General features: G+C 70.6%; 55 protein-coding genes and 2 rRNA genes (1 of these 57 running past the window's edge). 20 read left to right on the top strand and 37 right to left on the bottom strand.

The features are described 5' to 3' along the window. From mqnE to HNQ79_RS06160, 3 genes are all read right to left on the bottom strand, one after another. Nucleotides 1-860: the 5' portion of an aminofutalosine synthase MqnE gene (gene mqnE / locus HNQ79_RS06170; RefSeq protein WP_185027832.1), read on the bottom strand. The gene continues 304 nt to the left of window position 1, outside the view; the window shows 860 of its 1164 coding nt (coding positions 1-860); its start codon is at nt 858-860; its stop codon lies beyond the left edge, outside the window. A gap of 52 nt (nt 861-912) precedes the next feature. Beyond that, nucleotides 913-1368 (bottom strand): Lrp/AsnC family transcriptional regulator, encoded by a 456-nt coding sequence (locus HNQ79_RS06165; RefSeq protein ID WP_185027830.1) that lies wholly within the window; start codon nt 1366-1368, stop codon nt 913-915. A 118-nt stretch (nt 1369-1486) separates the two neighbouring features. After that, the gene (locus tag HNQ79_RS06160) at nt 1487-2182 is read right to left on the bottom strand and encodes a UbiX family flavin prenyltransferase (RefSeq protein WP_185027828.1); all 696 of its coding nucleotides are present in this window, start codon (nt 2180-2182) and stop codon (nt 1487-1489) included. A 175-nt stretch (nt 2183-2357) separates the two neighbouring features. Between HNQ79_RS06160 and HNQ79_RS06155 the strand changes: the two genes are divergently transcribed. Then, a complete protein-coding gene (locus tag HNQ79_RS06155; RefSeq protein WP_185027826.1) occupies nt 2358-2957 on the top strand; it encodes a rhomboid family intramembrane serine protease in 600 nt (199 codons plus the stop codon). A gap of 94 nt (nt 2958-3051) precedes the next feature. Here the strand turns inward: HNQ79_RS06155 and mqnP are convergent, their stop codons facing one another. Both mqnP and HNQ79_RS06145 read right to left on the bottom strand, forming a co-directional pair. Then, complete coding sequence (mqnP, locus tag HNQ79_RS06150; RefSeq protein ID WP_229923352.1) at nt 3052-3966, bottom strand: menaquinone biosynthesis prenyltransferase MqnP; 915 nt, start codon at nt 3964-3966, stop codon at nt 3052-3054. Further along, complete coding sequence (locus HNQ79_RS06145) at nt 3963-5414, bottom strand: menaquinone biosynthesis decarboxylase (RefSeq protein WP_185027824.1); 1452 nt, start codon at nt 5412-5414, stop codon at nt 3963-3965. Before HNQ79_RS06145 ends, mqnP begins: the two co-directional genes overlap by 4 nt. Before the next feature lie 88 nt (nt 5415-5502). On the opposite strand from HNQ79_RS06145, the gene HNQ79_RS06140 reads away from it, so the two are divergent. Next, nucleotides 5503-5985, top strand: a complete 483-nt coding sequence (locus HNQ79_RS06140) for a PLD nuclease N-terminal domain-containing protein (RefSeq protein ID WP_185027822.1) — start codon at nt 5503-5505, stop codon at nt 5983-5985. A 169-nt stretch (nt 5986-6154) separates the two neighbouring features. Further along, nucleotides 6155-6760 carry a DUF4291 domain-containing protein gene (locus HNQ79_RS06135; protein ID WP_185027820.1) on the top strand — a complete coding sequence of 202 codons (606 nt, stop codon included), beginning with the start codon at nt 6155-6157 and terminating at the stop codon, nt 6758-6760. Nucleotides 6761-7107: 347 nt separating this feature from the next. Here HNQ79_RS06135 and ccsB read toward each other — a convergent pair whose 3' ends face one another. From ccsB to hemL, 7 genes are all read right to left on the bottom strand, one after another. Beyond that, entirely contained in the window at nt 7108-8256 is a 1149-nt protein-coding gene (gene ccsB, locus HNQ79_RS06130; protein ID WP_185027818.1) for a c-type cytochrome biogenesis protein CcsB, read from the bottom strand. Then, nucleotides 8253-9950: a cytochrome c biogenesis protein ResB gene (gene resB / locus HNQ79_RS06125; RefSeq protein WP_185027816.1), complete on the bottom strand. Its 1698-nt coding sequence runs from the start codon at nt 9948-9950 to the stop codon at nt 8253-8255. Before resB ends, ccsB begins: the two co-directional genes overlap by 4 nt. Nucleotides 9951-9955: 5 nt before the next feature. Further along, nucleotides 9956-10720 (bottom strand): cytochrome c biogenesis CcdA family protein, encoded by a 765-nt coding sequence (locus HNQ79_RS06120; RefSeq protein WP_185027814.1) that lies wholly within the window; start codon nt 10718-10720, stop codon nt 9956-9958. Between the two features lie 4 nt (nt 10721-10724). After that, nucleotides 10725-11345 carry a TlpA family protein disulfide reductase gene (locus HNQ79_RS06115; RefSeq protein ID WP_185027812.1) on the bottom strand — a complete coding sequence of 207 codons (621 nt, stop codon included), beginning with the start codon at nt 11343-11345 and terminating at the stop codon, nt 10725-10727. Nucleotides 11346-11430: 85 nt separating this feature from the next. Next, on the bottom strand, nt 11431-12678 hold the full coding sequence (locus HNQ79_RS06110; protein ID WP_185027810.1) for a polysaccharide deacetylase family protein: 1248 nt from the start codon (nt 12676-12678) through the stop codon (nt 11431-11433). A gap of 159 nt (nt 12679-12837) precedes the next feature. Then, nucleotides 12838-13539 carry a histidine phosphatase family protein gene (locus HNQ79_RS06105; protein WP_185027808.1) on the bottom strand — a complete coding sequence of 234 codons (702 nt, stop codon included), beginning with the start codon at nt 13537-13539 and terminating at the stop codon, nt 12838-12840. Further along, complete coding sequence (gene hemL / locus HNQ79_RS06100) at nt 13536-14843, bottom strand: glutamate-1-semialdehyde 2,1-aminomutase (protein WP_185027806.1); 1308 nt, start codon at nt 14841-14843, stop codon at nt 13536-13538. The genes HNQ79_RS06105 and hemL overlap by 4 nt, the downstream gene beginning before the upstream one ends. A 124-nt stretch (nt 14844-14967) precedes the next feature. On the opposite strand from hemL, the gene HNQ79_RS06095 reads away from it, so the two are divergent. Together HNQ79_RS06095 and HNQ79_RS06090 are read left to right on the top strand one after the other, a co-directional pair. Further along, nucleotides 14968-15606: a hypothetical protein gene (locus HNQ79_RS06095; protein WP_185027804.1), complete on the top strand. Its 639-nt coding sequence runs from the start codon at nt 14968-14970 to the stop codon at nt 15604-15606. 175 nt (nt 15607-15781) lie between these two features. Continuing rightward, the gene (locus tag HNQ79_RS06090; protein ID WP_185027802.1) at nt 15782-15970 is read left to right on the top strand and encodes a hypothetical protein; all 189 of its coding nucleotides are present in this window, start codon (nt 15782-15784) and stop codon (nt 15968-15970) included. A gap of 69 nt (nt 15971-16039) precedes the next feature. On the opposite strand, the gene HNQ79_RS06085 is transcribed toward HNQ79_RS06090, so the two are convergent. Both HNQ79_RS06085 and HNQ79_RS06080 read right to left on the bottom strand, forming a co-directional pair. Beyond that, entirely contained in the window at nt 16040-16405 is a 366-nt protein-coding gene (locus tag HNQ79_RS06085; protein ID WP_185027800.1) for a VOC family protein, read from the bottom strand. Nucleotides 16406-16557: 152 nt separating this feature from the next. Further along, on the bottom strand, nt 16558-16986 hold the full coding sequence (locus tag HNQ79_RS06080; RefSeq protein WP_185027798.1) for a GNAT family N-acetyltransferase: 429 nt from the start codon (nt 16984-16986) through the stop codon (nt 16558-16560). A 69-nt stretch (nt 16987-17055) separates the two neighbouring features. Between HNQ79_RS06080 and HNQ79_RS06075 the strand changes: the two genes are divergently transcribed. Together HNQ79_RS06075 and HNQ79_RS06070 are read left to right on the top strand one after the other, a co-directional pair. Further along, the gene (locus tag HNQ79_RS06075) at nt 17056-17787 is read left to right on the top strand and encodes a Mut7-C RNAse domain-containing protein (protein WP_185027796.1); all 732 of its coding nucleotides are present in this window, start codon (nt 17056-17058) and stop codon (nt 17785-17787) included. A gap of 313 nt (nt 17788-18100) precedes the next feature. Continuing rightward, entirely contained in the window at nt 18101-19555 is a 1455-nt protein-coding gene (locus tag HNQ79_RS06070) for an FAD-dependent oxidoreductase (protein ID WP_185027794.1), read from the top strand. Here HNQ79_RS06070 and HNQ79_RS06065 read toward each other — a convergent pair. Then, a complete protein-coding gene (locus HNQ79_RS06065; RefSeq protein ID WP_373312516.1) occupies nt 19546-20031 on the bottom strand; it encodes a hypothetical protein in 486 nt (161 codons plus the stop codon). The genes HNQ79_RS06070 and HNQ79_RS06065 overlap by 10 nt on opposite strands. A gap of 60 nt (nt 20032-20091) precedes the next feature. On the opposite strand from HNQ79_RS06065, the gene HNQ79_RS06060 reads away from it, so the two are divergent. Both HNQ79_RS06060 and HNQ79_RS06055 read left to right on the top strand, forming a co-directional pair. Further along, nucleotides 20092-20427, top strand: coding sequence for a YnfA family protein (locus HNQ79_RS06060; RefSeq protein ID WP_185027792.1), 336 nt, complete (start codon nt 20092-20094; stop codon nt 20425-20427). Nucleotides 20428-20484: 57 nt separating this feature from the next. Then, nucleotides 20485-21243, top strand: coding sequence for an SDR family NAD(P)-dependent oxidoreductase (locus tag HNQ79_RS06055; protein ID WP_185027790.1), 759 nt, complete (start codon nt 20485-20487; stop codon nt 21241-21243). Between the two features lie 242 nt (nt 21244-21485). Here HNQ79_RS06055 and HNQ79_RS06050 read toward each other — a convergent pair whose 3' ends face one another. Together HNQ79_RS06050 and HNQ79_RS06045 are read right to left on the bottom strand one after the other, a co-directional pair. Then, nucleotides 21486-22325 (bottom strand): pentapeptide repeat-containing protein, encoded by an 840-nt coding sequence (locus tag HNQ79_RS06050; protein WP_185027788.1) that lies wholly within the window; start codon nt 22323-22325, stop codon nt 21486-21488. Between the two features lie 149 nt (nt 22326-22474). After that, on the bottom strand, nt 22475-23668 hold the full coding sequence (locus HNQ79_RS06045; protein WP_185027786.1) for an RtcB family protein: 1194 nt from the start codon (nt 23666-23668) through the stop codon (nt 22475-22477). A gap of 198 nt (nt 23669-23866) precedes the next feature. Between HNQ79_RS06045 and HNQ79_RS06040 the strand changes: the two genes are divergently transcribed. The 3 genes from HNQ79_RS06040 to HNQ79_RS06030 all read left to right on the top strand — a co-directional run bounded on the left by HNQ79_RS06040 (nt 23867) and on the right by HNQ79_RS06030 (nt 27333). Further along, a complete protein-coding gene (locus HNQ79_RS06040) occupies nt 23867-24757 on the top strand; it encodes a DUF3558 domain-containing protein (protein ID WP_185028692.1) in 891 nt (296 codons plus the stop codon). A 51-nt stretch (nt 24758-24808) separates the two neighbouring features. Next, nucleotides 24809-25552 (top strand): DUF3558 family protein, encoded by a 744-nt coding sequence (locus HNQ79_RS06035; protein WP_185027784.1) that lies wholly within the window; start codon nt 24809-24811, stop codon nt 25550-25552. Between the two features lie 200 nt (nt 25553-25752). Further along, nucleotides 25753-27333 (top strand): DUF2637 domain-containing protein, encoded by a 1581-nt coding sequence (locus tag HNQ79_RS06030; RefSeq protein ID WP_185027782.1) that lies wholly within the window; start codon nt 25753-25755, stop codon nt 27331-27333. A gap of 7 nt (nt 27334-27340) precedes the next feature. Here HNQ79_RS06030 and HNQ79_RS06025 read toward each other — a convergent pair whose 3' ends face one another. Next, nucleotides 27341-27553, bottom strand: a complete 213-nt coding sequence (locus HNQ79_RS06025) for a hypothetical protein (protein WP_185027780.1) — start codon at nt 27551-27553, stop codon at nt 27341-27343. Nucleotides 27554-27790: 237 nt separating this feature from the next. After that, nucleotides 27791-29530 carry a lysine--tRNA ligase gene (gene lysS / locus HNQ79_RS06020; protein WP_185027778.1) on the bottom strand — a complete coding sequence of 580 codons (1740 nt, stop codon included), beginning with the start codon at nt 29528-29530 and terminating at the stop codon, nt 27791-27793. 152 nt (nt 29531-29682) lie between these two features. On the opposite strand from lysS, the gene argS reads away from it, so the two are divergent. After that, on the top strand, nt 29683-31455 hold the full coding sequence (gene argS, locus HNQ79_RS06015) for an arginine--tRNA ligase (protein WP_185027776.1): 1773 nt from the start codon (nt 29683-29685) through the stop codon (nt 31453-31455). A gap of 91 nt (nt 31456-31546) precedes the next feature. On the opposite strand, the gene HNQ79_RS06010 is transcribed toward argS, so the two are convergent. After that, the gene (locus HNQ79_RS06010) at nt 31547-32995 is read right to left on the bottom strand and encodes a transcriptional regulator (RefSeq protein ID WP_185027774.1); all 1449 of its coding nucleotides are present in this window, start codon (nt 32993-32995) and stop codon (nt 31547-31549) included. A 241-nt stretch (nt 32996-33236) separates the two neighbouring features. On the opposite strand from HNQ79_RS06010, the gene HNQ79_RS06005 reads away from it, so the two are divergent. After that, entirely contained in the window at nt 33237-33998 is a 762-nt protein-coding gene (locus tag HNQ79_RS06005) for a DUF4232 domain-containing protein (protein ID WP_185027771.1), read from the top strand. Here HNQ79_RS06005 and HNQ79_RS06000 read toward each other — a convergent pair. Then, nucleotides 33985-34479, bottom strand: coding sequence for an ATP-binding protein (locus tag HNQ79_RS06000; RefSeq protein WP_185027769.1), 495 nt, complete (start codon nt 34477-34479; stop codon nt 33985-33987). The genes HNQ79_RS06005 and HNQ79_RS06000 overlap by 14 nt on opposite strands. A gap of 113 nt (nt 34480-34592) precedes the next feature. On the opposite strand from HNQ79_RS06000, the gene HNQ79_RS05995 reads away from it, so the two are divergent. Both HNQ79_RS05995 and HNQ79_RS05990 read left to right on the top strand, forming a co-directional pair. Then, a complete protein-coding gene (locus tag HNQ79_RS05995; protein WP_185027766.1) occupies nt 34593-35417 on the top strand; it encodes a helix-turn-helix domain-containing protein in 825 nt (274 codons plus the stop codon). Beyond that, a complete protein-coding gene (locus HNQ79_RS05990; protein WP_185027764.1) occupies nt 35414-35647 on the top strand; it encodes a DUF397 domain-containing protein in 234 nt (77 codons plus the stop codon). Before HNQ79_RS05995 ends, HNQ79_RS05990 begins: the two co-directional genes overlap by 4 nt. 114 nt (nt 35648-35761) lie before the next feature. On the opposite strand, the gene hemB is transcribed toward HNQ79_RS05990, so the two are convergent. Further along, on the bottom strand, nt 35762-36754 hold the full coding sequence (hemB, locus tag HNQ79_RS05985; RefSeq protein WP_185027762.1) for a porphobilinogen synthase: 993 nt from the start codon (nt 36752-36754) through the stop codon (nt 35762-35764). Between the two features lie 343 nt (nt 36755-37097). Between hemB and HNQ79_RS05980 the strand changes: the two genes are divergently transcribed. Further along, nucleotides 37098-38120 carry an ANTAR domain-containing protein gene (locus HNQ79_RS05980; RefSeq protein WP_185027760.1) on the top strand — a complete coding sequence of 341 codons (1023 nt, stop codon included), beginning with the start codon at nt 37098-37100 and terminating at the stop codon, nt 38118-38120. 278 nt (nt 38121-38398) lie between these two features. On the opposite strand, the gene HNQ79_RS05975 is transcribed toward HNQ79_RS05980, so the two are convergent. From HNQ79_RS05975 to HNQ79_RS05955, 5 genes are all read right to left on the bottom strand, one after another. After that, nucleotides 38399-40078: a bifunctional uroporphyrinogen-III C-methyltransferase/uroporphyrinogen-III synthase gene (locus HNQ79_RS05975; protein WP_185027759.1), complete on the bottom strand. Its 1680-nt coding sequence runs from the start codon at nt 40076-40078 to the stop codon at nt 38399-38401. Next, complete coding sequence (hemC, locus tag HNQ79_RS05970) at nt 40075-41049, bottom strand: hydroxymethylbilane synthase (protein ID WP_185027757.1); 975 nt, start codon at nt 41047-41049, stop codon at nt 40075-40077. The genes HNQ79_RS05975 and hemC overlap by 4 nt, the downstream gene beginning before the upstream one ends. Then, nucleotides 41046-42575: a glutamyl-tRNA reductase gene (locus HNQ79_RS05965; RefSeq protein ID WP_185027755.1), complete on the bottom strand. Its 1530-nt coding sequence runs from the start codon at nt 42573-42575 to the stop codon at nt 41046-41048. Before HNQ79_RS05965 ends, hemC begins: the two co-directional genes overlap by 4 nt. Further along, the gene (locus tag HNQ79_RS05960; protein ID WP_185027753.1) at nt 42572-43345 is read right to left on the bottom strand and encodes a redox-sensing transcriptional repressor Rex; all 774 of its coding nucleotides are present in this window, start codon (nt 43343-43345) and stop codon (nt 42572-42574) included. Before HNQ79_RS05960 ends, HNQ79_RS05965 begins: the two co-directional genes overlap by 4 nt. 388 nt (nt 43346-43733) lie before the next feature. Next, nucleotides 43734-44012 carry a glutaredoxin family protein gene (locus tag HNQ79_RS05955; RefSeq protein ID WP_185027751.1) on the bottom strand — a complete coding sequence of 93 codons (279 nt, stop codon included), beginning with the start codon at nt 44010-44012 and terminating at the stop codon, nt 43734-43736. A gap of 177 nt (nt 44013-44189) precedes the next feature. Here HNQ79_RS05955 and HNQ79_RS05950 point away from each other — a divergent pair, with 177 nt between their 5' ends. The 3 genes from HNQ79_RS05950 (at nt 44190) to HNQ79_RS05940 (ending at nt 47865) form a co-directional block, all read left to right on the top strand. Next, nucleotides 44190-45149, top strand: a complete 960-nt coding sequence (locus HNQ79_RS05950) for an HAD family hydrolase (protein WP_185027749.1) — start codon at nt 44190-44192, stop codon at nt 45147-45149. A 447-nt stretch (nt 45150-45596) separates the two neighbouring features. Further along, nucleotides 45597-46382 (top strand): ECF subfamily RNA polymerase sigma factor, BldN family, encoded by a 786-nt coding sequence (locus tag HNQ79_RS05945; RefSeq protein ID WP_185027747.1) that lies wholly within the window; start codon nt 45597-45599, stop codon nt 46380-46382. 250 nt (nt 46383-46632) lie between these two features. Then, a complete protein-coding gene (locus tag HNQ79_RS05940) occupies nt 46633-47865 on the top strand; it encodes a DUF5667 domain-containing protein (RefSeq protein ID WP_185027745.1) in 1233 nt (410 codons plus the stop codon). Between the two features lie 111 nt (nt 47866-47976). Here the strand turns inward: HNQ79_RS05940 and HNQ79_RS05935 are convergent, their stop codons facing one another. The 10 genes from HNQ79_RS05935 to HNQ79_RS05890 form a co-directional block, all read right to left on the bottom strand. Further along, entirely contained in the window at nt 47977-49029 is a 1053-nt protein-coding gene (locus HNQ79_RS05935) for a lysophospholipid acyltransferase family protein (protein ID WP_185027743.1), read from the bottom strand. 1 nt (nt 49030) lies between these two features. After that, a complete protein-coding gene (locus HNQ79_RS05930; protein ID WP_185027741.1) occupies nt 49031-50158 on the bottom strand; it encodes an NAD-dependent epimerase/dehydratase family protein in 1128 nt (375 codons plus the stop codon). Between the two features lie 217 nt (nt 50159-50375). Continuing rightward, a complete protein-coding gene (locus tag HNQ79_RS05925; RefSeq protein ID WP_003948845.1) occupies nt 50376-50474 on the bottom strand; it encodes a 30S ribosomal protein bS22 in 99 nt (32 codons plus the stop codon). 105 nt (nt 50475-50579) lie between these two features. After that, the gene (locus HNQ79_RS05920; RefSeq protein WP_185027739.1) at nt 50580-50792 is read right to left on the bottom strand and encodes a helix-turn-helix domain-containing protein; all 213 of its coding nucleotides are present in this window, start codon (nt 50790-50792) and stop codon (nt 50580-50582) included. A 129-nt stretch (nt 50793-50921) separates the two neighbouring features. Further along, entirely contained in the window at nt 50922-51737 is an 816-nt protein-coding gene (locus tag HNQ79_RS05915) for a phosphatase (protein WP_185028690.1), read from the bottom strand. Nucleotides 51738-51985: 248 nt separating this feature from the next. Next, nucleotides 51986-53161, bottom strand: a complete 1176-nt coding sequence (locus tag HNQ79_RS05910; RefSeq protein ID WP_185027737.1) for an acetoin utilization protein AcuC — start codon at nt 53159-53161, stop codon at nt 51986-51988. Beyond that, nucleotides 53130-54350 carry an MFS transporter gene (locus HNQ79_RS05905; RefSeq protein ID WP_185027735.1) on the bottom strand — a complete coding sequence of 407 codons (1221 nt, stop codon included), beginning with the start codon at nt 54348-54350 and terminating at the stop codon, nt 53130-53132. Before HNQ79_RS05905 ends, HNQ79_RS05910 begins: the two co-directional genes overlap by 32 nt. 128 nt (nt 54351-54478) lie before the next feature. After that, nucleotides 54479-55123, bottom strand: coding sequence for an HAD family hydrolase (locus HNQ79_RS05900; protein WP_185027733.1), 645 nt, complete (start codon nt 55121-55123; stop codon nt 54479-54481). Nucleotides 55124-55198: 75 nt separating this feature from the next. After that, a 5S ribosomal RNA gene (gene rrf / locus HNQ79_RS05895) occupies nt 55199-55315 on the bottom strand. Between the two features lie 81 nt (nt 55316-55396). Continuing rightward, nucleotides 55397-55595: ribosomal RNA gene (locus HNQ79_RS05890) — 23S ribosomal RNA — on the bottom strand; the annotation flags it as partial.

The following is a 55595-nucleotide window of genomic DNA, read 5'->3' as shown; positions in this document are numbered from 1 at the left end:
GAGACGGCGAAGGTCTTCAGGGCCTCGGCTCCGGTGGCCATGGTGGTGCGGGCCTGGAGCTTGTTGCGGACCTTGCCGTCCTTCATGTCGACGAAGTCGTGCTGGTAGCGCAGCGGGATGAAGACCTGGAAGCCGCCGGTCTCGTCCTGCATCTCGCGCAGCCGCAGCACGTGGTCGACGCGGTGGCGGGGCTCCTCGATGTGGCCGTACAGCATCGTGGCCGGGGTCTTGAGGCCCTTCTCGTGGGCGAGGCGGTGGATGCGCGACCAGTCCTCCCAGTGGGTGTTGTGGTCGACGATGTGCTGCCTCACCTCCCAGTCGAAGATCTCGGCGCCGCCGCCGGTGAGGGACTCCAGGCCCGCCTCGATCAGCTCGTCGAGGATCTCGGAGGCGGTGAGGCCGGAGATCGTCTCGAAGTGGTGGATCTCGGTGGCCGTGAACGCCTTGAGGGAGACCTGCGGGAGGGCTTCCTTCAGGGCGGAGAGGGAGCGCGGGTAGTAGCGCCACGGGAGCGTCGGGTGCAGGCCGTTGACGATGTGGAGTTCGGTGAGGTTCTCGTTCTCCATCGCCTTGGCCAGGCGGACGGCCTCCTCGATGCGCATCGTGTACGCGTCCTTCTCGCCCGGCTTGCGCTGGAACGAGCAGTACGCGCAGGACGCGGTGCACACGTTGGTCATGTTGAGGTGGCGGTTGACGTTGAAGTGGACGACGTCACCGTTCTTGCGGGTGCGCACCTCGTGGGCGAGGCCGCCCAGCCAGGCGAGGTCGTCCGACTCGTAGAGGGCGATCCCGTCCTCGCGGGTCAGCCGCTCCCCGGCCCGGACCTTCTCCTCCAGCTCGCGCTTGAGTCCCGCGTCCATACCCGGCCGCCTCCTATGTGTGTCCGTAAATCAAGCTCACCCAACCGTACGCCTACGCCTCTTCGGGCAGTTCTCCGACCCGGTTCTCCCACTTGGTGGAGAGGACGATGGTGGTACGGGTGCGTGAGACGCCCTTGGTGCCGGACAGGCGGCGGATGGTGCGCTCCAGCCCGTCGACGTCGCCGGCGCGGATCTTGAGCATGTACGAGTCGTCGCCCGCGATGAACCAGAGGTCCTCGATCTCCTCCAGGTCCTTCAGCCGGCGGGCCACGTCCTCGTGGTCGGCTGCGTCCGAGAGCGAGATGCCGATGAGCGCGGTGACGCCGAGGCCGAGCGACTTCGCGTCGACGGTGGCGCGGTAGCCGGTGATGACGCCCGCCGCTTCGAGGCGGTTGATGCGGTCGGTGACGCTGGGGCCGGAGAGGCCCACGAGGCGCCCGAGTTCGGCGTACGAGGCCCTGCCGTTCTCCCGAAGAGCCTGGATGAGCTGCCTGTCCACGGCGTCCATATACCTGAAGCCTTCCATTGTTCAGCGATACCGCGAGCTTGTGTAGAGAAACTAAGGCACAGGGGCGCTTCCCCTGTAAATATCCAAGGCCACACGGGGGTGTGACGACGGCCATCGGCTACCGGTTACGGGAGCCTCCCCCGAGCTCCCCCTTCCACCGGCGGTACAGGTCGTGCCGCACGCCCGCCGCGTCCAGCACCCGCCCCGCGACGAAGTCCACCAGGTCCTGGATGTGCGTCGCGCCGGCGTAGAAGGCGGGCGAGGCGGGCAGCACGACGGCTCCCGCCTCGTCGAGCGTCACCAGGTGCTTGAGCGTCTGCCCGCTGAGCGGGGTCTCCCGTACCGCCATCACCAGCTTCCGGCGCTCCTTGAGCGTGACGCTCGCGGCGCGTTGCAGCAGGTCCTTCGAGAGCCCCAGGGCGACGCCGGCGACGCTCGCCGTCGAGGCCGGGACGATGAGCATGCCCTTCACGGCGTACGAACCGGACGACGGACCGGCGGCGAGATCGCCCGCGCTCCAGTGCCGTACGTCGGACAGGTCCAGGTCCTGGAAGGTGTCCGGCTTGCCGTCCGCGCCGCGCGCCAGCCAGGCCGCGAGATCCTCGCGCCAGTGGCTGTCGCGGTACGCGATGCCCGTCTCGTCGAGGATGGTCAGCCGCGACGCCCGGCTGACGACCAGGTCCACGGCCTCCCCCGCGTCGAGCAGCCCGCGCAGCACGGCGGCGGCGTACGGGGTGCCGGACGCGCCGGAGACCCCCACCATCCAGGGGGTGCGCTTGCGCGCGGTGGCTCGGTCGACGGCGGGCTCAGTCATGACCGGAGCTTATCGGGGGCCGGTTCGCGGGAACCCGGCAAGGTGCCGGGACGTTCTCAGGTGACAACAGCGCGTGACGGACCGGAGGACCGGACGGCACCCGAGGGACGGCACCGGACGGACGCTGCCGGACCGCCGGCGCGCGCCACGCGAACGACAGGGGGTGGCGGACGACATGACGTACGCACCGCACACGGCGGGGCAGCCGCGACGGGACCGGGGTGCCCGGGTGAAGGCCGCGGCCGGGGTGATGCTGGCATGGGTGGCGCTGCTCTGGGTGCTGGAGGCGGTGGACGCCGCGACCGGGGCGCTGCACACGTTCGGCCTGTCACCGCGCACGCTTCCCGAACTGCGCGACGTGCTTCCCATGGCCTTCCTCCACCACGGCTTCGACCACGTGGCGTCCAACACCGCCCCGCTGCTGATCCTCGGCTTCATAGCCGCCCTGGGCGGGCTGCGCCGGCTCGCCGCGGTCGTCCTCACCGTCATGGTGGTGGGCGGTCTCGGCGTCTGGCTCACCGCCCCCGACAACTCCCTCACCGCCGGTGCGTCCGGAGTCGTCTTCGGGTTGTTCGGCTACCTGGTGGTGCGCGGCTTCGTCGACCGGCGGCCGTGGGACGTCGTGATCGGGGTGGTCGTCGCCGCCGTCTACGGCTCGATCCTGTGGGGCGTCCTGCCGACCAACACCGCGGTGAGCTGGCAGGGCCACCTGTTCGGGCTGGTGGGCGGGGTACTGGCGGCGTTCTGGTTCAGGCGGGGGCGGGGGCCCGCCTGAACCGCGGGCCGGTCAGGACCCGGCCGGCGTGCCGGGGTCCGCGGGCAGCTTGCGCGGTGTGGAGGGCGAAGCGACCGATACAGGTCCCCACTGCCTACACGGTCAGCCCGCGCACCAGGAGGTCGATCAGGGCACACCCGAACAGGGCTATCCCGATGAAGCCGTTGACCTGGAAGAAGGCCCGGTTCAGGCGGGACAGGTCGTGCGGGCGGACGATCGTGTGCTCGTACACGAAGGCCGCGGCGACGATCAGCATGCCCACCCAGAAGAAGATCCCGGCGTCCGTACGGACCCCGTACCAGACCAGCAGGGCCGTCGTGACGACATGGCAGGCGCGGGCTCCGTGCAGCGCGGCCGGGATGCCGAAGCGGGCCGGGACGGACTTCACGCCGTGCGCCCGGTCCGCCTGGACGTCCTGCGAGCCGAAGATCAGGTCGAAGCCGCCGATCCAGACGCCGACGGCGAGGCCGAGGACGACCGCGTCCCAGGACCACTCCCCCGTGATCGCTATCCACGCGCCGACCGGGCCCATCGCCTGGGCCAGACCGAGGATGGCGTGCGGGAAGTTCGTGAACCGCTTGCCGTACGGATAGACCACCATCGGCACGATCGCGATCGGCGCCAGCATCAGGCACAGCGGGTTGAGCAGGGCCGCCGCGCCGAGGAAGAAGACCAGCGCGATCCCGGCCCCCGTCCACGCCGCCTTGACGCTGACCGCGCCCGTCACGATCTCGCGGTTCGCGGTACGCGGGTTACGGGCGTCGATCTCCCGGTCGATGATCCGGTTCGCCGCCATCGCGAACGTCCGCAGACCCACCATCGCGACGGTCACCAGGAGCAGCTTGCCCCAGTGGATGTTCTTGTCGAGCTGGAACATCGCCGTGAGCGCGGCGATGTACGCGAAGGGCAGCGCGAAGACGGAGTGCTCGATGAGGACCAGGTTGAGGAACGCCCGCACCTTGCCCGGATGCCGGGGCAGCGCGGCGGCGTCGGCCGCGTCGGCGCTCACAGCCCGTACTCCTTCCAGCGACGGTCGACCTTGGACGCCGTCGCCAGGTCCGACTCGACCATGTTCGGCCAGCCGCCGTCCCGGGTGTAGCCCTCCTCGGGGAGCTTCTTCGTGGCGTCGACACCCGCCTTGCCGCCCCAGTACTGCTGGTACGACGCGTGGTCGAGGTGGTCGACCGGGCCCTCGACGACGGTGAGGTCGCGGGAGTAGTCGACGTTGCCGAAGGCCCGCCAGGCGACCTCGTGGTAGTTCCGCACGTCGCAGTCGCTGTCGACGACCACGATCAGCTTCTCCAGGGACAGCATGTGGGCGCCCCAGATCGCCGACATCACCTTCTGGGCGTGCTTCGGGTACTTCTTGTCGATCGACACGATGATGCAGTTGTGGAAGCCGCCCGCCTCGGGGAGGTGGTAGTCCACGATGTCCGGCACGATGATCTTGAGGAGGGGCAGGAAGAAGCTCTCCGTGGCGCGGCCCAGCGGCCCGTCCTCGGTCGGCGGCCGACCGACGACGATGGACTGGAGCAGGGGACGCCTGCGCATCGTGACCGTGTCGATGGTCAGCGCGGGGAAGTCCTCCTGCGGCGTGTAGAAGCCGGTGTGGTCGCCGAAGGGGCCCTCCGGGAGCATCCTCCCCGGCTCCAGCCAGCCCTCCAGGACGACCTCGGCGTGCGCGGGCACCTGGAGCGGGACCGTCTTGCAGTCGACCATCTCCACCCGCTTGCCCTGGAGGAAACCGGCGAAGAGGTACTCGTCGATGTCGCCGGGCAGCGGGGCGGTGGAGGCGTACGTGACGGCCGGCGGCGCGCCGAAGGCGATGGCGACGGGCAGACGCTCGCCGCGCCGGGCCGCCACCTGGTAGTGGTTGCGGCTGTCCTTGTGGATCTGCCAGTGCATGCCGATGGTGCGCTTGTCGTGGCGCTGGAGGCGGTAGAGGCCGAGGTTGCGGATGCCGGACTCGGGGTCCTTGGTGTGCGTCAGCCCCAGGTTGAAGAAGGAGCCGCCGTCCTCGGGCCAGGTGAACAGCGCCGGGAGCGTGTCCAGGTCGACGTCGTCACCCGTCAGCACGACCTCCTGGACGGGGGCGTCCTTGACCTTCTTCGGCGGCACGTGGGCGACCGAGCCGAGCTTCGCGAACGCCTCGCGTACACCCACGAAGCCCTGCGGCAGCTCCGGCTTCAGCAGACCGCCGATCTGGGCGCTGATCTCGTCGTACGACTTGAGGCCGAGGGCCTTGAGCAGGCGGCGGTCGGTGCCGAAGACGTTCATGGCGAGGGGCATCGAGGACCCCTTCACCTTCTCGAACAGGAGAGCCGGGCCGCCGGCCTTGTTCACCCGGTCGACGATCTCCCCTACCTCCAGGTACGGGTCGACTTCGGCCTTGATGCGCTTGAGGTCGCCCTCGCGCTCCAGAGCACGGAGGAACGAGCGAAGATCGTCGTAAGCCATGCCGTCCAGTATCGGACACCGACTACCCTGGGGCCCTCACCGGGGCCGGTCGAACGGCCCCGACGACGTTCCCAGGGGGAAGCACTCCATGCTCAGGGCACTGATGTTCATCCTGCCGCTGGCGCTGACGATCTACGCGTTCATCGACTGCCTCAACACCCCCGAGGACGAGGTCAAGCACCTGCCGAAGGTCGCGTGGGTCTTCATCATCCTGCTGTTCTGGGTCGTCGGCCCGATCGTGTGGATCGTCGCCGGCAAGAACCGCCGGGCGGTCACGGGCGGCCGTACGCCGTCGGAGTGGCAGCGCGGCCGGCGCACCCAGTGGGTCGCGCCCGACGACAACCCGGACTTTCTGAAGTCCCTCAAGGACGAGGACAAGGACAAGGGAGCCAAGAAGGGCGAGTCCCTGTTCGAGGACTGGGAGAAGGACCTCCGTCGCCGCGAGGAGGAGCTGAAGCGAGGCGACGGGGACGGCCCGGACGGCGGGCCCGGCACGGGCACCGGCCACGACAGCGGCCCGGACACCGGCCCCGGCACCGGCTCGGAGGGCCCGAAGGACACGCCGAAGTAATGCGGGGCCCCGTCTGCCCGGCACGGGCGGCCGGGACGCTGCCCTCCCCGCCGTAGTCCTCCCGTACGTCACCGATGCGTAAGATCCGCCCGGGAGCCGCGTTCCCGGGTACCGCGCCGAGCGGATATTGCCTGGTCCTCGGGGGTGTCCCGCGGCCACACTGTGGCCCATGCCGACCCCCCACGTACCGCAGCGGCAGGTACGCGCGCTGCACACCGCGGAGACCGTCACCGTCTACCAGGCGTACCCGCCGTCCATCGGGCTGCCCGCTGCCGCGAGCGGACGGTTTCCGGCGGCGTGGAAGCGGGAGCGGATGACGTGGATCAAGCCGTCGTTCCTGTGGATGATGTACCGCTGCGGCTGGGCGACGAAGCAGGACCAGGAGGTCGTGCTCGCCGTGGAGATCCGGCGGGAGGGCTTCGACTGGGCGCTGGCGCACGCCTGCCTGGCGCACCACGAGCACGGGGTGCACGCCGATCGCGCGGCCTGGAAGCAGGCGCTGCGGGGCGCGCCCGCACGCGTCCAGTGGGACCCCGAACGGGACGTACGGCTACAGCCGTTGCCGTACCGGTCCCTGCAGCTCGGCCTGAGCGGGGAGGCCGTACGGCGGTACGCGGACGAGTGGATCGTCGGAGTCAGGGACGTCACGCCGCTCGCGCGGACCGTGGCCGAAGCCGTGGCCCAGCACGGCGCGGCGAGCGCGGAACAGCTGCTTCCGGTGGAGTCGCCGTACCCGGTGTCCGACGGCGGGCTCCGGCACCTCGGGGCGGACTAGGACGGCCCGCGGGACGCGTACTGCGCCAGGAGTTCCCGGTAGCGGGTGCCGGACCGGGCCGACCGGTCGGAGGGGTGTCCGGTGAGGGCGGAGGCCAGGTGTTCGAGGTGGTGGTGCCAGCTCGCGAGGCGGCCGTCGCGCGCGGGCGCGTCGAGGTCCCGGACCTCGTTGGTGAGGCACAGGACGGTCGCTGACGGCCCGTCGGGCTCCAGGTGGAACCGGACCGGCGTCGCGGGGTTCGGCCGTGCCGTACGGGAGCGGGGGGATCGCCGTCGTCATGGCCAACAGACTGGCCCGGTCGCGTACGGAACGCTACCGGGCCGGGCTGTCGGGGCGCGCGCGTGGGCTCACACGCCGGCGTACGAGTGCTTGCCGGTGATGAAGATGTTCACGCCGTAGTAGTTCCACAGCCAGGTCGCGAAGGCGAACAGGGCGAGGTAGGCGGCCTTGCGGCCCTTCCAGCCGGCCGTCGCGCGGGCGTGCAGGTAGCACGCGTACACGATCCAGGTGACGAACGACCAGACCTCCTTGGGGTCCCAGCCCCAGAAGCGGCCCCACGCGTCGCCCGCCCAGATGGCGCCCGCGACGATCGTGAAGGTCCACAGCGGGAAGACACCGGCGTTGATGCGGTACGAGAACTTGTCCAGCGACGCGGCGGAGGGCAGCCGGGAGACCGTGCTGTCCATGAACCGGCGGAACGGGACGCGCGCCCTGCGGACGGCCGTCACGAAAGCGTTGGCGGGCGGCAGCGACGCGAGATGCGCCTTGAGGACGTCGGCGGTCTCGCCGAGTTCGGCGCGGACCTCGTACCGGTCGCGCAGCAGATAGCCGAGGGTGCCCACACCGCCGACGTAGAAGACCGCGCCGCAGAAGATGGCGGTGGAGACGTGGATCCACAGCCAGTACGAGTCGAGCGCGGGGACGAGCTGGTCGCTGTCGGTGTAGAGCCACTTGGTGGCGACGCCCAGGTCCAGGAGGACGGTGGTGACCAGAGGCAGCCCGATCCAGCGGACGTTCATCCGGGTGAGGAGGAACACCAGGTACGCGCCGACCGCCACCGTGGAGAAGGTGATGGAGAACTCGTACATGTTGCCCCAGGGGGCACGCTGCACGGACAGGGCGCGGGTCGCGACGCCGGCCGCCGCGATCAGGAAGCCGAGGAGGGTGAGGGAGATGGCGATGCGGCCGTACAGGTCGCCCTTCTCGGTGCCGCCCGCCGCGCCCTCGCCGTCCGCCGCGTCGCGGGTGCCGGCGGCGGAGCGGGTGACGACCTGCGGCTTGTCGAGGACCGCGGTGGAGCCCTGGGAGCGCACCGTGACCGCGGGTGCGGCCGGGCGGGTCAGCGCGGCGGCGGTGCGGCCCACCCGGCTGCGGCTGCCGAAGGTCCACTCGGCGATGTGCGCGAGGAAGGCCAGGGTGTAGACGGCCATCGCGGAGTAGATCAGCACGTTGCTGGTCTCCGCCAGGGACTGGTTGGTTGCGGCTGCGAGGATCACGCGCGCGCTCCTTCGGCAGGGGGTTCGGCTGGAGGCGGCGTCGCGGAGGTCGGCGCCTGGGTGTGGAGGGTTGCGGCGAGGGAGCCGAGCTCCTCGGGGAGCCGGTGGGACTCGCTGCGGCCGAGGCCGGCCATCTCGACGAGGGTGCTGCCGTCGTCCTGGCGTACGGCACGGATCCAGACGCGACGGCGCTGGATGAACAGGGACGCGGCGAGACCGGCGATGGCGGCGACGGCGCCGGCGAGGGCCCACATGTTGCCGGGCTGCTGGGAGACCTGGAAGGTCGCCCACTCCTTGATGTCCTTCTCGAAGGTGATCGAGCCCTGGCCGCCGGGCAGGTCCATCTTCTCGCCGGGCAGCAGCATCTTGGCGTACGGGCTGCCGTCGGGGTTCTTGAACTGCTTCATCTTGCGGGTGTCGAGCTGGTACACGTTCTGCGGCAGGCCCGCGTCGACGCCGAGGCTGCCGTGGAAGGCGGTCAGGGCGAGCGCGGGGAAGTCCAGGCCGGGGTACTTGGAGAACATGCTGCCCTTGCCCGCGCCGCCGAAGGTCGGCACGAACACGGCGGTGAAGCCGAGCTGGGTCCTCTTGCCCGCCTTGTCGCGGTAGCCGTCCATCACCTTGATCGCACCGGTGGAGGTGACGTTCGCGTCGGTGGGCAGCAGGGGGGCCGGGCCCTGGAAGACGACCTTGCCCCGGGGGTCGCGGACGGTGACGACGGGGGCGTAGCCGTGGCCGATGAGGTGGACCTTGGAACCGCCGACGGTCAGCGGCGTATTGACCTCGATGACGCTCTTCTTCGGGATGCCGTCCGCGCCCTCGGAGTACGTGATGTGGGCCTCGTACACGCGGGGGGTGCCGCGCTGGGGGCCGCTGCGCTCGTACGTGCCGACGAAGTCGTCGAGGTGGAAGCTGAACGGCTCCAGGTCGTGGTCGCGGTCGAAGAGCGAACCGGACTTGAAGTCGTCGTACTGGGTGAGGGTGTTGGAGAAGCCGCCGCCCTCGGTGATCAGCTTGCCGCCCTCGGACTTGAAGAGCTGGCCGGTCGCGAAGGCGAGCAGGAGAACGATCAGCGCGATGTGGAAGATCAGGTTCCCGGCCTCGCGGAGGTACCCCTTCTCGGCGGTGACCGCGTCCCCGGCCATGTCCGCGCGGAAGCGGCGCTTCTTCATCAGGGACAGGGCGAGGGTACGGACCTCCTCCGGGGAGGTGTCCGTGCGCCAGGACGTGTACGCGGGCATCCGGGTCAGCCGGCCGGGCGCGCCCGGCGGGCGGCTGCGGAGCTGGCCGACGAACTGCCAGGTGCGGGGCACGATGCAGCCGATGAGCGAGATGAACAGCAGGATGTAGATCGCGGAGAACCACACCGAGCTGTAGACGTCGAACAGCTGCACCTTGTCGTAGAGCGGTGCGAGCGTCTCGTGCGCCTCGAAGAAGTCGGCGACCTTCGTTTCGTCGACGCTGCGCTGCGGGATCAAGGACCCGGGGATCGCGGCGAGCGACAGCATGAAGAGCAGGATCAGCGCGACCCGCATCGAGGTCAGCTGCCGCCAGAACCAGCGGGTCCAGCCGATGATCCCGAAGGCCGCGGGGGCGGGAGCCGTGTCCTCGCGGTCGTCCTTGGGGGCGGTGGAGAGATGATCTCCGGCGGCCTGCTCGTCCGTCGTCGTGGCCGGTTCTTCGGTCTTGCTCATGGAACTTAGATCCCCACCTGGAAGCTGTCGGTCCAGCCTTGCATGCTTGCCAGCGCGGTGTCCCAGAGGCCCGTGAGGAGCAGGAGACCGGTCGCGATCATCATGATCCCGCCGACGCGCATGACCCAGACGTAGTGCTTCTTGACCCAGCCGAAGGCGCCGAGCGCCTTGCGGAAGGCGACTGCGGCGACGATGAACGGGATTCCCAGGCCCAGACAGAAGACGACCATCAGGATCGTGCCGCGCATCGGGGCGGCCTGGTTGAACGACAGCGACCCGATGACGCCGAGCGTCGGGCCCATGCAGGGCGTCCAGCCGATGCCGAAGAGCAGGCCGAGGACGGGGGCCCCGGCCAGGCCGGCGACCGGCTTCCGGTGAAAGCGGAACTCACGCTGGGTCAGGAAGGGGAAGGCCCCCATGAAGAACAGGCCCATCAGCACCATCAGGACGCCGAGGACGATGTTCGTGGTGCCTTTGTAACTCTGCAGGGTGCCGCCGATGTACCCGAAGAGCGCCCCCGTCGAAACGAACACCGCGCTGAAGCCCAGGACGAAGAGCGCCGCCCCGGCTGCCATCCGGCCCCGGCGCTGGTCGGCGAGATCGGTGCCGCTGGTGCCCGTGACGTACGACAGGTAGCCGGGGACCAGCGGCAGCACGCACGGCGAGAAGAACGAGACGAGGCCCGCGAGCAGCGCGATCGGCAGGGCCAGCAGCAGCGCGCCGGACTGCACCGTCTCGGTGGTGTCGGCGGCGAGGAGGACGGCGTTCACGCGGTCACTTCTCGGCCATCAGGGGGTCGATCATCTTGCGGAGCTTCTTCTCGCTGAGGGCGGCCAGGGAGCGGGCCGCGATCTTCCCGTCCTTGTCGATGACGATGGTGGACGGGATGGCCTGCGGGTTGAGGCTGCCCTTGGGGAAGCGCAGCATCAGCTTGCCGTCCGGGTCGTACAGGCTGGGGTACTCGATGCCCGCGTCCTTCTCGAACTCGATGGCCTGACCCTTCTGCGGGTCGCGCGCGTCGATGCCGAGGAACTCCACGTCCTTGTCCTTGAGCTCCTTGGAGACCTTCGCGAAGGTCGGCGCCTCCGCCCGGCAGGGCGGGCACCAGGAACCCCAGACGTTCACGACGACGACCTTGCCCTTGAGGGTGCTGGAGTCGAAGTCCTCGTCCTGGAGGGTCTTGCCGTCGAGCTTCGGGGCGGGCTTGCGGTCCGCCCTGGGGACGGTGTCGATGCTGTCCTTGCCCGCGACGAAGTTGCTTCCCCCGCCCGACGACTTGTCCCCCTCGCCACTGCACGCCGACAGCGCGAGAGCGCCGACGAGCGCACCGGTGACCACGAGTGCGGTACGGGAGGGGCGGGTCCGGCGGCTGCGGGGGGCGCGGGCAGGGCTCATGTGAAAAGTTTCGCATGGCAGTTCCATCGATCTTCCGCACCCCCCTACGTGCCCGCAAAGCCCCTTGTCAAGGGCACATAAGGGGCTATGCGGTGGACTTCAGGAAGGTTTTCCAGCCGCCGGCCGGCTTCTGCCCGACCTGAAGGGTGCGCAGCTTCGCGAGGACCTTCGGGTCCTGTACGTCGAGCCAGTCGACGTACTGCCGGAAGGAGACGAGGCGGGTGTCCTTCGTACCGGCGATGTGCTTGATGGCTTCCTCGACGGCGTCCATGTAGATGCCGCCGTTCCACTGCTCGAAGTGGTTGCCTATGTAGAGGGGGGCGCGGTTGGTGGTGTGGGCGCGCTTGAAGCCGTTGATGTACGCGCCCGCCGCCTCCTTCTTCCAGCCCGGGTAGCGCGCGGGCGGGCCCTTGGTGGAGTTCTTCGACTGGTTGGCGAGCATGTTGTAGTCCATCGACAGGACCTCGAAGGAGTGCCCCGGGAACGGCACCTGCTGCAGCGGCAGGTCCCAGATCCCCTTGCGCTTGACGGGCCACATCTGGTGGCCGCCGGGCGAGCTCGCGTCGTACCGCCAGCCCAGCTTCTTCGCGACGGGCAGCAGGTTGTCCTGGCCGAGGAGGCAGGGCGTGCGGGAGCCGACGAGTTCCTTCGAGTAGTCGAAGGGCAGCGGGTCGAGGTCGGTCCAGCCGGTGTTCGTCTTCCACTCGGTGACGAACTTCACGGCCTGGTCGATCTCGCTCTCCCACTGGGCGGGCGTCCACTTGGCGACCGAGCCGGAGCCCGCGCAGAAGTGACCGTTGAAGTGGGTGCCTATCTCGTGCCCTTCGAGCCACGCCTGACGCACGTACTTCAGGGTGTCCTTGATGTGCTCGTCGGTGAGGTAGCCGATGTCGGAGGCGCCGACGCGGTTGTTCGGCGGCTTGTACAGCTTCTGCTTGGACTCCGGCAGGAGGTAGAGCCCGGAGAGGAAGAACGTCATCGCCGCGTCGTGTTCCTGGGCGAGCTTCAGGAAGCGCGGGAAGAGGCCGTTGCCGACCTCGCCCGCGCCGTCCCAGGAGAAGATCACGAACTGTGGCGGGGCCTGACCGGGCTCCAGCGGAACCGGCTTCTCGGGCTGGTTCGGCTGCTTGCCGGTGTCGGCGGTCGAGCCGTCGCCGATGAGCTTGGCCTCGGCGGTCGGCTTCGGGGTGGCGCCGTCCTTGCCGGGCTGCTGCACGCCCTGGCCCTTGTCGTCGGACGCGGCGCCGTCGCCACCCTTGCAGGCGGCGAGACCGACCGCGGCGGCGACTCCCGCACCGGCTCCGAGCAGACCCCTTCGACTGATGTTGCGCATGATTCCCCATCCCGCGTTTCGTCGCGCCTTCGGCCCATCAACCCGTCACTGCCTCGGATGGACACAGCATTAGATGGCGCGACGAACACGCGGGTTCCGGCAAACCACACATAATTCGCTGGGTGTTCGCGGGATCACCCGCAGCTCACCGGGGCTGCTTCACGCGCCGAAGGCCTTGTCCTTGCCCTTCACCGGCTTCGCCCCGGCGAGCAGGTGCGCCGGTACGAGGTCCCGGGCGGGCTCGGTGTAGCCGACGGAGACGATCTTGTCCCCCTGGAAGGTGAACGTCGTCAGGGACGCCAGCGTGCACTGCCGCTTGCGCGGGTCGTGCCACAGCCGACGCCGCTCGACGAAGCTCCGTACCGTCCAGATCGGCAACTGGTGGCTGACGCACACCGCCTCGTGCCCGCGCGCGGCGTCACGGGCCGCGTGCAGGGCGCCCATCATCCGTACGACCTGCTCGACGTACGGCTCGCCCCAGGACGGCTGGAACGGGTTCGTCAGGTGCCTCCAGTTGGCGGGCCTGCGCAGCGCGCCGTCCCCGACGCCGAAGGTCTTGCCCTCGAAGACGTTGGCGGCCTCGATCAGCTTGGCGTCCGTCACGATGTCCAGGCCGTGCGACTTGGCGAGGGGCGTGGCGGTCTCCTGGGCGCGCTCCAGCGGGGAGGACACGACGTGCGTGATGTCCCGGCCCTGGAGGTGCTCGGCGACCCGGTCGGCCATCTGCCGGCCGAGGTCGGAGAGGTGGTACCCGGCACGGCGGCCGTAGAGGACACCGTCCGGGTTGTGCACCTCGCCGTGGCGCATCAGGTGGACGACCGTCATGTCGCCTCTGGACGTGCTGCTGGTGCTGCTGCTCATGCGGTGGCCTCTGCTGCGGCGCGGGCGGCGGCGGGCAGGGCGGCGGCGATGCGTTCGACGGCCTGCGCGTCGTGGGCGGTGGAGACGAAGTACGACTCGAACGCGGACGGCGGGAGGTAGACCCCCTGGGACAGCATCGAGTGGAAGAACGCGGTGAAGCGGAAGGACTCCTGCTTCCGCGCGTCGTCGTAGTCACGCACCTCGTCGGGCGTGAAGAAGACGGAGAACATGTTGCTGGCCGTCTGGAGGCGGTGCGCCACGCCCTCCTTGGTCAGCGCGCCGGTGATCAGCGCCTGGATCTCGGCGGAGACCGCGTTCACCTTCTCGTACGCCGCGTCGTCCAGCAGCCGCAGCTGCGCGAGACCGGCGGCGGTGGCGACCGGGTTCCCCGAGAGGGTGCCCGCCTGGTAGACGGGACCGACCGGAGCGAGGTGTTCCATGACGTCCTTGCGGCCGCCGAAGGCCGCCGCCGGGAAGCCGCCGCCCATGACCTTGCCGAAGGTCATCAGGTCCGGCTTCACCCCGTCGACGCCGTACCAACCGGCCTTGCTGGTGCGGAAGCCGGTCATCACCTCGTCGGAGATGTACAGGGCGCCGTTGTTCTCACAGGCCGCCTTCAGACCGGCGTTGAAGCCCTCGCCCGGCGGGACGACGCCCATGTTGCCGGGGGACGCCTCGGTGATCACGCAGGCGATCTCGCCGGGGTGCGCCCGGAAGGCCGCGTGAACCGCGTCCAGATCGTTGTACGGCAGGACGATCGTGTCGCCCGCCTGGGCGCCGGTGACGCCCGGAGTGTCCGGAAGTGCGAAGGTCGCCAGGCCCGAACCGGCGGCGGCGAGCAGCGCGTCCACGTGCCCGTGGTAGCAGCCGGCGAACTTGACGACCTTCGCGCGCCCGGTGAAACCGCGGGCGAGCCGGATGGCCGACATGGTCGCTTCCGTACCGCTGGAGACCAGTCGTACCTGCTCGACGGGCTCGATACGGGCGACGATCTCCTCGGCGAGCGCGACCTCGCCCTCACCGGGCGTACCGAAGGACGTACCGCGTGCCACGGCTTCCTGCACGGCGGCGACGACTTCCGGGTGCGCGTGGCCGAGGATCATCGGCCCCCACGAACACACGAGGTCGACGTACTCGCGTCCGTCGGCGTCGGTGAGGTACGGACCGGTACCGGACACCATGAACCGGGGCGTACCGCCCACGGCCTTGAAGGCCCGTACCGGGGAGTTCACGCCGCCGGGCGTCACGAGGGACGCGCGGTCGAAAAGCGTCTGCGAAACTGGGGCGTCATAGGGGAGGCTCACACAGCAATGGTGTCAGAGGCCCGCCCGGTCTCGCGGACAGGTGTTTCACCGCCCGGGGGCGGGGGAGGTCACTGGGACGATGATCGGGTTGCGCGGCCCAGGTCGCGAGTGGTCGGGTGGAGATATGCATCGCGGTGGCGGACTGGGCGAGGGGACCGACGACCTGGGTCCCGAGCGGGCTCGACGCGGGCGGCACCGCAGGCGGGAACGGGCGGCACGCACGGAAGCCGCTGCCGACCCCGGGGAAGCGGCGGCCGCCGCGGCTCCGGGCGTGCACTTGGGATCGGGTACGGGTACGGCGGGTACGGGAAGCAGGGCTGGCCGCGTGGGGGTGACCTACAAGTACTTCGGCGCCCCGAACGGCGCGACGGCCGCCCGCGTCCCCATTTCGATGCGCCCGGAGGAACTGGGCGGCGACGAACTGGGCATGGGCGGCATGTTCACGAAGATCAAGCCGGAGACGATGGCCGCGATGGTCCTCACCGGCATCCAGGGGATACCCCTGCACAAGGTCCCGCCACTGGAACTGGTCGTCCTGCACCCCGACTACGCCGTGGTGAAGCTCCCCATGACGGTCGTCGACCCGCTGCGCGGCATCGGCGAGGAATCGGTCGGGGCGGCGGCGTTCATCTGGTCGACGGTCCCCGACCGGGGCGGCCCGAGCGACGCGTTCAACGTCTACCAACTCCTGCACGAGTGGCAGGACTTCAGCCACCGGCTGCACGAGGCGGGCCACCAGGCGTACTGCCTGGTGTGGCCCTGAGACCGACAGCCGACAACTCCCCGCCGCCGCCGTGCGCACGGCCTGCGAAGGCCCGCCGCTTCCCCGCCCCCTCACTCTCCGCACCCCGGGGACGGGGTCCCTCGGCCGCGGTTTTCAGGACAATCTCAGGTGCGCGCAATGCCGATTGTCAGTGCCGACCCCTAGGGTTGTCCGCATGTCCTTCACCTCTCCTACTCCCGCCTCCCCCGGTTCCGCCCGCCCCGCCGCCGTCGTCAACGCCGAGATCCGCGCGCTCTGGTCGTGCACGGACGGGGCGCTGTCGTCGGCCGACGAGGCGCGGTACCAGGAGCTGCTGGTGGAGTGGGCGGAGGCGGTACGGGCGGCCCTGGTCAAAGCCGCGTAGCCGACCGGACCGACCGGATCCGGCCAAACACGGGCCGCCCCCGCACCCGGCGCGAACGCCGGACGGACCTCACTCCCTGCACAGACAGAACGGGTGACCCGCCGGGTCCGCGTACACCCGGAAGCTGCGCTGCCGGTCGTCGGCGTCGAGCACCTTCGCCCCGAGCGCCAGCACCTGCTCCTCCGCCTTGTCCAGGTCGGGCACGTCGAAGTCCAGGTGCAGCTGCTGGGAATTGTGCCCGGCGTTCGGCCACTCCGGCGGACGGTGGCCGGCGACCCGCTGGAACGCGATGCGGTGCCCGCCGGGGGCGCTCAGCACCCACCAGTCGTCGTCGCTCCGCTCCACCTCGCCGCCGAGAATGTCCGCGTAGAACGCGGAGAGCGTCGCCGGGTCGGGGCAGTCGAGCGCGACCAGGTCGTACTTGGCGATGGGCATGGGGCTCTTCCTCTCGTCACGATCATGAGCGTCGTACGCAGGACGGGTTCCCGTTCGTGCCCCGGATCACGCCACCGCACGGGTGGAACACCCCGCGGACCCTCGGGAACACCCCGCGGACCCTCGGGAACCCCCCGCGGACCTTCCGGAATCTAGAGGTCCTTCTGGAAGTGGAAGGCGGCGATTTCCATCCGCTCCCGCAGATAGAACTGGTGCGCCCGGGTGCGCTGGGTCCCCGAGTCCAGCACCAGCTTGTGGGCGCCCGCCTCCCGCCCCCGGTCCTGGAGGTAGCCGAGCAGGTGCGCGCCCACCCCGGTCGAACGGGCGTGCCCGGCGGTCACCAGGTCGTCGACGAACAGCATCCGCAGCGTGCTGGTGTTGACGACGACCCGCCAGCCCGCCGCCCCCACGCACACGCCCTCGTCGTCGTAGGCCGCGGAGAACCGGAGCCCGACCGGGTGACCCTCCTCGTACACCTCGGTGAAGGTCTCCGGGGTCAGGTGGGGCCGCAGTTCGAGGAGGACGGGCAGCAGGTCGGACAGGAGGCGCGGGTCGCCGGGTGCGAGATCGATGGTCTTCATCGCGGCAGCGTAGAACAGCAGTTCCGAAACCCCGATGCCGGGCGGGCGCCCCGGTGGCATCCTGACGGCGTGAACGGACCGCAGATCCAGATCAGTTTCGCGCCCGAGCTGCACCTCTTCCTCGCCCCCGGCCGCCGGGCGGGCCGCACCGATGTCGTCACCGACGGGGCGTCCACGCTGGGCCACGTCGTGGAGTCCCTCGGCGTGCCGCTCACCGAGGCCGGCGACCTGTACGTGGACGGGCGCACGGTGTCCGTCGCACACGTACCGGCCGCCGGGGAACGGGTGGAGGTACGGGCGGTGGCACGCCCGCAGTCCGTCCCGGGCGCGCCGCTGCGCTTCCTGCTCGACGTGCACCTGGGGACGCTCGCCCGCCGTCTGCGACTGCTCGGCGTGGACACGGCGTACTTCAGCGAGGACGTCGGCGACCCCGCCCTCGCCACGTACTCCGCCCGCGACCGCCGGGTCCTGCTCTCCCGGGACCGGGGGCTGCTGCGACGGCGCGAACTGTGGGCGGGCGCGTACGTCTACAGCGACCAGCCCGACGAGCAACTCCGCGACGTCCTCGGCCGCTTCGCCCCGGCCCTCTCCCCCTGGACCCGGTGCACCGCCTGCAACGGCGACCTGGAGCCCGCCACCAAGGACTTCGTCGCCGGCCTCCTCCAGGGCGGCACGGAACGCACCTACGACGTCTTCGCCCAGTGCACCGCCTGCGAACGCCCGTACTGGCGCGGCGCCCACCACGCCCGTCTCGCCGCCCTCGTACAAACCACCCTCACCGAATTCCCCCCACCCCCATAACCCCCTTGGCCGGCGCCCCCAACCTCCCGCAGCCCCCTTGGCCGGCGCCCCCAACCTCCCGCAGCCCCCTTGGCCGGCGCCCCCAACCTCCCGCAGCCCCCTTGGGCGGCGGGGCCGCCCCCCGGGGGCGGAACGGGCGGGCAAGGGGGCGGCCCCCACCGGACGGTGCACCCCTCACCCCGCGCCCCCCACCTCACGCCCCACCACCCCCGTACGCGCACCCCTGCATACCCCCGCCCACACCCCCCGTACACGCACCAACCCCCGCCCTCCCCCACGTGTACAACCCCCCACACCCGGGGAGTGTCCGCCCATGCCGACCCCCAACCACACCACCCCGCCCCCGCACCCCGACGTTCTCGTCGTCGGCGCCGGCCCCACCGGCCTCCTCCTCGCCGGCGACCTCGCCGCCGCCGGCCTGGACGTCACCCTCGTGGAGCGCCGCCCGCACACCGCCGCCAACCTCACCCGCGCCTTCGCCGTGCACGCCCGCACCCTCGAAGTGCTCGACGCCCGCAACCTCGCCGACGAACTCCTCAAGACCGGCCGCCCCCTCACCCGGCTCAACATGTTCGGCAACCTCTCCCTCGACCTCACCCGCCTCCGCTCCCGCTTCCCCCTCGTCCTCATCACCCCCCAGTACGAGATCGAGCAGCTCCTGGAGCGCCGCGCCCGCGCCGCCGGGGTCGACTTCCGCTACGGCACCGAACTCGTCTCCCTCACCCCGCACACCACGGCCGTCTCCGCGCAACTCCGCAGCCCGGATGGCGAGTTGACGGAACTGGACGCCACCTACCTGGTGGGCGCGGACGGCGTCCGCAGCACCGTCCGCGAGGCGCTCGGGCTGCCGTTCCCCGGCGAATCCGTCATCAAGTCGATCGTCCTGGCCGACGTACGCCTCGCGGACGAACCCGACACCGTCCTCACCATCGGCGGCCGGGGCGACGCCTTCACGTTCATGGTCCCGTTCGGCGACGGCTACCACCGGGTGATGGGCTGGGACCGCACCCACGAGGTCCCCGAGTCCGACCCGCTCGACCTGGACGAGGTCCGCCGCATCGCCCGTACCGCCCTCGGCGACGACTTCGGCATGCACGACCCCCGGTTCCTCTCCCGCTTCCACAGCGACGAACGCCAGGTCCCCTCCTACCGCGCCGGCCGTGTCTTCCTCGCGGGCGACGCCGCCCATGTCCACTCCCCGGCCGGCGGCCAGGGCATGAACACCGGCCTTCAGGACGCCGCCAACCTCTCCTGGAAGCTCGCCGCCGTCCTGCGCGGACGTGCCGAGGACACCCTCCTCGACACGTACCACGACGAACGCCACCCGGTCGGCACGATGGTCCTGCGCTCCAGCGGCGCCCTGATCCGCGTCGCCATGGCCCACACCCCGCTCCAGCGCGCGGGCCGCACCGTCGCCACCCGCCTCTTCAACACCCTGCGTCCCGTCACCTCACGGGCGATGGGCATGATCTCCGGCATCGGCATCTCGTACGGCAGGCCGCGCGGCGCCCACCCGCTGGTCGGCCGCCGCGTCCCCGACCTGGCCCTTGCCGAGGGCCGGCTGTACGAGCTGCTGCGCAGGGGCGAGTACGTCCTGGTCGCGGCGGCCGACGGGCCGCTCCCCGCCGACGTACCGCCGCACACCGTACGGGCGCACTGGGCCCGCGAGTCCTCGCTGCTGGTACGGCCGGACGGATACGCGGCCTGGGCAGCGGACGCCCCCCGCAGGCGAACCCGTACCGGGAAGCGGAACCGGCCTCAGAAGTAGTAGACGTCACCCGTGGCGGGCGCCAGCACCCGCTGGCGGTCGTTGCCGGGGTTCGCGTCCCGCACCCGCGTGCCGGGTTCGGCGGGGCCGGTCCGTACCGTACGCACCTCCACCACGACCTCCGCGGGCGCGCCCTTCACCCGCAGGCCGAAGTCCAGGACCCGGCCGCCCGCCGCCCCGGCGCGCAACTCGCCGGTCTCGCAGACCACCGCGGCGGGCCCGGAGCGCTCGCAGCCCCGCGGCAAGCGTCCTTCGACCGGCGCGGAGAACGACACCCGCACCGCGCCCGAGGCCAGGCTGTCGGGTCCGTGGTTCCAGGACCGCAACTGCATGGTCAGCCGGCCGCCCTCGTACACGACGTACCCGTGGTGCCCGAGATCGGCCTCACCGTCGTCCGCGAACGCGGCCCCCGCCGGACAGAGCAGCACTGCGACCAGCACCAACAGCCCCTTGCGCAACAGAGATGTCATGGTCACCGGCCTACCCGTTTCCTCTCGTACCGCTCGTGGGTGCGCGCACATGCCACCCTTATGCGCATGTCCGTACCCCGCTCAGCAGCTCTTTTCCTCCTCGCCGCGCTCTTCGAGATCGGTGGCGCCTGGCTCGTCTGGCAGGGCGTCAGGGAACACAAGGGCTGGATCTGGATCGGTGCGGGCGTCCTCGCCCTCGGCCTCTACGGCTTCGTCGCCACCCTCCAGCCGGACGGCGACTTCGGCCGCATCCTCGCCGCGTACGGCGGCGTCTTCGTCGCCGGCTCGATCGCCTGGGGAATGGTCGCCGACGGCTACCGCCCGGACCGGTGGGACATCGCGGGCGCGCTGGTCTGCCTGCTCGGCATGGCCCTGATCATGTACGCCCCGAGAGGCCGCTGACCCCGCCCCGCCTATCCTCGTAGCTGACGCGAACCCTTACGCACGAGGAGCAGCCGCATGCCCAGCGCCCCCATCGCCGTCGTCACCGGAGCGAGCAGCGGAATCGGCGCGGCCACGGCCCGGCAGCTCGCCGCCTCCGGCTACCGCGTCGTTCTCACCGCCCGCCGCAAGGACCGCATCGAGGCGCTCGCCGAGGAGATCACGGCCGCCGGGCACCAGGCCATGCCGTACGCCCTGGACGTCACCGACCGGGCAGCCGTCGACGAGTTCGCGACCGCGTTCCGCTCCGTCGCGGTACTCGTCAACAACGCGGGCGGCGCGCTCGGCGCCGACCCGGTCGCCACGGCGGACCCCGCCGACTGGCGCCAGATGTACGAGACGAACGTCCTCGGCACCCTCAACCTCACCCAGGCCCTGCTTCCCGCCCTCACCGCCTCCGGGGACGGCACGATCGTCGTCGTCTCCTCCACGGCGGGCCACGGCACGTACGAGGGCGGCGGCGGCTACGTGGCCGCCAAGCACGGCTCCCACGTCCTCGCCGAAACCCTCCGCCTGGAGATCGTCGGCACCCCGGTTCGCGTCATCGAGATCGCCCCCGGCATGGTCAAGACGGAGGAGTTCGCCCTGACCCGCTTCGACGGCGACGCGGAAAAGGCAGCCAAGGTCTACGCGGGCGTGGACGCCCCCCTGACGGCCTCCGACGTCGCCGAAACGATCACGTGGGCGGTCACCCGTCCCAGCCACGTCAACATCGACCTCCTGGTGGTCCGCCCCCGCGCCCAAGCCTCCAACACCAAAATCCACCGCCGGCCCTGACGTCAGCCCCCTTGGGTGGCGGGCCCGCCCTGCGCCCGCCTCCTTGGGCGGCGCGGCCCCTCACCTCCCCGGTAGCTCCCTTGGGCGGCGAAGCCGCCCCGGGGGCGGAACGGGCGGGCAAGGGGCGGCCCTCACCGGACGGTGCCCACTCGCCCCTACGCCCCGCCTCCCGACGAACGCCCACCCCACACCGCCGCAAACCCAGCCGACCCCGCCCCCGACGCACGCCCCAGACCCCGGCCCTACCCCCAGTGCCCCGGCCTCTCCACCCGCACCGGAATCCGCGTCCCCCCGTCCCCCCGAGCCGCGTTCACCTGCGTCTGCGTCAGGAACAGCGCCGCACTCAGATCCGCCCCCCGCACATCCGCGTCGCGGAAATCCGCCCCGATCACATCGGCCCCCCGCAGGTCCGCCCCGCTCAGATCGGCGGCGATCACGTACGCGCCCCGCAGGTTCACCCCGCGCAGGTCGGCCCCACTGCGCCGGGCGCCCATCAGGTCCGCGCCCCGCAGGTCGGTCTTCCGCTTCTTCCCGTTCTTCCTCGGCGGCACGGCGGCAGCCCACTCACGCCTGACCAGTTCGCTCACCCGCACCAGCACCCCGTTCACCTTCTGCCGGTGCTCCTCCACGTCGAGCGCCACCAGTTCCTCGGCGCTCCCCCGGGTCAGCTCCTCGGTCTCGTCCCGCAACGCACGCAGCTCCCCGTGCACGGCCCGGGCCGCGTCCTCCCGGAGCCCCGCCTCCACGTACCAGAGCAGCTCGTGCAACTGCTTCATCACCGGCAGCAGAGCGAACATCAGCTCCGAACTCCCGGGCTCGGCACGCCAGCTCACCCCGTCGAACGTCACCTGCGACAGCTTCTGCCCCGCCCCGAAGCAGTCGTACACGGTGCACCCGGGAAACCCCTCGCCCCGCAGCCGCGAATGAATCCCGCACCCGAAGTCCTCGGCGAGGTGGGGGCACGGTTTCCCGATCGGCTTGTCGATGGCGAAGTCCGACGACTTCGTCAACGTCAACGCCACACAGCACAGCCCGAAGCAGTTCCCGCAGTCGGAGCGCAGGTGGGAGTTCATCTCGGGCATGGTCGGGGCTCCACGGGTATGGCGGTACGGGACGAAGAAACGGTGTCGGCACGGTGTCGGGGACCCGGACACACTACGCGGGCACGGCGAAACGGACGGGCCCCCGGCACGCTGTCCGGGCCCGTCCGCCTCGTCCGCCGGGCTTGCGCTCAGCCCTTGACGCAGATGACCTGCTTCAGCTTCGCGACGACCTCCACCAGGTCCCGCTGCTGGTCGATGACCTGCTCGATCGGCTTGTACGCGGCCGGGATCTCGTCGACGACGCCGGAGTCCTTGCGGCACTCGACGCCGCGCGTCTGCTCCTCCAGGTCCCGTGTCGAGAACCGGCGCTTCGCCGCGCTGCGGCTCATCCGACGGCCCGCGCCGTGCGACGCCGAGTTGAAGGACGCCTCGTTGCCGAGCCCCTTCACGATGTACGAGCCGGCGCCCATCGAGCCGGGGATGATTCCGTACTCGCCGGAGCCGGCCCGGATCGCGCCCTTTCGTGTCACCAGCAGGTCCACTCCGTCATAGCGTTCCTCGCTCAAGTAGTTGTGGTGACAACTGATGACTTCACCGAAGGTGACCCTGGCCTTCTGGAACTCGCGTCGGACGACATCCTGCGAGAGCCTCATCATGATCGCGCGGTTGTACTTCGCGTATTCCTGGGCCCAGAAGAGGTCGTTGCGGTACGCGGCCATTTGAGGGGTGTCCGCGATGAAGACCGCCAGGTCCCGCTCGACCAGGTTCTTGTTGTGCGGGAGGTTCTGCGCCACCCCGATGTGGTGGTCGGCGAGCTCCTTGCCGATGTTCCGCGAACCGGAGTGCAGCATGATCCAGACAGAATTGTCTGAATCAAGGCAAAGTTCCCAAAAGTGATTTCCCGCGCCAAGGGTGCCCATCTGCTTACCGGCCCGGCCCCTTCGGAACTTGACCGCCTCCGCCACCCCCTCGAACCGCCCCCAGAAGTCCTCCCACCCGGCCGTCGCGAAGCCGTGCAGGCGGCTCGGGTCCACCGGGCCGTCGTGCATGCCGCGTCCCACCGGGATCGCCTGTTCGATCTTCGAGCGGAGGCGGGAGAGGTCACCGGGGAGGTCGTTGGCGGTGAGGGAGGTCTTGACGGCGGACATCCCGCAGCCGATGTCGACGCCGACCGCCGCCGGACAGACCGCTCCCTGCATGGCGATGACCGAGCCGACGGTGGCGCCCTTGCCGTAGTGGACATCCGGCATGACGGCCAGGCCCTTGATCCATGGCAGGGTGGCGACGTTGCGGAGCTGCTGCATCGCACCGTCCTCCACCGACCCCGGGTCGGCCCACATGCGGATCGGCACCTTCGCACCCGGTACCTCTGTGTACGACATTTCCCCTCGATTCCCCCGAGACGTCGAATCCCCCGAGATGCAGACAAAGTTCGCGGAACGCAAAAAGTGTGGGAAATGGCCGCGGAAAGGACAACGGACCGGCATCCACACCGGCGTGTGCGATACACATTGTGGTCATCGGCCTCCTCCGGGCGGCAACTACTTTTCCTCCGAAGGAGGCCTGGGAACGTGCCGCGAATGTCGTCCGCGTACGTCAAGGGGCGCGTACCTGGCCTCGTACTGATCGCCGCCCTCGCCGTGGGTGCCGCCGGGTGTTCCGGCGGGGGGCCGGGCGACGACGGCGCCTCCGACGCCAAGTCCGGCGGGTCCGCCGTACCGGCCGCCCAGCCCGGCAAGTACCGCACGCTCCCCGAGCCCTGCCGGATCGTGGAGCGCTCGCTGCTGCAGACGATGCTGCCGGGGGGCGCCGTGCTGCCGGAGGACCAGCAGCGGAAGCTGTTCGCGGGTGAGCCGGCGGTGACGTTCGACACGGACCGGCGGGTCGGCTGCCGCTGGAAGGCGGAGTCCCCGGAGGCCACCCATCAGCTGTCCGTGGCTTTCGACCGTGTCGTCTCCTACGACGACGCGGTGAGCGACGACGACCGGGCGCAGGCGGTGTACGCGAAGCTGCTGGACGCGGCCGACCTGCCGGTTCCGCCGGATCCGGTGACGTCGTCGGGGTCACCGACGGGTCCGCCGGAAACGTCCGGACAGCCCGGTCGGCACGCCGGACAGACCGGGTCCCCCTCCGGCACGCCGGCCGCCCCGCCCACCTCGGCCGGTGCCTCCGATTCCCCTTCCACTACGGCGACGCCTCCCGCCGACCCCGACCTCTCCGAGCTGCAACCCCGTACCCTCGGCGGTCTCGGGGACGCGGCGTTCCTGAACGACGAGCTGAAGAAGGCCGGGTCGTCGCCCGCGCAGGACCGCACGGTGTCGGTCGTCTTCCGCACGTCGAACGTGGTCGTGAGCATCGAGTACGGCGAGCAGCCGGGCGGCGGCGGTCAGGTCCCGGACAGCAGAACGCTCCAGGACCGGGTCCAGACGCTGGCCCGTAAACTCGCCGAGCAGTTCTCCGGCAGCGAGTGACACGACAGCGAGCCCGTATCGCAGACGATGAGTGAAGGAACCACAGGAACCATGCACCGTAAAGCCCCCCGTATCGCCCGCATTCTGACCTGCGCGGTAGCCGTTCCGGCACTGTTCGCGGTGGCCGGCTGTTCGTCGGACTCCGGTTCCGGTTCCGCCTCCGGTTCCGACGGCGGTACGAAGAAGGACCAGGGCGCCGACACCGCGAAGCAGACGCCTTCGGCGCCGCCCGCGACCGTGCCCCCGGCGAAGTTCGCGAAGCTCCCGGACGCGTGCAAGGCGCTGGCCAAGAAGACGATCGAGGAGCTCGTGCCGAAGGCCGAGAAGGCTGCGGGCGAGCCGGACGCCTCGTCGGACCCGGAGAAGCGGCGCGGCTGTTCCTGGAAGGGTCTCGACGACAAGGGCCAGCAGGGTTCGCAGTACCACTACCTGACGTTCTCGATGCACCGCTTCGAGTCGAACCCGGCTCTCGGCACCGGCGAGAAGCGCGCCGAGGAGCAGGTGGGGAAGAACGTCAACAAGTTCCAGGGCAAGGAAGGCGCGAAGGACATCCGGTCCAACGCGGTCAGCGGCATCGGCGATCAGGCGTCGACCGTGTCGTACGGGGCCAGGGAGGGCGGCACGGACTTCGAACACGCCGTCGTGGTGACCCGTACGGCCAACGTCGTCGTCACGCTGGACTACAACGGCGCGGGGTACTCGGGCGCGAAGGTGCCGGCCTCGGCGGAGCTGATGAAGGGCGCGCAGAAGGCGGCGAAGGAGGTCGTGGCGTCGATCGCCACGGCGAACAAGTAGTCGGCAGGCACCACGGCCAACGAGCAGTCGGGCGGGCGCCGGTGCCGTAGTCAACGACTTGACTACAACTGAGCCCGCTTCGGCCACGTTTACGGGGGTTCGGTCCTCACCCGGAGGGCGGGACCCCCGTCGGCGTGTGCCACGCTGTGGCCGCCGGTCCGGGATCGGATCGGCGTCGGACGTACGGGAGGGGATCGCGGGTGGCCGCGATGCAGTTGACACGCACGCACCGAATACTGATCGGCGTGGTGGTCGCCGGTGCGGTGATCATCGCGGGCATCGGTTTCGCGGGTTCGTACGCGGCGGTGCGTGAGCTGGCGCTCGAAAAGGGCTTCGGCAACTTCAGTTACGTCTTCCCGGTCGGTATCGACGCGGGCATCTGCGTCCTGCTGGCACTGGACCTCCTGCTGACCTGGATGCGGATCCCCTTCCCCCTGCTGCGGCAGACGGCGTGGCTGCTGACGGCGGCGACGATCGCCTTCAACGGCGCGGCGTCCTGGCCGGATCCGCTGGGCGTCGGCATGCACGCCGTCATCCCGATCCTGTTCGTGGTCTCCGTCGAGGCGGCCCGGCACGCGGTCGGCCGGATCGCGGACATCACCGCCGACAAGCACATGGAGGGCGTCCGCCTCACCCGCTGGCTGCTCTCCCCGCTGCCGACGTTCAAGCTGTGGCGGCGCATGAAGCTGTGGGAGCTGCGCTCCTACGAACAGGTCATCAAGCTGGAGCAGGACCGGCTGATCTACCGGGCCCGCCTCCAGGCCAGGTACGGCCGCTCCTGGAAGCGCAAGGCGCCGGTGGAGGCGCTGATGCCGCTGCGGCTGGCGAAGATCGGCGTACCGCTGTCGGAGACGGCGGCACTGGGCCTGGCGGCGGCGGGCATCGAACCCGCCCTGCTGCCCGCCGCACCGACCGGTGCCGCCGAACCGGTGTCCGCACCGGCTCTCCCGTCCTCGCCGCAGGTACGGGAGGAGGAGCCCGCGCAGCAGCCGAGCCCCACCGCCCGGACCGGCGCCTCCGAAGCCCCGCAGGCCCCGCAGGTCCCGCAGGTCCCGAAGGCCCCGGGAGCCCAGCAGGTCCCGAAGGCCCCGGGAGCCCAGCAGGCGCCCGAAGCACCGCACGCTTCCGGAGCCCCGCAGGCTCCCGGAGCCACACACCCCACCGGAGTCCCGCAAGCACCCGGAGTCCCACAGGGACCCGAAGCTCCGCAGGCCCCACAGCCCCAGCCGCCCCGGGCGAACCTGGTCAAGGAGCCGCAGGTCCAGGCCCCGGAGGGACCCGAGAACGCCGCCGAACAGGTGCCCGCTCATCCCAGCCCGTGGTTCGCGGCCGGCCCGGTGGGGCACGCGCAGCCGGAACACGGCGAGCAGAGGACGTACGACGAGCAGGCGGGTCACGCCGAGCAGGCCGTGTACGAGCAAGGCGTGTACGAGCAAGGCCCCCAGGGCCGGCCCGAGCGCGCCGCCCAGGACCGCCCCCCGGTGATGGTCCCCGACGGGCCCCACCGCAGCCGCCCGCTGGGGGGCTACAACCCGGACTACGACCCCGAGTTCGGGCCGGACTTCGCGTCGGCCGAGGCGGACTTCGTCCTGGACGACGACACGTACTACGAGGCGTTCCGCCGGTGTGCGGGCATGAACGGGGCGTTCCCCACCCCGTTGCAGTTCGGCGCGTATCTGGAGGAGGCCTACGGCAAGCAACTGCCCCTCGACGAGCTGGAGTTGTACACCAAGCGTTACGAGGAGCGGCACCGCCTGGAGTCCGACGAGTACACCCCCTGACCGCCCTTCAGCCCCGCGTCCTGGCACGCTTCCTGGCCGTCTCGCCCCAGAGGGCGAGGGCGGCGCCGACGAGCGCCATGGCGATGTAGACGGCGGTGGGCGGGCTGAACCAGAGGTGGAGCAGTCCCCAGTCCCTGTCGCCCCAGGTGCGGCCGGAGAAGCCCAGCACGCCCTGGATGCCGATGACCCAGCCGATGACGGCGACGATTTCACTCTTCATGGGTCCACGATCGCGCGGCGTGGTGCGGGAGGCGTCCTGCGGAGGGTGGAACCGACGGTCCCCCGAAGGATGCAGCCGGGACCCGGTCGGGGGCGCGGGGAACCGCCCGACCGGTCCCCCCACCCAGGGGAGCCCCCGACCCACGACGGAGGGCGCCCACCCCGCCACCGGGGTGACCGCCCTCCGTCCCGCGCAGGGGCCCTGCGCAGGGCCCCTCCCCCCGCGGGGGCAGGCTGCCTACGCCCCGAGCAGCTTGCGCACCCGCTCCGCGCCCACCGCGAGCAGCAGCGTGGGCAGGCGGGGGCCGGTGTCGCGGCCGACGAGGAGCTGGTAGAGCAGCGCGAAGAAGGTGCGCTGGGCGACCTTCAGCTCCGGTGTCGGCTTGGCGTCGGCCGCCAGCCCCGCCTGGATCTTCGGCACGCCGTAGACGAGCGTCGTCAGCCCCTCCAGCGACCAGTGCGAGTCGAGGCCCTCGACCAGCAGCCGCAGCGACTCGCGGTCGGCGTCGCCCAGCGCGCCGAGCGTCTGCGTGTCCGGTTCGCTCCGTACCAGCGTGCGCTGGTCGGCGGGCACGTACGCGGTGATCCACGACTCCGCGCGGTCCAGCCGGGGCCGCACCTCGTCCAGCGAGGCGATCGGGTCGGTGGGGTCCAGTTCGCTGAGGATGCGCAGCGTCTGGTCCTCGGCGCCCGCGGTGATGTCCGCGACCGAGGCGAGCGTCCGGTACGACAGCGGGCGCGGCGTGCGCGGCAGCTCGCCCGCGGCCGTGCCGATCGCGCGCGCGTAGGCCGCCGCGTCCGCCGGGAGCACCGTCCCGTCGGCGACCTTCGTGGAGAGCTTGTCCCACTCGTCGTACAGCCGCTGGATCTCCTGGTCGAAGGCGATCTTGAACGACTGGTTCGGCTTGCGGCGCGCGTACAGCCAGCGCAGCAGCGGCGCTTCCATGATCTTCAGTGCGTCGCCCGCGGTCGGCACGCCGCCCTTCGAGGAGGACATCTTGGCCATGCCGCTGATGCCCACGAAGGCGTACATCGGGCCGATGGGCTGGACGCCGTCGAAGACCTCGCGGACGATCTGTCCGCCGACGACGAAGGACGAGCCGGGCGAGGAGTGGTCGACGCCGCTGGGCTCGAAGATCACGCCCTCGTACGCCCAGCGCATCGGCCAGTCGACCTTCCAGACGAGCTTGCCGCGGTTGAACTCGTTGAGGTGGACGGTCTCGGAGAAGCCGCAGACGCAGGTGTACGTCAGTTCGGTCGTCTCGTCGTCGTAGCCGGTCACGGTCGTGAGGTCGCGCTCGCACTGCCCGCAGTAGGGCTTGTACGGGTAGTAGGCGCCGCCGCTCGTGCCGTCGTCCTCGGACGCGGCGCCGGAGCCCTCGGCGGCCTCCAGCTCGGCCTCGTCGACCGGCTTCTGCTGCTTGGGCTTCTTCGCCGCCGGGTCCTTCTTGGTGCGGTAGCGGTCCAGGACGGCGTCGATGTCCGCGCGGTGCTTCATCGCGTGCAGGATCTGCTCGCGGTAGGCGCCCGCGGTGTACTGCTCGGTCTGGCTGATGCCGTCGAACTCCACGCCCAGTTCGGCGAGCGCCTCGATCATCGGGGCCTTGAAGTGCTCGGCCCAGTTCGGGTGCGCGGAACCGGCCGGGGCGGGCACGGACGTCAGCGGCTTGCCGATGTGCTCGGCCCAGGACTCGTCGATGCCGGGGACGCCGTTCGGGACCTTGCGGTACCGGTCGTAGTCGTCCCAGGAGATGAGGTGGCGGACCTCGTGCCCGCGGCGGCGGATCTCGTCGGCGACCAGGTGCGGTGTCATGACCTCGCGGAGGTTGCCGAGGTGGATCGGGCCGGAGGGGGAGAGGCCGGACGCGACGACGACGGGTTTGCCAGGCGCACGTCGCTCCGACTCGGCGATGACATCGTCCGCGAAACGGGAGACCCAGTCGGTCTCGGGGGTGCTGCTCTGAGCCACGGTCGGCACGTCCTTGGTTCTCCGGATGTAGTGAAGCTGGCAGGGGCCATTGTCCCAGACGGGGGGACAGGGGCCTCACGAATAATGTGCGCGGGCTGCCCGGGGCCCGCGTGAAATACTCGGAGCACACACCACGCACTCATCAACAGGAACGGCACCCCATGGCCTCGGTCCCCTCGCTCGCTTCGACCGTCAACCAGCGGCTCGCGGACGCGCTCTCGGCAGCCCTGCCGGACGCCGCACCGGCCGACCCGCTGCTGCGCCGAAGCGACCGGGCCGACTTCCAGGCCAACGGGATCCTGGCCCTCGCCAAGAAGGCGAAGGCGAACCCGCGGGAGCTGGCCGGCACGGTCGTCGGCAAGCTGCCCGCCGACGACGCGGTGCTGAAGGACATCGAGGTCTCGGGCCCCGGCTTCCTCAACATCACGGTCTCCGACCGGGCGATCGTCGAGACGCTGGCCGCGCGGGCCGCCGACGCGCGCCTGGGAGTTCCGTACGCCGAGAACGCCGGGACGACGGTCGTCGACTACGCCCAGCCGAACGTGGCCAAGGAGATGCACGTCGGGCACCTGCGGTCCGCGGTGATCGGCGCCGCCATGGTGGAGATCCTGGAGTTCACCGGCGAGAAGGTGATCCGCAGGCACCACATCGGCGACTGGGGCACCCAGTTCGGCATGCTCATCCAGTACCTGGTGGAGCACCCGAACGAGCTGGACCACGGCGGCGCCGACCGGGTCGACGGCGAAGAGGCGATGTCCGCCCTGAACCGGGTCTACAAGGCCTCCCGGGTCCTCTTCGACTCCGACGAGGAGTTCAAGGCGCGCGCCCGGGACCGGGTCGTGCAGCTCCAGGCCGGTGACCCGGAGTCGCGGGCCCTGTGGCAGCGGTTCGTGGACGAGTCGAAGATCTATTTCTACTCGGTCTTCGACAAGCTCGACATGGAGATCACCGACGCGGACGTGGTCGGCGAGTCCGGCTACAACGACATGCTCGAAGAGACCTGCCGGATCCTGGAGGACTCGGGCGTCGCGGTCCGTTCCGAGGGCGCGCTGTGCGTCTTCTTCGACGACGTGAAGGGCCCGGACGGCAACCCGACCCCGCTGATCGTGAAGAAGTCCAACGGCGGCTACGGCTACGCGGCCACCGACCTCTCCGCGATCCGCAACCGGGTCGGCGACCTGAAGGCCGGCACCCTCTTGTACGTGGTGGACGTCCGGCAGTCCCTGCACTTCAGGATGGTCTTCGAGACCGCCCGGCGGGCCGGCTGGCTGACCGACGACGTCACCGCGCACCAGCTGGGCTTCGGCACGGTCCTCGGCAAGGACGGCAAGCCGTTCAAGACCCGTGAGGGCGAGACGGTCCGGCTGGTGGACCTGCTCGACGAGGCGATCGAGCGGGCCACGGCGGTCGTACGGGAGAAGAACAACGAGAAGGTCGGCCTCTCCGAGGACGAGATCGTCGAGAACGGCGCGCAGATCGGCATCGGCGCGGTGAAGTACGCCGACCTGTCGACGTCCGCCGCCCGCGACTACAAGTTCGACCTGGACCAGATGGTGTCGCTGAACGGCGACACGTCGGTGTACTCGCAGTACGCGTACGCCAGGATCCGGTCGATCCTGCGGCTGCGCGGCGACGCGACCCCGGTCGCCCACCCGGAGCTCGAACTCACCGCACAGGAGCGGGCGTTGGGCCTGCACCTGGATCAGTTCGGGGAGACCGTCGCCGAGGCGGCCGCCGCGTACGAGCCGCACAAGCTCGCCGCGTACGTCTACCAGCTGTCCTCGCTCTTCACGTCCTTCTACGCGGAGTGCCCGGTCCTCAAGGCCGACACCCCCGCACAGGTCGAGAACCGTCTCTTCCTGTGCGAGCTGACGGCCCGCACCCTGCACCGCGGGCTGTCACTGCTGGGCATCAGGACGCCCGAGCGGCTCTGACAGGTCGGTGCCACGGGAAAGGCCCCGGTGCGGAGCTCTTCGCTCCCCGCCGGGGCCTTCCCCGTACGCACTACTGCCGCCGCCCTCGCGCTCAGGAGTCGTCGTCGAGCGGCTTCTCCCAGGCGGAGGAGCCGAGCGGGTGGTGGTACGTCGGCCGCCCGACGGACCCGCTCGTCCGGAACGGCTTGCCGCCCCCGGCGTCGATGCGCTCGACGCCGCGCCGCCCGCCGCTGGACCACACGAGCTCCAGGTACCAGCTCACCGCGTGCGCCCGGGCGCTCGCCTTCACGTAGAACACCTCGGGGTCCGTCTCGCTGACCTTGTACGGGAAGTCCCGCTGCCCGGCGTGCGGGACGGTGGCCGGGCGGCCCGCGTCCAGGTCGACGGTGAACGACTTGGTGTCGACGTTGCCGCCGCAGCCGACCCCGGTGGCGTACCGGGTCCACGGCAGCGGTGCTTCGCTGCGCACGACGCGTACGTGCAGGGCCTCCAGGACGACGGTCTCCTTCGACCGGCCCTGGAGGGTCAGCGCGATGAGCTGTTCGTCGGCGGGGACCGCCCGGTAGGACGCGGCCCAGCCGGGCGCGTCCTGCTCGCTCGGCGGCGGGGCGACCTTCTGGGGTCTGCTGTCGACGAGGAAGTACTGGCTGCACGGCGTCTCGTACACGTAGGGGCGCACGGCGGTGACGAAGGGCGTGCCGGTGGCGCTCGTGCCGTCGCCGCCCTGGCCGCCCCGATCCGTGTCGCGTTCCGCGTCCTGTGGCTTCTCCCTGCCGGGAGGGTCGGCGGAGGGCAGGGTCGTGGGCGAGGCGCTGCCGGTGGCCGTACGGGAGGGGGAGACGGACGGGTGCGTCTTCGGCTCCGCGCCCGCAGGGCTGCCGCCCCCGGGGGCGTCCGGTACGGGTGACGAGGCAGCGCCCACCGGTTGGCCACCCGCGCCCTCGTCCCGTGCACCGCCCACGAGTTGCGTGACGAGCACGGTGGAGGCGACCACCGCGAGAACGGTACCGACGCCGATGAGGACGTTGCGCCGCCCGTTGCGCCCGAAGGCACCGGAACGTCCGCCGGTGCTGGAACCACCGCTTTCGGCGTCGCCGCCCGCACCGCGCAGGGAGACGAGCGGCCCGGACTCCGCACCGGGTTCGGCACCGACCGGGGCAGGGGCAGGGGACTCGGTGTCGGCCTCGGCGTCCGGCCGCACGACGTGCCCCTCCGAGCCCGCCCGCACCGGCTGCGTCCCCGCGTCCGCCCGCCCAGGCTGCGCCTCCCTCTTCCCTCGCGCCGCGTCCGCCAGGATCCACAGCCTGTGGACACCCACCATCTCGTCCGGAGTGGCTCTGCACAGCCGCGCCAGTCGCTCCACGGGGGCGAATTCCGTGGGTACGGCGTCCCCGTTGCAGTAGCGGTGAAGGGTCGACGTGCTCATGTGCAGACGCTTGGCGAGGGCGCCGTAGCTCAGCCCCGAGCGCCCCTTCAGCTCCCGCAGGAACTCCGCGAGCTCAGCCGTTCCCCCGGTGTCCGACACCGCTCCCCATCCCATCCCGGCGTTCCAGGAACACCGCATCACCGCAGGTCACAGCCGGTGGAATCGTTCCAGCGTCCCCGACTGCCCGTCAACTCTGGCAGCCAGGACGACCTTTCGTACAAGCTCTGGGCATCAAAGCACGCCGCTCCCGCCGACCGGTCGAGCGGCCCCTGCCGGCTCCGGCCGTCCCACGTACCGAAGCCCCCCTCACCGAACTCCCGCTCACAGAAGTCCCACCACAGAAACGGAATCCGTCATGTCCGCACGCCTCGTCCGCACAGCCCGCCGCACCCGCCTGTTCGCCGTCTCCGCAGTCGCTCTCACGGCGGCGCTCTCCCTGACCGCCTGCGACAGCGGCGAGGGCGCGAAGGACGCCGGAGCCGCCCGCACGTCCTCGCCCTCGTCCGCTCCCTCCGAGTCCACCGGCGGCAGCGACGGCAAGCCCGCAGGCGAAGCCGAGCCCGGCCGGGCGGGCGGCAACGCCCACCAGACCTCCTCCACCTCGGACGGCACCAAGAACACCGGCGGCAAGAGCGGCAGCACCGGCACCGCCGGAACTCCCGGGGCCAAGACCGACCCCGACGCCCCCGCCCACCGCGACCGCTGCGACGCCTCCAACATCACGGTGACCGCCCAGGTCGTCAGCCGCCCCCTGAACACCATGATCCTCACGGCCACCAACAAGGGCTCGAAGCTCTGCAACCTCTACTACGCCCCCGTGGTCCGCTTCGAGGGCGCCCAGTCCGTGCCGCCGTCCATGAAGGACACGCAGCCGCAGTCCGTGGTGAGCCTGCGCCCCGGTGCGAGCGGGTACGCCGTCGTGAAGCTCTCGTCCCCGACGGGCACCCCGGACCCCGGTTACACCGCGAAGTCGCTCTCTATCGGCTTCTACGACGCCCAGCACAAGAACGTGGGCGGCTTCGCGCGGGCGGCTCTCCCCGCAAAGGGCGTCTACGTCGACAGCTCGCTCAAGGTCTCGTTCTGGAACGCCGACCTCGACGACATCAGCAGCCTCTGAGCCCGAACGCCCGAGGCCCCTCGGGAGAGACCGCCCCCGACCCCTGCGCAACCCCCGGGACGGGGGCGCGCCTCTCCTCCCCGGCGAACTCGCACCACACGACCTTCCCCGGGTCCCGCTCCCCCACCCCCCAGTCGTCCGCCAGCGCCGCGACCAGGACGAGCCCCCGGCCGCCCTCCTCCAGGGCCGGCCCGCCGCCCCCGGCCTTCCGGGGCCTGCCCGGCCCGCTGTCGTGCACCTCGATCCGCAGCAGGTCCCGCGCGGCGAACACCCTGAGCTGGAACCCGCGCCCCGGCGGCACGCCGTGCTCCAGCGCGTTCGTGGCCAGCTCGCTGACGCACAGCAGTACGTCGTCCGAACGGGCAGTGCCCCCGAGTTCCGCGAGCACCCGGCCCACGAACCGCCGCGCTTCCGGCACGGACCGGCGCTCACGCCGGAAGAAGTGCTTGTCATACAGGGTCAGTTGAGTTGTCTCGTTCACGCGACGAGGGTTGCGGAACGTGACCGGTGGGGAGCACTGGGTTCACCCGTACAAAAAATCTGTACGGGTCGGAACACGCTCAAGCAGGTGCGCGTACGGGGAGTTTGAACAGCATGAGCCCCAGGCAACGCCAGAGGAAGAACACGTCCGCCATGAGGATGCTGGGCAAGCAACTGGCCAGATTCCGCGAGGCGGCCGGTCACACCCAGCAGACGCTCGCCGACGCCGTCCAGGTGGACGTCGAGACCATCGCGTCGATCGAGCAGGGCAGAAGGGCACTGCGCGCGGATCTCGCCCAACTGCTGGACGAACTCCTGGACATACGCGGTGCGTTGCGGGTGGGCGTGGAGAACATGCCGGACGTCGACCAGTTCCCCCGCTGGGCCGAGGAGTACATGGCGCACGAGCGCGAGGCCCTCACCTTGTCCTGGTACGACAGCCATGTCTTGCCCGGCCTGCTTCAGACCGCCGTGTACGCCGAGACGGTGATGCGCAACCGAGTCCCAGCCTTCGACGAGGACGAGATCGCGAACCTCACCGAGGGTCGACTCAAGCGGCAGGAGATCCTCCACCGCAAGGACCCACCGACCACCAGCTTCGTCATCTGGGAGCCCGCACTTCATGTGACCCTGTGCGCCCCGGCCGACCACAAGGCCCAGCTGCGCCACCTGCGTGCTTGTGCCGACCTCCCGGACCTAGCCCTGCAAATCCTCCCACTGACCAGCACCAGGCACGCTGGGCTATCCGGCCCCTTTACCCTCCTCGAAACCGTCGAGCACCAACACCTCGCCTACATCGAGGGCCAACTCGGTAGCCAGTGGGTCTCCAGCCTCGACGCTACCTCCAGGCTGGCGCGCAAATATGCGATGCTGCGAACTCAGGCCCTCAACACCGAGGACTCCAAGGGGCTGTTGGACAGACTGCTAGGAGACCAATGAGCACCGCACTTCAGTGGTTCAAGTCGAGCTACAGCAGCGACGAGGGCGGCCAGTGCCTCGAACTCGCCTACTCCTGGCGCAAGTCGAGCCACAGCGCCTCCGAGGGTGGCGCGTGCGTCGAGATCGCCGCCCACCCCGCCGCCATCCACGTCCGCGACTCCAAGAACCCGGACGGCCCCACGCTCACCCTCACCCCGACCGCCTGGTCCGCGTTCGCCCGCACGGTCTGACGCCCCGCCCCACCCCGTACAAGCACGCAAGGCATCCTCCCGACGGCACGAGACGGCCGCCCTGCGCATCCGGGCCGGGCGGCGGCGAGCCCCGCCCGCCTCCGCCCGCAGACCTCAGCGCAGCGCCCGCGCCGCCTCCGTCGCCCAGTACGTGAGGATCATCTGCGCACCTGCGCGCTTGATCCCGGTCAGCGACTCCATGATCGCCCGGTCCCGCTCGATCCAGCCCTTCTCGGCGGCGGCCTCGATCATCGCGTACTCGCCGCTGATCTGGTACGCGGCCACCGGCACGTCGACGCTCTCCGCGACCTTCGCAAGGATGTCGAGGTACGGGCCGGCGGGCTTGACCATCACCATGTCCGCGCCCTCCTCCAGGTCCAGTGCCAGCTCCCGCATCGACTCACGGGTGTTGGCCGGGTCCTGCTGGTATGTCTTGCGGTCGCCCTTCAGCGACGAGCCGACGGCCTCCCGGAACGGCCCGTAGAAGGCGCTCGAATACTTGGCGGTGTACGCGAGGATCGACACGTCCTCACGCCCGATGCCGTCCAACGCGTCGCGGACAACGCCGATCTGACCGTCCATCATGCCGCTCGGCCCGACCACGTGGGCGCCCGCGTCGGCCTGCACCTGGGCCATCTCCGCGTACCGCTCCAGCGTCGCGTCGTTGTCGACGCGGCCGTCCGCGTCGAGCACACCGCAGTGCCCGTGGTCGGTGAACTCGTCCAGACACAGGTCGGACATGACCACGAGGTCGTCGCCGACCTCCTCGCGCACGGCACGCAGGGCGACCTGAAGAATCCCGTCGGGGTCGGTACCGACGGTCCCGGCCGCGTCCTTCTTCGCCTCGTCCGGCACACCGAACAGCATGATCCCGGACACGCCTGCCTCGACGGCCTCCACGGCCGCCTTGCGCAGGGAGTCGAGGGTGTGCTGGTACACGCCTGGCATCGCGGAGATGGCGACGGGCTCGCTGATCGACTCCCGGACGAACGCGGGGAGGATCAGATCGGCCGGGTGCAGGCGGGTCTCCGCGACCATGCGCCGCATCGCAGGAGTGTTCCGCAGCCGCCGGGGCCGGGCCCCCGGAAAGGATCCATACGCAGTCATACGGCCAACGCTACGCCGCCCCAACCCCCACCTTTACCGACACCCCGCCGGTCCCACCCCCGACGCCCGCCACCTTGCGCGGCGGGGCCGTTCTACGTCAGCCCCCTTGGGCGGCGGGGCCGCCCCCGGGGGCGGAACGGGCGGGCAAGGGGGCGGCCCCCCACCGGACGGTGCCCCCCACCCCACGCCCCGCCACCCGCGTACAACCACACCCCCGCGCCCCGAACCCCGCACCTGCCCCTCCCCTCCCACCCGTTACCCCACCCCCGTCCCCCATGTGGTCAGCTTGAGGGTCGTACCCGCCCAGCAACCACGTCCCCGCCCCCGGCCCGAAGGGACAGCCATGACGGACCAGCCCGACCTGAAATCCGGCACATCCGCCAAAGTCCCCTCCCCGGCCGCCCCCTCCCCCCGCACCCTCGCACCTTCCCCCGCACCCACGCCCATCCCCCGCGCCCCCGTACCTTCCCCCGCGCCCGCACCCGCCCCCGCGACCTCCGCGAGCCCCTCCCCCACCCCCTCCGACCTCGCCCTCCTCCGCGCCGAACTCCGCCACCTCCGCGCCCGAGCCCACACCCACCCCCTGATCTCCCAGGCCCAGGGCATCCTCCAGGAGCGTTACGCCCTCGCGGACGGGGAATCCGCCTTCGCCCTCCTGCAACGCGCCTCCCAGCAGCACAACGTCCGCATGCGCCTCCTCGTCGAGGCCGTCATCCGTACGCCAGGGCCCGACCCGAGCCACCACCCCCTCTGGTTCCCGCGCCGCACCCAACTCCCGGCCCCGCCCCTCGCCTTCGAGGCCGCCCGCCACGCCACCGGCGAGACCAACGGGACCTCGCCGCTCAACCACGGCACCGTCCTGCGCTCGGTCCTCAGCCAGTTGCTCGCCATCACCGACACCGACATGGGCAACGTCCAGCTCCCCGACCGGGTCCGCGGCGGACTGCGCCTCGAACACCACACCGGACTCAGCGAGGACTTCGTCGACTTCTTCGCCCACGTCGGCGACGACGCCACCGCCTGCGCGGAGGCCGCCCGCACTCTCAGCCAGGTCACCGTCGGCGACGTCGAGTCCGCGGCGCTCTTCGACGAGCCCTCCCGGCGGGCAATCCTCGACGCGGGCAGCCGCGCCGCCCACAGCGCCCCGCTGTTCACCTCCGCCGGAATCTGTGTGGGCATGGTCTCCGCCCACCTGGACCGAACGGTCAAGGAGATGACGGCGGCCCAGCACAAGGCCATGACGGACCTGGGCGCGCAGGCCGGGCAGTGGCTCGCCTGGTACAACCGCACGGTCCTGACGGACGCCCTGGAACACCTGCACGTCCTGGGCACCCGCCACCGTGGCACCGCGGTCCGCCGCCGCTGACCCAAACCGACCGGCCCCCCACGCCGAACCGCGCCCGCGTCGCCGTGCATGCGCACGCCGAACCCCAAGCCCGCCCGGTAGCCCGCACGCACACGAAAGGGGCGGCCGGGGAAGAAATCCCCGGCCGCCCCACACACGGCAACCACTCACCGCAACCGCGCACCACAGCACGCGCGCACCACAGCACGCACGGCCCACAGCCCGCACGGCCCACAGCACGCTGCCGCGCGGCCCCTCACCGCACCCGACGCCTCACCTCACGCGCCGCGTCGCCGCTTTCAGGTCGTGCGCCGCCTCCGCGACCCCGGCCGCCGCTCGCTCGGTCTGGCCACGTGCTCGCCCGCCTCCAGCGCCGCCACCCGGCGCGCCGCGCCGAACTCGGCGAGCGCCTCCGCCAGCCGCGACACCGACGGTTCCGGCGACAGCACGTCGACGCGCAGCCCGTGCTCCTCGGCGGTCTTCGCCGTCGCGGGGCCGATGCAGGCGATGACCGTCACGTTGTGCGGCTTCCCGGCGATGCCGACCAGGTTGCGTACCGTGCTGGAGGACGTGAACAGAACGGCGTCGAAGCCGCCGCCCTTGATCGCCTCCCGCGTGTCCGCCGGCGGCGGCGAAGCCCGCACGGTCCGGTACGCGGTGACGTCGTCGACCTCCCAGCCGAGCTCGATGAGCCCGGCGACGAGCGTCTCCGTCGCGATGTCGGCGCGCGGCAGGAAGACGCGGTCGATCGGGTCGAAGACCGGGTCGTAGGGCGGCCAGTCCTCAAGGAGTCCGGCGGCCGACTGCTCACCGCTGGGCACCAGGTCCGGCTTCACACCGAACTCGACCAGCGAGGCGGCGGTCTGCTCGCCGACCGCCGCGACCTTGATCCCGGCGAAGGCGCGCGCGTCGAGCCCGTACTCCTCGAACTTCTCCCGCACCGCCTTGACGGCGTTCACCGAGGTGAAGGCGATCCACTCGTAGCGCCCGGTGACCAGGCCCTTGACGGCCCGTTCCATCTGCTGCGGGGTGCGCGGCGGCTCGACGGCGATCGTCGGCACCTCGTGCGGGACCGCGCCGTACGACCTGAGCTGGTCGGAGAGCGACGCCGCCTGCTCCTTCGTACGCGGCACGAGCACCCGCCAGCCGAACAGCGGCTTCGACTCGAACCAGGACAGCTGCTCGCGCTGCGCGGCGGCGCTGCGCTCGCCGACCACGGCTATGACGGGCTGGTGGCCCTCCGGCGAGGGCAGCACCTTCGCCTGCTTCAGCACCTGGGCGACGGTGCCCAGCGTCGCGTTCCACGTGCGCTGGCGCGTCGTGGTGCCGGCGACCGTCACCGTCATCGGGGTGTCGGGCTTGCGGCCCGCCGACACCAGTTCACCGGCGGCGGCGGCCACCGCGTCGAGCGTCGTGGAGACGACGGCCGTCGCGTCGCTCGCGCCGACCTCCGCCCAGCAGCGCTCGTCGGCGGTACGGGCGTCGACGAACCGTACGTCCGCTCCGGCCGCGTCCCGCAGCGGGACACCCGCGTAGGCGGGCACGCCGACGGCGGTCGCGACGCCCGGGACGACCTCGAAGGCCACGCCCTCGGCGGCGCAGGCGAGCATCTCCTCGCCCGCGTTGCCGTCCAGCCCGGGGTCGCCGGAGACGGCACGGACGACCCGCTTGCCGTTCCGCGCAGCCTCCATGACAAGATTGACCACGACCTTGGACGACATCGGCGTCCGGATCTCCGGCGTGCCCGCGGTCGCTGACGCATCGTCAACCACCGCCAGCTGAGGCGTGCTTACGCCCGCCTTCGCATGAGCACGTACGACATCGAGCACGGCGGGCTCGGCGATCAGCACGTCGGCGCTCGACAGCGCCTCGACAGCGCGCAGTGTCAGCAGGCCCGGGTCGCCGGGTCCGGCGCCGAGGAAGGTGACGTGCCCTGGTGCGGAGAACACCGAGGATGCAGGGGTGTTGGTGGGGCTCAAAGTGCTCGCTCCCCCATAAGACCGGCCGCACCCTTGGCGAGCATCTCGGACGCGAGTTCGCGCCCGAAAGCCTCCGCGGCGTGGTGCGACGTGGGTACGGGACCGGTAGTGGACAGCTGCACCAGCTCGGTGCCGTCGGTCGAGCCGACGACACCCCGCAGGCGCATTTGATTGACAATCTGCCCGTCAACCAGCAAGTCGGCCAACGCACCCACAGGTGCGCTGCAACCGGCTTCCAGGGCGGCGAGCAGGGCTCGCTCGGCCGTCACGGCGCACCGCGTGTGCGGGTCGTCGAGTTGGGCGAGCATGGCGGCGAGGTCGGCGTTGTCCGCCGCGCACTCGATGGCCAGTGCCCCCTGGCCGGGGGCGGGCAGGACCACGTCGGTGTCCAGGAACTCGGACACCTCGTCGACCCTGCCGATACGGCGCAGCCCGGCCGCGGCGAGAACCACCGCGTCCAGTTCGCCGCTGCGTACGTATCCGACCCGGGTGTCGATGTTGCCCCGGATCGGCACGGTCTGGATGTTCAGCCCGTGACCGCGCGCGTACGCGTTCAGCTGGGCCATGCGGCGCGGCGAGCCCGTGCCGACGCGGGCGCCGTCGGGCAGCTGCGCGAAGGTCAGCCCGTCGCGTGCCACCAGTACGTCCCGCGGGTCCTCCCGCGGGGGTACGGCGGCCAGCGCGAGGTCGTCGGGCTGCGCGGTCGGCAGGTCCTTCAGCGAATGCACCGCGAAGTCCACCTCCCCCTTCAGCAGCGCGTCGCGCAGTGCCGTGACGAAGACGCCCGTCCCGCCGATCTGTGCGAGCTGCTCCTTCGACACGTCGCCGTAGGTGGTGATCTCCACCAACTCGACCTCGCGGCCGGTCAGTGCGCGCACCGCGTCGGCGACATGTCCGGACTGGGCCATGGCCAGCCTGCTGCGCCGAGTCCCCAGCTTCAAGGCCGTGTTGGCCTCAGCGGCTTCAGTCATGCCCGCCCTCTCTTCGCGCTCTCGGCACCGGTGGTGTCGTTCAAGTCGTCCTTGGGCGCATCGGCCCTGCTCACCGCCGCGACCGTCTGCGGGTCGAGGTCGAAGAGCTCGCGCAGGGCGTCGGCGTACCCGGCGCCGCCGGGCTCGCTGGCCAGCTGCTTGACCCGTACGGTCGGCGCGTGCAGCAGCTTGTCGACCACGCGTCGTACGGTCTGCGTGATCTCGGCCCGCTGCTTGGCGTCCAGGCCGGGGAGCCGGCCCTCCAGCCGCGCGACCTCGTTGGTCACGACGTCGGCGGCCATGCTGCGCAGCGCCACCACGGTCGGCGTGATCTGCGCGGCCCGCTGGGCGGCCCCGAAAGCGGCCACCTCCGCCGCGACGATCCCGCGCACCAGTTCCACGTCGGCGGCCATGGGTGCGTCCGCGGCCGCGTCGGCGAGCGACTCGATGTCCACCAGCCGCACGCCGTCGAGCCGGTGAGCGGCGCCGTCGATGTCGCGCGGCATGGCGAGGTCCAGCAGCGCGAGACGCACCGCGGCCCCTTCGGCGCCGACCGGCTTGGGCGTGCGTACGGACTGCGCCGCCGCCTCGCCGTTGTCGGCCCACGCGCCGTGCAGTTCGAGGGAGCCCGCGTCGGGCTCGGTCCGCATCTGCGGTACGTGACCGGGCGCGGTCTGCGCGGCGGCCGTGTCGGCGGGTACGCCCAGGGCGTCCGCCACGTCCTCCACGGTCAGTACGAGGCCGGTCGCCCCGGTGCACGAGATCGCGACGTCGACTCGTGTCAGTTCCCGGGCCACGTCGTCCATCGGCACCGCACGGGCGGTGCCTCCGGACTGGTTCAGGATCCCGGCGAGCCGCTCGGCCCGCTCGGCCGTCCGGTTCGCGACCACGACCTCGGCCACGCCGACCCGTGCGAGGGTCGCCGCGGCGAGGGAGGACATGGAACCGGCGCCGATGACCAGTGCCCGCTTGCCGACGGCCCACTCGGCCACCGGCGCGCCGTCGGCGAGCTGTTCCAGGCCGAAGGTCACCAGCGACTGTCCGGCCCGGTCGATCCCGGTCTCGGAGTGCGCCCGCTTGCCGACGCGCAGGGCCTGCTGGAACAGGTCGTTGATCAGGCGGCCCGCGGTGTGCAGTTCCTGCCCGAGGGCGAGCGCGTCCTTGATCTGTCCGAGGATCTGCCCCTCGCCGACGACCATCGAGTCGAGGCCGCAGGCCACCGAGAACAGGTGGTGGACCGCCCTGTCCTCGTAGTGCACGTAGAGATAAGGAGTCAGCTCCTCCAGCCCCACGCCGCTGTGCTGGGCGAGCAGCGTCGAGAGCTCGGCCACACCCGCGTGGAACTTCTCCACGTCGGCGTACAGCTCGATGCGGTTGCAGGTGGCGAGCACGGTCGCCTCGGCGGCGGGCTCGGAGGCGAGGGTGTCCTGCAGCAGCTTCGCCTTGGCGTCCGCGGCGAGCGAGGCACGCTCCAGCACGCTGACGGGGGCACTGCGGTGGCTCAGCCCGACGACCAGGAGGCTCATGCCGGCATCACGGCGGGCACGTCGCCGTCGGGTCCCTTCCGGTTCGCGGCGGCCTCGGCCGCACGGCGCGCGGCGGGCGGCAGCAGGGCAGCGGCGGCGGCCTCGGCGTCACCGGCCTTGCGCTGCTCGTGGAAGGCGAGGATCTGCAGCTCGATCGACAGGTCGACCTTGCGCACGTCCACCCCCTCGGGCACCTGGAGGACGGTCGGGGCGAAGTTGAGGATCGACGTCACGCCGGCCGCGATCAGCCGCTCGCTGACCTGCTGTGCGGCGCCCGCCGGAGTGGCGATGACTCCGATGGAGACACCGTTCTCCTCGATGATCTTCTCCAGCTCGTCCGTGTGCTGGACGGGCATCCCGGCGACAGGCTTTCCGGCCATCGCGGGGTCGGCGTCGATGAGGGCGGCCACCCGGAATCCGCGGGAGGCGAAACCGCCGTAGTTGGCCAGCGCCGCGCCGAGGTTTCCGATGCCGACGATGACGACCGGCCAGTCCTGGGTGAGGCCCAGCTCACGCGAGATCTGGTAGACGAGGTACTCGACGTCGTAGCCCACGCCCCGGGTGCCGTAGGACCCCAGGTACGAGAAGTCCTTCCGCAGCTTCGCGGAATTGACCCCCGCGGCTGCGGCCAGCTCCTCCGAGGACACGGTCGGAACCGAGCGCTCGGAGAGCGCGGTGAGGGCGCGCAGATACAGCGGAAGGCGGGCGACGGTGGCCTCGGGAATGCCTCGGCTGCGGGTCGCCGGTCGGTGAGTTCGGCCAGTTGCCACGGTGCTCCTGCGGGATGAGCGGGGCTGCAGGCGGCCGTAAGTCCCAGGACCGCCCCGTCGAATGCAGGCTATGTCTTTGTGAACGCGTGCACAAAGATGGTGTCCGATTTGTCCAAGCAAAGTGACCGGGGTCACGCGCTCACGGCCCGTAATAGGGGAACCGGAACAGGTGCGGCGACGTCGCGCGAGCTTCGGGAGCAAACCCGGACACTCCCCCCACAAATCAGCCCCCAAGCCAACCCAAACCACCACCGATGGTACGCCGCCCCGAGCCTTCCCTCTCCCCTCGCGCCGCCCCTCGGCCGACCGGCCACCGCGCAGGCCCCCGGTGCGCCCCTCACCGGGGCCGGGCGCCCCGTCGCCCCCGTGCACCACCCCGGCCCTCTCCCTACGCCCCCAGTTCCCTCCGCAGCCTCGCCCCGTCCACCTTCCAGAACGTGTGCTGCTCCCCGTCCACCAGGACCACCGGAATCTGCTCCCAGTAGTGCCGGTACAGCTCCTCGTCCACCGAGATGTCCTTCTCCTCCCAGGCCACCCCCAGCTCCCCGCACACCTCCTCGACGACCACCCGCGCGTCGTCGCACAGATGGCACCCGGGCTTCCCGATCAATGTGACGAGCCGCTGCCCCGGCTCCTTCTTCTTGTTGCGCCGCAGCAAAGGAGACATCCCCCCATTCTCGCCGCCCCGCCGCGTTCCTCCCCGGGCGACGCCGGACACGGTCCCCCACACCGTCCGGTACGCGATCTCCGTACCCGATCTCCGTCACACCCCCGCCCCGGAGAGTTCACACCTCCGCAGCCCTCCCGCTCAGGAACTCCCGAACAGAATGGCTATGCTCACGACATGGCCGCACTGGGATGGCTCACCCCCCGTAGGCGCTCCGCGACCGCACGGAGCGTGCTGGCGGGCGAGGCTGCAGCCGAAGCAGCACGCAAGTCGTCACTGGAACTCGAAGAGCTGGACGCGGCCCGCGCCGCCGGCCCCGGGGCTCCGGACGAAACGACTCCCGAGCCCGACTTCCCCGTCCACGGCGACACCGAGGCCGCCGCCTTCTTCGACCTCGACAACACCGTCATGCAGGGCGCCGCGATCTTCCACTTCGGCCGCGGCCTCTACAAGCGGCATTTCTTCGAACGCCAGGAACTGGCCCGCTTCGCCTGGCAGCAAGCCTGGTTCCGGCTGGCCGGGGTCGAGGACCCCGAGCACATGCAGGACGCCCGCGAGAGCGCGCTGTCCATCGTCAAGGGCCACAAGGTCTCCGAGCTGATGACCATCGGCGAGGAGATCTACGACGAGTACATGGCCGAGCGCATCTGGCCCGGCACCCGCGCCCTCGCCCAGGCCCACCTCGACGCGGGCCAGAAGGTCTGGCTGGTGACGGCCGCCCCCGTCGAAACGGCCACCATCATCGCCCGGCGCCTCGGCCTGACCGGCGCGCTCGGCACCGTCGCCGAGTCCCACGACGGGATCTACACCGGCCGCCTGGTCGGCGAACCGCTGCACGGCCCCGCGAAGGCGGAGGCGGTGCGCGCGCTCTCCGCCGCCGAGGGACTCGACCTCACCCGCTGCGCCGCGTACAGCGACAGCCACAACGACATCCCGATGCTCTCGCTCGTCGGCCACCCGTACGCGATCAACCCGGACGCCAAGCTCCGCAAGTACGCCCGCGAACGCGAGTGGCGGCTGCGCGACTACCGCACCGGACGCAAGGCCGCCAAGGTGGGCATCCCCGCCGCGGCCGGTGTCGGCGCCCTCGCGGGCGGCACCGCGGCGGCCCTCGCACTGCACCGCCGCCGCCGCTGAGCCCGCGCGGTCCCGCCGGACCGCACGGGCCGTCCGCCGCCGGCCGCCACATTCCGCTTCCGTACGAAAGAAACCGCAACCGGCACGCACAAGGGCCGGGCGCGCCCCACCTCCCGGGGTGCGCCCGGCCCTTCGCCGTCGTACGGCCAATCCACAGGGCTTACCCCGGCCCCTCCACCGTCAGTCCTCTCCCCGGCACTCGGCCACAACAGATCGGGCAACCAGACAGTTCGAGGCCCGATCTGATCAACAAGTGGTCACGAACTGCTACTTGATACGTCGCCTAGACGTAACAGAAGAGACGGAAACGGTGATTTGAGCAACTGGGTGTAGCGCTGCCTGTACGAAGCGTTATTCTCCTCAGACGCATTCCGGAACCCATTCATCAGCATCACGAGTGAACAGTCCGGTACTGCACGTGATGGAAGCTCTGCCTCTGGGAGTCCCGTGTACCCACACGTCGGGGTTGACGCCTCGGGCCTGGCTACGCTGCGCGCAACGGTCGCAAACCGTCTGCGCGGCTTCGTCCCCACCGCGTACGCCGTCCCCGCCTTTGCCACCCCTCTACCTGCCGGACCCTGCTATGCCCTCGCCGACGGCGGTGCCGCCGTCGGCAGACGTAGCCGTGGCACCGGCAGCTCGGGCACCGGCACGTCCACCGTCCGTCGGCCCACCGCCGACAGCGACAGCGCGCGCATGATGGATCTGGTCGAGCGCGCCCAGGGAGGCGAAGCCGATGCCTTCGGCCGCCTCTACGACCAGTACAGCGACACGGTCTACCGCTACATCTACTACCGCGTCGGCGGAAAGGCGACAGCAGAAGACCTGACCAGCGAGACGTTCCTGCGCGCCCTGCGGAGGATCTCCACCTTCACCTGGCAGGGCCGCGATTTCGGCGCCTGGCTGGTCACCATCGCCCGGAACCTGGTCGCGGACCACTTCAAATCGAGCCGGTTCAGGCTCGAAGTGACCACGGGCGAAATGCTCGACGCCAACGAGGTCGAGCGCAGTCCGGAGGACTCCGTCCTGGAGTCGCTCTCCAACGCGGCCCTGCTGGAAGCCGTGCGCAAGCTCAACCCGCAGCAGCAGGAGTGCGTCACACTCCGCTTCCTGCAAGGCCTCTCGGTCGCCGAGACGGCCCGCGTCATGGGCAAGAACGAGGGCGCGATCAAGACCCTCCAGTACCGGGCCGTCCGCACCCTGGCCCGCCTGCTCCCCGACGACGCCAGGTGACCGCCACCTCCGGTCGTCTCTGACACAAGGTGACCGTTCGATCACCGGCTGTCGAAGCCTGACATCTTCGGCAGTCGGATCATCTTTCGTCCGTAACCCAAGTGCCCGGCGGCTCGTTGTGCGGGATGCAGGCTCCCTGCGGTCACGCCATGCCCGCAGCCACTCACCCATTCGGGTGGATGCTTCCATGGCGTGCAACCTTCCGGATCACCCGGGGAGTCGATCGTCATGATGAGAGGAGGTGCCGCCAGTGATCGCGAACGTATCGGCGCACCGGCGGGCCAACGCCTTCGCCCAGGCGCTGGAGGATCAGGAACTCCAGGGCACGGCGGCCGAACAGCCCGAAGGTACGGCCGGAGCAGCCGAAAGGTCTGCCGACCAGGGGACACTGCTGTCCCTGGCCGCGGGTCTTGGCGACCTGCCCGCACCGGAGATGGACCCCGAGGTCAAAGTGGTGCAACGGGCGCAGCTCGTCGCCGCCATGGAAGCCATGATGCTGGAAGGCACCGCGGCAGGGCCCACCGGCCCTCAGGTGCCCGAACAGCGCACGGGGCGGGGAGCCCACCGGGCCACCGCCCTCCGCAAACTGCGCCCCCGCTCCCGCTGGTCGAAAGGCCTCGCGGCGGGCGGACTCACCGTGGGCGTGGCGGCCGGAGCCTTCAGCGGCGTGGCCGCCGCCAGCTCCAACGCCCTCCCCGGTGATTCGCTGTACGGGCTCAAGCGCGGCATGGAAGATCTGAAGCTCACCATGGCGGGCGACGAGTCCGACCGGGGCCAGATCTACCTCGACCAGGCGTCCACCAGACTCCAGGAGGCAAGACGCCTCATGGAGCGGGGCAGGGCCGCCGACCTCGACCACGAGCAACTGGGCGAAGTACGGCGCACGTTGAACGGCATGAAGCACGACGTCAGTGAGGGCCACCGGCTCCTCTACGAGGCGTACGAGAGAGACGGCGACATCGGCCCCATCCAGGCGCTGACCGCCTTCTCCCAGTCCCACCGGGAGAGTTGGAGCAGCCTGCGCAGCCTGCTGCCCCCGCAGTTGGGCGACGTCGGCTCGCAGGTGAGTTCGGTGTTCGACGCCATAGACCAGAAGGTGGCCCCACTCCAGTCCCTGCTGCCCAAGCCGCCGCAGCCGGACCAGAAGCCGGCCGCTCCGAGCACCCACAAGGACCGCCCGGGCACCCCGCACCGGACCGACGGGACCCGTCCCGCCGCCCCCGGCAGCACACCCGGCGCACCGCAACAGGGAGGCAGGCCCGACAGCACACCCCCGCCCGCGTCGTCCTCGGACGGTGCCCCGTCCGAGAACCTCGTCGGCGGAGCCGGCGACCTGCTCGACCCGCCCGCGCCCGACAAACCCGACGCGCCGTCCGCCCCGGCCAAGCCCCCCGGGCCGGCCGTCCCCGACGTCACGATTCCGCCCATCCTCCCGGACGTACTGCCGGGCCTGGGCATCGACGCCGAGGACAGCAGGGGATAGCAAGCGCCGTGCAGCGGCGGCCGGTTCGTACCGTACGTACGGGAAGGACACCGGCCGTCGCTGCACGCGGCGTCCTCGTGCCCACCCTGCACCGGGGTCGGAGAACGACGGTCAGAAGAAGACCGACCGCCTCTGCACCAACAGCTTGTAGAGGGTGTGCTGGATCTGCTCGCGCACCTGGTCCGTCAGATTGAACATCAGCATCGGATCCTCCGCCGCCTCCTCCGTGTACCCGTCGGTCGGAATCGGCTCGCCGAACTGGATCGTCCACTTCGTCGGCAGCGGCACCAACCCCAGCGGCCCCAGCCACGGGAACGTCGGCGTGATCGGGAAGTACGGCAGACCCAGCACCCGGGCCAGCGTCCTGGAGTTCCCGACCATCGGGTAGATCTCCTCCGCGCCCACGATCGAGCACGGCACGATCGGCGCCCCCGCCCGCATCGCCGTCGACACGAAGCCGCCGCGCCCGAAGCGCTGGAGCTTGTAGCGCTCGCCGAAGGGCTTCCCGATGCCCTTGAACCCCTCCGGCATCACCCCGACCAGTTCCCCGCGCTCCAGCAGCGCCCGAGCGTCCTCCGCGCACGCCAGGGTGTGCCCGGCCTTGCGCGCCAGCTCGTTGACCACCGGCAGCACGAAGACCAGGTCGGCGGCGAGCAACCGCAGGTGCCGCCCCGCCGGGTGCTCGTCGTGCACCGCGGCCTGGAGCATCAGCCCGTCCAGCGGCAAGGTCCCGGAGTGATTGGCCACGATCAGCGCCCCACCCTCCGTGGGGACGTTCTCGATGCCCTTGACCTCGACCCGGAAGTACTTCTCGTAGAACGGCCGGACCATCGACATCAGGACCTGGTCGGTGAGTTCCTTGTCGTACCCGAACTCGTCGACCTCGTAGTCCCCGGTGATCCGCCGCCGCAGGAAGGAGAGCCCGCCCGCGATCCGGCTGTCCCAGCCTCCGCGCTCCGCGCCCGGCTCCTCGGACGCGTCGAGGGGCGTCCGGGGCAACGGGTCGTGCTGCTCCGGTACGGGGGCCAGCGTGCCCCCCGACGCCGCGGCACCCCCCTTGCGCCCGCCGCCGCTGCCGCGCTTGGCCGGGCCCGAGCGCGCGGCTCCCGTCCCGCGCCGGGACCGCGGATCGTCACCGAAGGGAATGACCTTGGCGTCGGCCATGTCAGATGCGCTCCTTGGATGCTGTCGACGACTGTGCTGGGGACGCCGGGGGTGCGGACGACTGGTCTTCCGAGGCTTCCGTACGTACGAACTCGGCGAGCCGGCCGATGTGTCCGGCGGCCCGGTCCACGGCGCTCGCGAGGGCCTCGGGCGGCAGCAGCCCGGCTCCCCGGCTGTGGGCGAAGTCCGCGAAGGCCTCCGCCGTCGTGTGCTTCGGCTCGAAGCCGAGCGTCTCGCGCATCTGGGTGGTCCGCACCACCCGCCCGTGCGTGAGCAGCCGGATCTGCTCGGGCGAGAAGTCACTCATCCCCACCGTCCGCAGCGCGGAGCCGACCCACCGCACGGCGGGCAGCAGGAACGGCACCGTGGGCCGCCCCAGCCGGCGTGCGCACTGCGACAGCAGCAGCACCCCGTCGCCCGCGATGTTGAAGGTCCCGCTGTTCAGCGTTCCGCGCCGGGGCTCGTGCGCGGCGATCCGCAGCACCTCCAGGACGTCGTCCTCGTGCACGAACTGCAGGCGGGGGTCGTATCCGAAGACCGTCGGCAGCGCGGGCAGCGAGAAGTAGTCGGCGAGCGGCGTGTCCGCGCACGGCCCCAGGATGTTCGCGAACCGCAGTACGCACACCGCCACGTCCGGCCGCCGTCGCGCGAAGCCCCGTACGTACCCCTCGACCTCGACGGCGTCCTTCGCGAAGCCACCGCTGGGCAGCGACTTCGGTGGCGTGGCCTCGGTGAAGACGGCCGGGTCCCGCGGCGCGGACCCGTACACGCTCGTGGTGGACTTCACGGCCAGCCGCTGCACGGTCGGCGACTTCTGGCACGCCCCGAGCAGCTGCATGGTGCCGATGACGTTGGTCTCCTTGACCCCGGTCCGCCCGCCGCCACCGCCCAGCGGCGTCCCGGTCACATCCAGGTGCACGACGGTGTCGACGCCGTACTCGGCGAGGACCCGGGCGATCGCGGGCTGCCGGATGTCCACCTGGACGAAATCCGCGCTCCCGAGAGGGTGCTCGGGCGGTACGGCATCGACCCCGATCACCCGGTCCACCTCGGGGTCGCGCTGCACACGCCGCACGAAACGGCCGCCCAGCTGCCGGGCCACACCTGTGACGAGCACGACCTTGCCCAAGATCAGCGCCTTCCCTCGGTATCCCCTGAGGCCCCCGGGTATCCACCGGGTCTCCCCCCGACGGCCACCGTAGCGCCTTGAAGTTGCGCTGTGATGACCGCACGGGCCGTGCGTTGGCGGCAATCACCGGGTACCCACCGAACGGGGCGGACAACGCGAAGAGGCCCTCCCGCCATCACTGGCGGGAGGGCCTCTCCGTACTGCGAACAGCTGTCGCTTACTTCTTGTTACGACGCTGAACGCGGGTGCGCTTGAGCAGCTTGCGGTGCTTCTTCTTGGCCATCCGCTTGCGCCGCTTCTTGATAACAGAGCCCACGACTACCCTCGCTTCTCTCAACTGGTGCGGGGCGTCTGGGCCCACACGACCTACAAGGGCCTAGCCTACCCGCCACCTCGTGAGGGACGTAATCCGAGGGGAACCCTAGGCTGTCTCCACCCCCACGAAGGACTCCCGGAGGTACTCGTGAACCGCTTGCTCCGGGACCCGGAAAGACCTGCCCACCCGGATCGCCGGCAGATGACCGCTGTGCACCAAGCGGTACACGGTCATCTTTGACACTCGCATCACCGAGGCGACTTCCGCCACGGTCAGAAACTTGACCTCGTTGAGAGGCCTCTCGCCTGAAGCAGTCATGACCCACCTGTACCTTCCGCACATGACGCGCACCGGCTTCCCCTTCCGGTGACTCTTCGTCGCTGTGCGCTCACTCCCCAGACTAGGGGCGTGTGATGCGAGTGGGGAAGAGGAGATGCGATCGGCCCGCTACCGTGACAGACACGCTCGATTGAGTACATAGCGAGTAAGCGGTCGGTAGTAAACGGACCGCACAGCGTCATCAAGCGGAACGGCGACGGCGACCCGCCCCTCGGCCTCCCCGACGAACAGGGCGGGGTCGTCCACGTCCGCCAGCCCGATCGCCTCGAACCCCAGCTGACCTGCACCGCAGACCCACCCGTGGTCCCCCACCACGAGCCCGGGAAGCGGCCCGGCACCCTCCGCGGCCGCCTGCAGAACCACCCGAACCGGCAGTGGAGAATGGGAGTGCACGCCGGTATCACTCCCGGGCTCCTGTGCGCCGGGTTCGCGCATCAGCGCGACTCCCCGTACGTAGTCAAGGTTGTACGTACGTACGCCGAACCGGGTCGTTATGTCGACACGGCGATCCTGCGCGGGAGTGAGCACTTCACACCCCGCCGCCGACAAGGCGTCTGCCAACGCGGCGTAGAAATCGACCAGTCGGTGCGGATGCCCCGTTCCGAACAGCACTGGCGTCCTGTTCGCCGCCGCCTCCCCGAGCTTTTCGGCGAAGGCGTCCAGGGCGTCCAGCGTGCGTTCCGGGTCGATGCAGTCGGGGCCGACCCGGTAGCGCACGTCCCCCGACACACCGCACCTCTCCGCCATCAGCCGCACCAACTCGCGCTCCGGCCAACCTTGTTGCGGCTCCAGACCCAGCAGAACCCTGGGGTCCCCCGCCCCGAACAACTGATAGCTCCGCAGGCTCACCTCCCGCGCGGTGGCCACCTCCCCCGCCAACTTCGCCGCCACCAGATGCGTCCTCAACCCACTACGACTCACCACCCCCTCATCCTCCCGCCACCCCCCACCCCCGTCTCCCGAACCCCAGCCCGCCACCCCCATGGCCCAACCCCAGCCAACAGCGAGCCGCCCCCGACGCCGGCCCCCGTGGCGGCGCGACCACCCCTACGCCCGCCCCCTTCGGGCCGGACCGCCCGCCGTAGCTCCCCTGGGCGGCGGGGCCGCACCCCGGGGGCGGAACGGGCGGGCAAGGAGGCGGCCCCCACCGCACGGTGCACCCCCCATAACCCCTACGCCAACAACCCCCGCAGCGGAAACACCGCCCCCCTCACCGCCACCACGGCCTGATCCACCCGATCCGCCGGGTCGTACCCCTCTTCCCACCCCCGCCAGGCCACCGTCCGCCCATCCGTCATCCGCCCCGGCCCCAACTCCCGCGTGAGCGCGTAGACCTGGTCCTTCCAGCTCTGCGGAATCACCGACTCCGGCTCCACCGGCCGATGCGCCGCAATCCCCACCAGGTGCGTCCACGACCGGGGCACGACATCCACCACCGCGTAGCCCCCGCCCCCCAGCGCGAGCCACCGCGCGCCCTCCACGTACTCGTGGGCCAGCTCATGACAAGCCGCCTGCACGGCCCGCTGTGCGTCCAGCGACACGGCGAGATGCGCCAGCGGGTCCTCGAAGTGCGTGTCCGCCCCGTGCTGCGTCACCAGCACCTGGGGGCGGAAATCGGCCAGCAGCTCAGGCACCACGGCGTGGAAGGCCCGCAGCCACCCCTCGTCCCCCGTCCCGGCCGGCAGGGCCACGTTCACGGCGCTGCCCTCGGCAGCCCCAGCCCCTCCCGTCTCCTCGGGCCACCCGGTCCCCGGGAACAGCAGCCTGGGATGCTCGTGCAACGAGACCGTCAGCACCCGCGGGTCGTCCCAGAACGCTGCCTGCACCCCGTCCCCGTGATGCACGTCCACGTCCACGTAGGCGATCCGCTCCACGCCCAGCTCCAGCAGCCGGGCAATCGCCAGTGCCGCGTCGTTGTAGACGCAGAACCCGGCCGCCGACCCCGGCATGGCGTGGTGGAGCCCGCCCGCGAAGTTCACCGCGTGCGCGGCGTCGCCCCGCCACAGCGCCTCCGCGGCCCCCACCGACTGTCCGGCGATCAGCGCGGCCGCCTCGTGCATCCCGCGGAAGGCCGGATCGTCCTCGGTCCCCAGCCCGTACGCCGCGTCCGCGTCCCGGGGCGACGTCGAAGCCGCCCGTACCGCGTCGACATAGTCCTGCCGGTGCACCAGCCGCAGGGTGGAATCCCCTGCCGCCGGCGCCGCCACCACGTCGACCGCGGTGTCCAGCCCGTAGGCCCGTACCAACCCCATGGTCAGTGCGAGCCGCACCGGATCCATCGGGTGGTGGTCCCCGAAGTTGTACGCCGTGACGGCGTCATCCCACATCAACAGTGCGCGACCGCTCATGCCCGCCACCGTATCGGCCGCCCTCTCCGTCGAACGAACGGGCGTACACCAGCGTCACCAGCACCAGACCCATCGGCACGAGCATCGCCGCCCGGTAGTTCCAGGCGTCCCCGACGGCCCCCACCAACGGCGATCCCACCAGGAAGCCCACGTAGTTGAAGACGTTCAGCCGCGCCACGGCGACGTCACTGTCGGCCGGGAACATCCGTCCCGCCGCCGCGAACGTCTGCGGCACGATCACGCACAGCCCGAGCCCCAGCAGCGTGAACCCGGCCATCCCCATCCAGGGCGTCCGCGCCGCCGCCACCACCCCGAACCCCACGGCCGCGACCACCGCACCGCAGCGCACCACCGCCACCGCCCCGAACCGCCGCACCCCGAGGTCTCCGACGGAGCGCCCGATCAGCGTCGTCACCATGTAGACGTTGTACGGAACGGTCGCCAGCGCCTCGGACGAACCCAGCACGTCCCGCAGGTACTTGGCGCTCCAGTTCGCCACCGTCGAGTCCCCGATGTACGCGATGGCCATCACCATGCACAGCGGCAGCAGCAACCTGAACGAGAACGCCCCCGCGGCCTTCCCCCCGCCCCTGCCCGCCCCGACGGCACCCCCCGCTCCCCCCGCACTCGCCGCATCGACGTACCACCGGCTCGCGACCAGCACCGTCGGCGCCAGCACGGCCACCACCGGCAGATACGACACCAGCAGGGACAGCTCCCAGTGCGCTCCGAGCCCCGCCAGCGAGGCCCCCACGATCCCGCCGAGGCTGTACGCCGCATGGAATCCGAGCATGATGCTGCGCCCGTAGGCACGTTGGAGGCTCACCCCGAGCATGTTCATCGAGGCATCCAGCATGCCGACCGAGACACCGAACAACCCGAGCGCGAGCGCCCCGTGCCACATCTCACGTCCACCGCCGACCCCGAGCAGGGACAGCAGCACCATGGGCTGCGACCACCGCAGCACCGCCGCCGGCCCCACGCGCCTGGCCAACGCCTCGGCGGCCAAACTGCCGACCCCGGCGAGCACCGGTACGGCGGCCAAGAAGACCGGAAGCACCGCATCCGACCAGCCGTACTGTTTCTGGATCGCCGGTATTCGCGTCACGAGGATCGCGAAGGCCACGCCTTGGGCGAAGAAGCTCAGCGCCAGAGAAGCTTTGCCGTGCCGCAGACGCGCATCTGTCATGAACGGTGAGAGTACGACTCCGCACTACTTGTGGGTAGGTGGGTCACCCACCCCATTGCTCCCCTCACCTCCACCGGGTCGGCCCCACCCCCCGCCTGCTCGGCTCAACCCACACCCCGCCCCTTTGCTCACTCCAGCAGGCCGAGAAGCGCCTTCATGTCCGAGAAGTACCCGTTGGCTCCGTCAAGGCGTTCCACGGGAGTCATCGCTGTGTAGCCGTACACGTCCATCCCCGCCGACCGAGCCGCCTGCACTCCCAGCGGACTGTCCTCGACCACCACGCACCGCTCGGGTGCGACCCCCATACGCTCGGCGGCGTACAGGAACAGGTCGGGGGCCGGCTTTCCCTTCCCCACGTCCTCGGAGCTGAACAGCCACTCCTCCTCGAACCACTGGTCGAGCCCGGCCCTGTGGTGCCCAACCCGGATCCGCTCGTGACTCCCGGAGGAGGCCACGCAGTACGCCACCCCATCCGCTACCAGTTCCCCGAGCACGTCCTCGACTCCGGGCACGCCCTGGAGCTCCCGCTCGAACGCGGCGAAGATCCGCTCCTGAAGGTTCCTCTCGAAGTCCGTGGGCAGATCCCGGCCGGTCCTCTCCTTGATGAGGTCGTGCACCCGGTGCACCGCCGCTCCCATGTAGTCCCTGAGGGACTCGTCGTACGTCGTGGGGTGCCCGAGCTCGGTCAGGTAGCCGGACAGGATGGTGTTGGAGAGCGGTTCGCTGTCCACGAGGACACCGTCGTTGTCGAAGATCACCAGTTCGTAGCGCATGAGTCGACCATAAACGCAAAAAAGCCGCTGCCCCCGAGTCAACAGACTCGGGGGCAGCGGCTTTTTTTAAAATTTGTTCGGCGGCGTCCTACTCTCCCACAGGGTCCCCCCTGCAGTACCATCGGCGCGGAAAGGCTTAGCTTCCGGGTTCGGAATGTAACCGGGCGTTTCCCTAACGCTATGACCACCGAAACACTATGAAAATTTGAACACCTGGCTGCTGTCACAGGACTGTTCGTTATTTCAGAACTAACACAGTGGACGCGAGCAACTGAGGACAAGCCCTCGGCCTATTAGTACCAGTCAGCTCCACCCGTTACCGGGCTTCCACATCTGGCCTATCAACCCAGTCGTCTACTGGGAGCCTTAACCCCTCGAAGGGGGTGGGAATACTCATCTCGAAGCAGGCTTCCCGCTTAGATGCTTTCAGCGGTTATCCTTTCCGAACGTAGCCAACCAGCCATGCCCTTGG

Source organism: Streptomyces candidus (assembly GCF_014207445.1).
Taxonomy (GTDB): Bacteria; Actinomycetota; Actinomycetes; order Streptomycetales; family Streptomycetaceae; genus Streptomyces; species Streptomyces candidus.
This window is presented reverse-complemented; position numbering and strand designations above follow the sequence as displayed.

Coding starts and splice junctions, on each gene's coding strand:
- HNQ79_RS06165 (WP_185027830.1), bottom strand. CDS start 1,368: ATGGACGCCGTGGACAGGCAGCTCATCCAGGCTCTTCGGGAGAACGGC.
- HNQ79_RS06160 (WP_185027828.1), bottom strand. CDS start 2,182: ATGACTGAGCCCGCCGTCGACCGAGCCACCGCGCGCAAGCGCACCCCC.
- HNQ79_RS06155 (WP_185027826.1), top strand. CDS start 2,358: ATGACGTACGCACCGCACACGGCGGGGCAGCCGCGACGGGACCGGGGT.
- HNQ79_RS06145 (WP_185027824.1), bottom strand. CDS start 5,414: ATGGCTTACGACGATCTTCGCTCGTTCCTCCGTGCTCTGGAGCGCGAG.
- HNQ79_RS06140 (WP_185027822.1), top strand. CDS start 5,503: ATGCTCAGGGCACTGATGTTCATCCTGCCGCTGGCGCTGACGATCTAC.
- HNQ79_RS06135 (WP_185027820.1), top strand. CDS start 6,155: ATGCCGACCCCCCACGTACCGCAGCGGCAGGTACGCGCGCTGCACACC.
- resB (WP_185027816.1), bottom strand. CDS start 9,950: ATGAGCAAGACCGAAGAACCGGCCACGACGACGGACGAGCAGGCCGCC.
- HNQ79_RS06115 (WP_185027812.1), bottom strand. CDS start 11,345: ATGAGCCCTGCCCGCGCCCCCCGCAGCCGCCGGACCCGCCCCTCCCGT.
- HNQ79_RS06110 (WP_185027810.1), bottom strand. CDS start 12,678: ATGCGCAACATCAGTCGAAGGGGTCTGCTCGGAGCCGGTGCGGGAGTC.
- HNQ79_RS06105 (WP_185027808.1), bottom strand. CDS start 13,539: ATGAGCAGCAGCACCAGCAGCACGTCCAGAGGCGACATGACGGTCGTC.
- HNQ79_RS06095 (WP_185027804.1), top strand. CDS start 14,968: ATGCATCGCGGTGGCGGACTGGGCGAGGGGACCGACGACCTGGGTCCC.
- HNQ79_RS06090 (WP_185027802.1), top strand. CDS start 15,782: ATGTCCTTCACCTCTCCTACTCCCGCCTCCCCCGGTTCCGCCCGCCCC.
- HNQ79_RS06085 (WP_185027800.1), bottom strand. CDS start 16,405: ATGCCCATCGCCAAGTACGACCTGGTCGCGCTCGACTGCCCCGACCCG.
- HNQ79_RS06080 (WP_185027798.1), bottom strand. CDS start 16,986: ATGAAGACCATCGATCTCGCACCCGGCGACCCGCGCCTCCTGTCCGAC.
- HNQ79_RS06070 (WP_185027794.1), top strand. CDS start 18,101: ATGCCGACCCCCAACCACACCACCCCGCCCCCGCACCCCGACGTTCTC.
- HNQ79_RS06060 (WP_185027792.1), top strand. CDS start 20,092: ATGTCCGTACCCCGCTCAGCAGCTCTTTTCCTCCTCGCCGCGCTCTTC.
- HNQ79_RS06055 (WP_185027790.1), top strand. CDS start 20,485: ATGCCCAGCGCCCCCATCGCCGTCGTCACCGGAGCGAGCAGCGGAATC.
- HNQ79_RS06050 (WP_185027788.1), bottom strand. CDS start 22,325: ATGCCCGAGATGAACTCCCACCTGCGCTCCGACTGCGGGAACTGCTTC.
- HNQ79_RS06045 (WP_185027786.1), bottom strand. CDS start 23,668: ATGTCGTACACAGAGGTACCGGGTGCGAAGGTGCCGATCCGCATGTGG.
- HNQ79_RS06040 (WP_185028692.1), top strand. CDS start 23,867: ATGTCGTCCGCGTACGTCAAGGGGCGCGTACCTGGCCTCGTACTGATC.
- HNQ79_RS06035 (WP_185027784.1), top strand. CDS start 24,809: ATGCACCGTAAAGCCCCCCGTATCGCCCGCATTCTGACCTGCGCGGTA.
- HNQ79_RS06025 (WP_185027780.1), bottom strand. CDS start 27,553: ATGAAGAGTGAAATCGTCGCCGTCATCGGCTGGGTCATCGGCATCCAG.
- argS (WP_185027776.1), top strand. CDS start 29,683: ATGGCCTCGGTCCCCTCGCTCGCTTCGACCGTCAACCAGCGGCTCGCG.
- HNQ79_RS06010 (WP_185027774.1), bottom strand. CDS start 32,995: ATGGGATGGGGAGCGGTGTCGGACACCGGGGGAACGGCTGAGCTCGCG.
- HNQ79_RS06005 (WP_185027771.1), top strand. CDS start 33,237: ATGTCCGCACGCCTCGTCCGCACAGCCCGCCGCACCCGCCTGTTCGCC.
- HNQ79_RS05995 (WP_185027766.1), top strand. CDS start 34,593: ATGAGCCCCAGGCAACGCCAGAGGAAGAACACGTCCGCCATGAGGATG.
- HNQ79_RS05990 (WP_185027764.1), top strand. CDS start 35,414: ATGAGCACCGCACTTCAGTGGTTCAAGTCGAGCTACAGCAGCGACGAG.
- hemB (WP_185027762.1), bottom strand. CDS start 36,754: ATGACTGCGTATGGATCCTTTCCGGGGGCCCGGCCCCGGCGGCTGCGG.
- HNQ79_RS05980 (WP_185027760.1), top strand. CDS start 37,098: ATGACGGACCAGCCCGACCTGAAATCCGGCACATCCGCCAAAGTCCCC.
- hemC (WP_185027757.1), bottom strand. CDS start 41,049: ATGACTGAAGCCGCTGAGGCCAACACGGCCTTGAAGCTGGGGACTCGG.
- HNQ79_RS05965 (WP_185027755.1), bottom strand. CDS start 42,575: ATGAGCCTCCTGGTCGTCGGGCTGAGCCACCGCAGTGCCCCCGTCAGC.
- HNQ79_RS05955 (WP_185027751.1), bottom strand. CDS start 44,012: ATGTCTCCTTTGCTGCGGCGCAACAAGAAGAAGGAGCCGGGGCAGCGG.
- HNQ79_RS05950 (WP_185027749.1), top strand. CDS start 44,190: ATGGCCGCACTGGGATGGCTCACCCCCCGTAGGCGCTCCGCGACCGCA.
- HNQ79_RS05935 (WP_185027743.1), bottom strand. CDS start 49,029: ATGGCCGACGCCAAGGTCATTCCCTTCGGTGACGATCCGCGGTCCCGG.
- HNQ79_RS05920 (WP_185027739.1), bottom strand. CDS start 50,792: ATGACTGCTTCAGGCGAGAGGCCTCTCAACGAGGTCAAGTTTCTGACC.
- HNQ79_RS05910 (WP_185027737.1), bottom strand. CDS start 53,161: ATGAGCGGTCGCGCACTGTTGATGTGGGATGACGCCGTCACGGCGTAC.
- HNQ79_RS05905 (WP_185027735.1), bottom strand. CDS start 54,350: ATGACAGATGCGCGTCTGCGGCACGGCAAAGCTTCTCTGGCGCTGAGC.
- HNQ79_RS05900 (WP_185027733.1), bottom strand. CDS start 55,123: ATGCGCTACGAACTGGTGATCTTCGACAACGACGGTGTCCTCGTGGAC.